We start from the raw sequence: 57,671 nt of genomic DNA, 5'->3' as shown, positions 1-57,671 counted from the left end.
GGAAAATATAAGATACTTTTATAAAGCTAAGAAACAAACGAAACTTTATGTGAAGATTATGGACGTGGCATTAGCGAAGGAAGAAGAACAGGAATTTTATAAACTGTTTGAAGAATGCTCAGATAGGATGTACATAGAAAAGATGCTTCCTGCATATGATGGGGTTAGTTTAACTAAAAATATGCAAGTAGATTATGATCGGTATGGTAGAAAACATGAAAAACGAAAGGTGTGTCCACTTCCTTTTTTTATGTTAGGAATTTTTCCTAATGGGGATGTAGAGCCATGTGATACTATTTACAAACCTATTGTGTTGGGGAATATTAATGATGGATTATTATTAGATATGTGGAATGGACCTCTTTTAAAAAAATTTTGGAGAGAGCAGCTAAAAGGCAATAGATATGAAAATAAACGCTGTGCAGTGTGTTGTGCACCAGATGATGTTTCTCACCCAGAGGATGTTTTGGATAATGAAGTTGAGGTACTACTAACAAGAATTGATAGTAAGACACAGAAAAGTTGTGGTGGGAGAAAATGAAGGCTATTAGGATAGATGGTCAAACCCCAGGAGGCAAACGAACAAATCTTGCCCAAGCATTACCGCTAGATACACCCTATATTGTACAGGTGTTTCCGGTGTATGCATGTAATTTTAGCTGTGAATATTGTATTCATTCTGTACCTTTAAATGAGAGAAGTTATATTGCAGATAAAAAGATGTTGGAATTGGGTGTTTATAAAAAGTGTATAGATGATTTAACTAGATTCCCACAACCTATTAAAATGTTACGCTTTGCAGGGACAGGGGAGCCTTTGTTGCACCCTAATATTACAGAAATGGTAGCATATGCCAAAGAAAAGGGCGTGGCTAAGAGTATAGATATAGTGACCAATGGGGCACTTCTTACTAAAAAATTAGCAGATAAATTAATTAGTGCAGGACTTTCAAAATTAAGAATATCAATACAGGGAGTAACAGAAAAGCAATATAAAAATATTACACAGAGGGAAGTAAATCTAGAAGAATTGGTACAAAATATAAGCTATTTTTATAAGAATCGAAAGGAAACACAAGTATACATAAAAATTATTGATTGTGCTATTGAAAAGAATGAAGAAACATTATTTTTTGACATGTTTGGAGATATTTGTGACACCATTGCCATTGAACATTTATTACCTGCAGTTCCACAAATTGATTACAAGAGTAAGTTTAATGTGACAACCCATGCGGTTACGCAAAATGGAAATAAACTTTTAGAAACTCAAGTATGTCCTCAACCCTTTTATATGATGCAGATTAACCCAGAAGGTAATATTGTACCTTGTTGTGCAATGGAGACTACAACCATTTTGGGAAACTGTACGGAAGTCAGTCTTTATGATATATGGAATGGAAAAGAATTTAACTCTTTTCGGCTAAAACAATTAAGTAATCAAAAAAATGAATATCCTATATGTCGTACATGTAGTCAATATAGATATATGATGAGTGAAGAAGATTTACTGGATAAAGAGGTCAAAAGGTTGATTGATTTTTATCTTTAATTGCTACGAGATTAAACAAAGAAATGTTGTAGCAATTTATGGAAGTTAAATTTATATATGGTAGTTAGATTTATATATAGAGTAAGTTAATATATATTAAAAGGTGGGGACAGTATGAAAAAAGCAAATCAGTTACTAGTTATGCCTCGTGTGGTTGATAGAGTAGGAGAGTGGTACACATTTCCTTTAGGGATACCGTATGTATCTTCTGCGTTAAAAAGAGCAGGTTATAATATATATACTTTGAACTTGAATAATGTGGAAGGTGATGTATATGACATTTTAAAGTATGAGATAGAACGTAATGATATTGAAATTATTTCTACTGGTGGATTATCTTTTCAATATAATGCCATTAAGGAAATAGTATCAGAAGCAAAATATATAAAAAAAGATATCGTGACAATAGTAGGTGGAGGAATTATAACTAGTGTTCCTGAGGTTGCAATGGAGGCATTAGAATTTGTAGATTATGGAATTATTGGTGAAGGAGAAATAACAAACTGTGAACTAACTGAAGCTATAGAAGAGGGTAAAAACATAGGGAAAATTAAAGGCATTATCTATAAGAAAGATGGAAAGTATGTCAGAAATTTACCTAGACCAGAAATAGAAGATCTAGATACTATTCCGTTCCCAGACTATGAGGGGTTTGGATTTGATAAGATAATGAACGCAGAGGCTTGTACTTTAGGGATTAATCATACTAACACTATTACTATGTTATCCAGTCGTTCATGCCCATTTCAATGTACATTTTGTTTTCATTCTAGTGGGAAAAAGTATAGGCAGCGTTCACTTAACAATTTCTTTGAGGAATTAGATTATTTAGTCGAAAAGTATGGTGTTAAATATATCTTTATAGCAGATGAACTTTTTGCCTATAATATGGAGAGGGTTAAAGAGTTTTGTTCATGTATTAAAAAATATGATATAAAGTGGCATGCTCAATTTAGAGTATGTGATATTACTGAGGAATTAGTACTCTTATTAAAAGATAGCAACTGTGAGATTATGGGATTTGGATTAGAAAGTGCAGATAATCGTATTTTAAAGAGCATGAAAAAGGGAATTACCATACAACAGACAGAAAAAGCACTAAAGTTAGCATATGATGTGGGTATTGCAACTCAAGGAACATTTATTTTTGGTGATGTTGAAGAAACAATAGAAACAGCAACTAATACGCTTAATTGGTGGAAGGAACATTCATATTATGCAATAGGATTAATTTTTGTTACCACTTTTCCTGGTACACCTATATATAAATATGCCGTTGAAAAAGGAATAATAAAAGACGAAATTGCTTTCTTAAAAGAAGGGTGTCCCACTATAAATATATCAAAAATGACAAAGGATGAAGTTGCATATATATCTCAACAGATATCTATACTACCACAACAAAATTTAAAGGTACCATTTCAGATAAGAAATGTAGAAATTGATAAGATTAAAAAGAATATATCTTTTAGAGCTAAATGTGCCACATGCAAATCGGATAATGTGTGGGAACATGTGAGGCTATTCAATAGAAACCCTATAACTTGCAAAGTATGTGGTCAACGTCATAAAATGCCTATCATGAAAGATATTGTTCTTGAAATAAATAAAAATCTTGGAGAGCTTTTGAAGGAATCAAAGAAAATAGGTGTATGGGGAATTAATGATTACATATGTGAATTTTTTGAGTATGTAGATCAGATTAGTGATGAAGGTATTTACTTTATAGATTCATCAAAAATGAAACAAGGCAGTATTTTAAATGGGAAAATTGTATATTCTCCTGAAATTATTGCTCAAGAAAAAATAGATACTATAATTATTCCCCTAGTGGACTATTTTAGTGTTATTGAAAAGCAAGCAAGAGCAGAATATAAAGCCATAGTAAGAGTCATTTCTTTGACTGATTTAATATAGTTTAAATATAATGACATAAGTTTGATTTGAAATAGCTGTTGATGTTAATGTGAATAAATTAAAGCACTATTTAATAAAGATATTCAATAACGTGATAATAAGAAATTGAATATGAAATAGTAGTACATGAAGGGAAAGCGAGATATTATAATTATGGGAAAATGTTTATCTAGTAAAAACATATATACTATACATAATACTAGACTGCCAGGTTGCAAGGAGATTATATGTAATGGTTTTTACGACAATCGAGGTATATCTATAAAATATTTTCATAAGTCAACTTTTCATTTACTAGATATAAAGGAAGAATTCTTTGAGGATTTAATGGTAACATCTAAAAAAGGTGTTATTCGTGGTATGCATTTTCAAAACCCACCTTTTGGACAGGCTAAACTTGTTTATTGTATTAAGGGAAGGATTAAAGATGTTATTTTAGATATAAGGGAAGGGTCTCCGACATATGGACGATATGATACTATAGAACTTACTGAAGAGAAGAGAAATATGCTGTATATCCCAGAAGGCTTTGCTCATGGGTATATGGCATTGGAGGAAGATAGTATTATATTTTATAAGATGTCCAATGAATATAATAAAGACTACGAAGGTGGTATTAGGTGGGATAGCTTTGGTATGAATTGGGGGAATGAAAAATTTATACTTTCAGAAAGAGATCAATCTTTTAAGAAGCTATGTCAGTTCAATTCACCATTTGTTTATAAGTAATATATTGATTTAAAAGAGGGATTATCATGAAGAATTCAGAGCAAATAAAGCAAGAAATTATGAAGTTGGTTGAGGAGTATTATCGGCAAGAACATTTAAAACATGATGAATACTTACAAGGTGATAGAGTTCCTTATGCGGCAAGAGTATATGACGAAAGAGAACTTGAAAATCTTATAGATGCTAGTTTGGAATTTTGGCTAACATCTGGAAGATATACAAAGGAGTTTGAAATAGGGTTAGCAAAATTTCTAGACGTTAAATATTGTTATAGTTGTAACTCAGGTTCTAGTGCCAATTTACTTGCATTTATGGCACTTACGTCGCCTCTTTTAGGTGAAAGGAGAATCAATAGGGGGGATGAGGTGATTACGGTTGCAGCAGGTTTTCCTACTACAATATCACCTATTATTCAATATGGGGCTGTACCAGTGTTTGTAGATATCACTATTCCTGAGTACAACATTGATTGTAGTCAGTTAGAGTTAGCAAGAACAGAAAAAACAAAGGCAGTAATGATAGCCCATACTTTAGGGAATCCGTTTAACCTAGAAAAAATACGTCAGTTTTGTAATAGATATAATCTATGGCTAGTAGAAGATAATTGCGATGCATTAGGTTCTAAATATTACATTGATAATGAATGGAAATATACAGGAACGATAGGTGATATTGGAACATCAAGTTTCTATCCACCACACCATATAACCATGGGAGAGGGAGGAGCAGTATATACGAACAATTCTATTTTGGCTAAAATTTTATTATCTTTAAGAGACTGGGGGAGAGATTGTTGTTGTCCTTCAGGTGTAGATAATTTATGTAGTAGTCGATTTAGTAAGCAGTACGGAGAGTTACCAGTGGGATATGATCATAAATATGTGTATGGTCATTTGGGATATAATCTTAAGATTACAGATATGCAAGCGGCTATTGGATGTGCACAATTAGAAAAGCTTCCCAATTTTATTAAAGCTAGGAAAGAAAATTGGGAATACTTAAGGCGGAAATTAGAGCATATGAATACTGTATTTACTTTGCCGGAAATGGATGAAAATACAGAGCCAAGTTGGTTTGGATTTGTGATAGGGGTAAAAGCTAATACTCATTTTAATAGAAATGATATTGTTAAGTACCTAGAATCTAAAAAGATTCAGACGAGGATGCTATTTGCAGGTAACATTATAAAACATCCTTGTTTTGATACAATAAGAGATACAAAGCAGTATAGGCAAGTAGGTGATTTGCATAATACAGAGTATGTAATGAATAATGTATTTTGGATTGGTGTCTATCCAGGGATGACCAGAAGTATGCTTGACTATATGGTTAGGTGCATAGAACAATATGTTCAACGCTCTATGGGAGAATAAACGAGTACTCCAAGGATTAATTTCTTTGGAGTATTTATTATACAGAAAGGAAAAATGCATGAAGATATTAGTAAGTGGAGCTACAGGATATATTGGTTCAAATTTAGTGAATAAATTGATAGAAGAAGGAAATGAGGTTCATGTTTTAGTAAGAAAGGATTCGAATTATTGTTTAATAGCAAGTAAGATTAAAGAAAAAAATATTCATGTATATACCCAGGATATACAAAATTTAAATGATATCTTTAATGAGGTAAGACCTACAGTAGTTATACATTTAGCATCACTGTTTAAGGTGAATCATGAAAAAGAGGATGTAGAAAGACTTATTAGTAGCAATATTTTATTTGGAGCCCAGTTGTTAGAGGTTAGTGTATTGTGTGGAGTAAAATATTTTCTTAATACGGGAACGTATTGGCAACATTATTTGGGAGAAGATTATAATCCTGTTAACTTATATGCTGCAACAAAAGAGGCTTTTGAAAAAATAGCAAAATTTTATTTGGAAACTTCAGATTTAAGAATAATTACGCTAAAATTAATGGATACTTATGGACCACGTGATTCAAGAGGAAAAATCCTTAATTTAATCAAGGATGCATCTCAAACAAATAAAATTTTAGAAATGTCAGGTGGGGAACAAGAATTAGGATTAGTTTATATAGATGATGTAATTAAGGCTTATAAAAAAGCATTAAAAGAATTAGTAGCCATGAAGGCACATGAGGAAAAGACATATATTGTGTCACCTAAAGAATACTTAACACTAAAAAATGTTGTGAAGATATTTGAAGAGGTAAGTAATAGAAAACTAAATGTATACTGGGGAAAGAGGCCTTATCGAACAAGAGAAATAATGAAGATTCAATGTAAAGAAAAAAATATTTTAGCAAATGAAGAAATATTAAATCTAAAAGATGGGCTTGCTAAGATGTTGGAAATAGATAGGGAAGAATAATTGTAGATACTATTTTAAAATAAGTAAAATGTCGATATAAATAATATATAAATTAAGGTAGGTAAAGTATATGAAACTAGTTATTTTAGCAGGGGGTTATGGAAGCCGACTTGGTGAAATTACAAGCATTGTTCCTAAGCCTATGGTGGAAATAGGTGGTAAGCCTATATTATGGCATATCATGAAGATATATTCTCATTACGGTATTAAGGACTTTGTTATTTGCTTAGGTTATAAATCACATTTGATAAAAGACTATTTTTTACATTACAAAGAGCGAACGAATGATTTTACTGTTCATTGTGGAGATGGGACAGTAGAGTTTCATACTCAGCATGATGAACAGGAATGGAAGGTAACCTTAGTTGATACAGGATTAGATGCTTTAAAAGGTGCTAGACTTAAGAAAGTAGAAAAATATTTAGATGAAGGAATAAATCTACTTACTTATGGAGATGGATTAGCTAACATTAATATTGATGAACTAATTAATTATCATTTAAACAAACGAAAATTAGTTACAATCTCAGGAGTACATCCTCCAGCTAGATTTGGGGAACTAATAGAGGAAGGTGGTATTCTGAAGAGTTTTGAAGAGAAATCACAAACTTCACAAGGGCTTATTAATGGAGGTTATATGGTATTTGAAAGAGAGCTTTTAGATTATCTTACTGAAGATGATAATTGCGATTTAGAATATGGAACATTTGAAAGGCTTGCTGAAATGGATAAAATAGCTGTTTATAAGCACGAGGGATTATGGACTTGTATGGATAATGAAAGAGATTTAGGACAATTAATTAATATGTGGAAGAAAGACAAAGCTTTTTGGAAAGTATGGTAGGTTAAAGTTACTAAGGATAATAGCATTAAAACTTTCAATACCTATTTTTTACATGATATTAAAAGTTGACAAGCTTATTTTATAGTGTTATACTAATTCATGTTAATAAAAGAATACTGTACCGCAGACAGTAGGTGCCTTAGGGCTTAACGCAATGCAACCTACCGAGGTCTTTATAATAAGGACGGAAGTGTGTCGTTTTGCCTGCGGATAGATAAGCAAAACGATTTTTTTATTGAGTAAAACAAGGAGGTGTAACAATGGCAAAAGTAGAACAAAAACAAGTGGTTGTTAACCAAATTAAAGAAAAACTTAACGGAGCTTCATCGGTTTTATTAGTAGACTACCGTGGTCTTACAGTAGACCAAGATACTAAGCTTCGTAAAGAACTTCGTGAAGCTGGTGTAGAATACAAAGTATTCAAAAACACTATGGTTAACTTTGCTATTGAAGGCACAGAATTCGCTGAGATTTCTAAAGATCTTGAAGGACCAACAGCTATTGCTATTTCTTATGAAGATGCAACAGCAGGACCAAGAATTCTTGCAAAAGCAGCAAAAGCTAATGAAAAACTCGGATTTAAATCAGGTGTTGTAGAAGGTCACTACTATGACGCAAAAGGCATGATGGCTATCGGTAACATTGCACCAAGAGAAGAATTACTTGGTCGTTTACTTGGAAGCTTCAAGTCTCCAATTGCAAGTTTTGCACGTGTTATCAAACAAGTTGCAGAAAACAAAGCAGAATAATAAAAACTATTTTAATAAAAAATTACGGAGGTGCTTATAATGGCAAAATTATCAATCCAAGAAATTATTGATGCAGTTAAAGAATTAACTATTTTAGAATTAAACGATTTAGTATCAGCATGTGAAGAAGAATTTGGTGTATCAGCAGCAGCAGGTGTTATGGTTGCAGCAGCTCCAGGTGCAGCAGCAGCTGAAGAGAAAACTGAATTTGATGTTGAGCTTACAGAAGCTGGCGCAGAAAAAATCAAAGTTATCAAAGTTGTTCGTGAAATCACAGGTCTTGGCTTAAAAGAAGCTAAAGAAGCTGTAGATGGCGCTCCAAAAGTTCTTAAAGAAGGCATATCTAAAGAAGATGCTGAAGCAATTAAAGCTAAATTAGAAGAAGTTGGCGCTAAAGTTACATTAAAATAATAAATGTAAATAATAAAGAGGAGATACCTAGGTATCTCCTCTTTTGTATATAGAAGTAAAAATAAGTGATACATATACATTTACCCCTTGAAAGCATAAAAGGGCAATGGTATAGTTAAACTGAATTCAATTTGGTAGTAAATAGAAAATACAAAATGCTAAAAAATACGCATAAAAAAAGAAAAAAGGTTGACTTAACCTTTTTTTTGTGATAGCATTATAAAATGCGCTAATATGCTAATTAGTCACATTGATTTTTTATCATTATAGCACAGGAAATAACTATTTACAATACATATTCTGATTTTAGTTAATTGTTTATGGACAAGTTTCTAAGAAGTGAATGTGTCATATTTTTGATTTTCTATTCTGAAACGATGCAGCTTGCTGCATTATTTATAAATTTTGCAAGGGGTGAGAAACACATGCAAAAATCTACAATGCACCCAGTTAACATGGGTAAACAAATTCGCATGAGCTACGCTAAAACAAAGGATGAAGTTTTAGAAATTCCTAATCTTATTGAGATTCAAAAATCATCTTATGAATGGTTTTTATCAGAAGGTCTAAAAGAGGTTTTTCAAGATATTTCTCCAATCACTGATTTCAATGGTACCCTCATTTTGGAGTTTGTGGATTTCTTTTTAGATAGCAAACCTAAGTATACTATTGAAGAATGTAAGGAAAGAGATGCTACTTACTCAGCGCCGCTTAAAGTAAGAGCACGTCTCCATAACAAAGAAACAGGCACAAGTGTTGATAGTGATGTTTTTATGGGCGATTTCCCTATAATGACAGAAACAGGTACCTTCATTATTAATGGTGCTGAACGTGTTATCGTTAGTCAGTTAGTACGTTCTCCTGGTATTTATTATGGTGTTGCCTTTGATAAAACAGGTAAAAAATTATTTTCATCCTCTGTTATCCCTAATCGTGGGGCTTGGCTTGAGTATGAGACAGACTCTAACGATATTTTTTATGTAAGAGTGGACCGTACACGTAAAGTACCTATTACTGTATTATTGCGTTCTTTAGGTTTGGGAACAGATGCTGAGATTATTGAGAAATTTGGCGAAGAGCCTAAAATTATTGAAACCATTCAAAAGGATACAAGTAAAACCTATGAAGAAGGTCTCCTTGAGATGTATAAACGTATTCGTCCAGGTGAACCTCCCACAGTAGATAGTGCTGAAACACTTCTTCGTAATATGTTTTTTGATCCAAAGAGATACGACCTTGCAAAAGTAGGACGTTATAAATTTAACAAGAAGCTAGCACTTCGTAACCGCGTAACAGGATATATCTTAGCAGATAACGTCATTAATCCATTTACAGGTGAAGTAGTAGCTAGTAAAGGTGAGAGGATTACCGTTAAATCGGCAGATGCTATCCAAAATACAGGAGTAGAAGCTATTCTTGTTGAAGTACCTGGCTCTGACAGGCTTATCAAAATCCTTACCAATAGAACAGTAGATATTTCTAGCTTTATTGACTGTAATCCAGCTGAACTTGAAATTAGAGATACTGTTTACTACCCTGTGTTAGAAGAAATTTTAACTCAGTATCAAGATATTGAAGATATTAAGAGAGAAGTACGTACTAGAAAGAATGAACTTATTCCTAAAAGCATTACTTTAGATGATATTTTTGCATCTGTTAACTATAATATTCATCTTGAATATGAAATTGGTTATACAGATGATATTGACCACTTAGGGAATAGACGTATTCGTGGTATTGGTGAGCTTTTCCAAAATCAATTCCGCATAGGGCTATCTCGTATGGAAAGAGTTGTTCGTGAAAGGATGACCATCCAAGACCAAGAGGCAATTAATCCTCAAGCTTTTATTAACATTAGGCCAGTATCGTCTGCTATAAAAGAATTCTTTGGAAGCTCTCAACTTTCACAGTTTATGGATCAAAACAATCCATTAGCAGAGCTTACTCATAAGAGAAGGTTATCTGCTTTAGGACCTGGTGGTCTTTCAAGAGAAAGAGCTGGTTTTGAGGTGCGTGATATTCACCACTCTCACTATGGACGTATGTGTCCTATCGAGACACCTGAAGGTCCTAACATCGGTCTTATTAACTCATTAGCTACTTTTGCACGTATTAATGAGTATGGTTTTATCGAAGCACCTTACCGTATTATTGATAAAACAGGATCAGAGCCACGTGTAACAGATGAATATATCTATATTACAGCTGATGAAGAAGAAAAATATACAATTTGTCAAGGAACAGAACCTCTTACAGAAGAAGGTTATTTCGTTAATAAACGTGTAACAGGTCGTCGTGGTGAGGAAATCCTTGCATTTGATTATAAAGATGTGGATTTAATGGATGTTTCTACAAAGCAACTTGTTTCTGTAGCAACGGCACTTATTCCTTTCCTTGAGAATGATGATGCGAACCGTGCTCTTATGGGTGCGAACATGCAACGTCAAGCTGTACCACTTATTTCAACCAATAGCCCAATTGTAGCGACTGGTATGGAATATAAGATTGGTATGGACTCTGGAGCTTTAGCAGTTGCCAAAGAAGATGGTGTTGTAGAAAAAGCATCTGCTAGAGAAATTATCATTAAAGATAATGAAGGCAAAAAGCATTCTTATAAATTAGCTAAATTTGAGCGTAGTAATGCAGGAACTTGTATTAATCAACGTTGTCTTGTAACAAAGGGTGATGTGGTTAAGGCAGGAGACGTACTTGCAGATGGACCTTCTACTCAAAATGGTGAACTAGCTCTTGGACAGAATCCGCTTATTGGTTTTATGACATGGGAAGGTTACAACTACGAGGATGCGGTTCTTCTTAGCGAAAGACTTGTAGAAGAGGATGTTTATACCTCTATTCATATTGAAGAATATGAGCTTGAGGCACGTGATACGAAAGTAGGACCAGAAGAAATCACAAGAGACATTCCTAATGTAGGGGAAGATGCTCTTAAAGATTTAGATGAGCGTGGGATCATTCGTATTGGTGCGGAAGTGCGTTCAGGAGATATTTTAGTAGGTCGTGTTACACCAAAGGGTGAGACGGAACTTACAGCAGAAGAAAGACTTTTACGTGCTATCTTTGGAGAAAAAGTACGTGAAGTAAGAGATACTTCTTTACGTGTGCCTCATGGTGAAGCAGGTATTATCGTAGATGTAAAGATTTTTACACGCGAAAACGGAGATGAATTAGACCCAGGTGTTAATCGTATGGTGCGCTGCTATATCGCTCAAAAGAGAAAAATCTCTGTAGGAGATAAAATGGCAGGAAGACATGGTAACAAAGGGGTTATCTCTAGAGTACTTCCAGTAGAGGATATGCCTTTCCTTCCAAATGGTAGAGCATTAGATATCGTTCTTAACCCACTAGGGGTACCCTCACGTATGAATATTGGACAGGTACTTGAAATTCACTTAGGTCTTGCTTCTAAGGCTCTTGGTTTCAAAATTGAAACGCCAGTATTTAATGGTGCAACAGAGCAAGATATCATGGATACACTTGAGATGGCTAATGACTACGTTAATTTACCTTGGGATGAGACAGAAGCTAAAGAAAGACAACAAGAAGATTTAACCAATACTTTTACGGCAAAATGGTCTGAAAAAGTCAATGAGGGTGTTATAAATTATCTTGATGAAAATAGAGAGCATCGTTCAGAGTGGAAAGGTGTTCCTATTGATAGGACAGGTAAAATCCGATTAAGAGATGGTCGTACAGGAGAAGAATTCGATAATCCTGTTACTGTAGGCTATATGCATTACCTTAAACTACACCACTTAGTAGATGATAAAATGCATGCACGTTCAACAGGACCTTATGCGACTATTACGCAACAACCACTTGGAGGTAAGGCGCAATTCGGTGGACAACGTTTCGGAGAGATGGAGGTTTGGGCACTTGAGGCTTATGGTGCTGCTTATACACTTCAAGAAATATTAACTATTAAATCAGACGACGTTGTTGGTCGTGTAAAAACTTATGAATCGATCGTTAAAGGTGAAAACATACCTGAACCAGGTATTCCAGAATCCTTCAAGGTACTTCTTAAAGAGCTACAATCACTTGCTCTTGATGTAAGAGTTCTGACAAGTGACTTAAATGAAGTGGATATCAAAGAAACTGTAGATGATGGTCAAGGTATTAGCGTTAACATTGAAGGTCTTGAGGATGTGCCTGTAGCTGATGATTATATAGGTGACATAGATGTTGAGGTTGAGGTTGACGTAGATGCTGAAGTAGACCCAGATATCTTTGAGGAGCCTATCGAATTAGATTTTGAACCTGAAGATGATATATTGTTTTCAGAAGATGTTGTAGTAGACGATTTAGATTTATAAATATAGAAGGGAGTGCATAGCATGTCAAACATGGATCAATCTATCTTTTTTGAGAGTATAAAGATAGGACTCGCTTCCCCTGATAAAATCCGCGAGTGGTCACGAGGAGAAGTAAAAAAACCAGAAACTATTAATTATCGTACACAAAGACCAGAACGTGACGGACTGTTCTGTGAAAAAATCTTTGGACCAAGCAAAGACTGGGAATGTCATTGTGGAAAATATAAGAGAATTAGATATAAAGGCGTTATTTGTGATCGTTGTGGTGTAGAGGTTACAAAAGCAAAAGTTAGACGTGAGAGAATGGGACATATTGAGCTTGCTGCTCCAGTATCACACATCTGGTACTTTAAAGGAATTCCAAGCAGAATGGGGTTAATATTAGATATTACCCCAGGAAAGCTTGAAAAAATATTATACTTTGCATCTTATATTGTACTTGACCCAAAAGATACAGGTCTTGAATACAAAGAGATTTTAGGCGAAAAAGAATACCGTGAAGCTGAAGAGAAATACGGTTCAGGTTCCTTCGTAGCGGAGATGGGTGCTGAAGCTATAAAGCGTTTGCTTTCTGACATTGATTTGGAGAAAGAAAGCATGGAATTAAAAGAAATGTTAAAGACTACAACAGGTCAAAAGCGTGTACGTGTCATTAAGAGGCTTGAAGTAATTGAAGCCTTCCGTTTATCTGGTAATAGACCGGAGTGGATGGTACTCGATGTGATTCCAGTTCTGCCACCAGATCTTAGACCAATGATTCAATTAGATGGTGGACGTTTTGCAACTTCTGACTTAAATGATCTTTATAGAAGGGTTATTAACCGTAATAACCGTTTAAAAAGACTTCTTGACTTAGGTGCACCTAATATTATTGTAAGAAATGAAAAGCGTATGCTACAAGAAGCTGTGGATGCCCTTATTGATAATGGTCGTCGTGGCAAACCTGTAACAGGCCCTGGTAATAGGCCACTTAAATCTTTATCAGACATGTTAAAAGGTAAATCAGGACGTTTCCGTCAAAACTTACTTGGTAAACGTGTTGATTACTCAGGACGTTCAGTTATCGTAGTAGGACCAAGTCTTAAGATTTATCAATGTGGGTTGCCAAAAGAAATGGCAATTGAACTCTTTAAACCATTTGTTATGAAAAAATTAGTATCTGATGGTATTGCCCACAATATCAAAAATGCTAAACATATGATTGAAAGATTACAACCACAAGTATGGGATGTATTAGAAGAGGTTATTAGAGAGCATCCAGTGATGCTTAACCGTGCCCCCACACTTCACCGTTTGGGTATTCAGGCCTTTGAACCCATCTTGGTAGAAGGTCGCGCAATTAAACTACACCCACTTGTATGTACAGCTTACAACGCTGACTTCGATGGTGACCAAATGGCTGTTCACGTACCTCTTTCAGTAGAAGCACAAGCAGAATGCCGTTTCTTACTTCTTGCACCAAACAACCTCTTAAAACTTTCTGATGGGGCACCTGTTACGGTTCCTTCACAGGATATGGTGCTTGGTACCTATTATCTTACCTTGGATAAGGAAGGGGAAATGGGAGAAGGTAAATACTTCCGTAATACGAATGAAGCCATTTTAGCATATGAAACCAAAAATATCAGTTTACATGCACGTATTAACGTACGTCGTACAGTTATAGTAAATGGTGAAGAGATAACAGGTATTACTCAAACAACAGTGGGACGTATTATCTTTAATGAAATCATCCCTCAGGATTTAGGTTTTGTAGATAGAACGGTTGAAGACAACAAACTTAAGTTTGAGATAGACTTTTTAGTAGGTAAAAAGCAACTTGGTCAAATTATCAAAAAATGTATCAATACCCATGGAGCAACTGAAACAGCTATCCTACTTGATAATATTAAAGACCTAGGCTTCAAATTTTCTACACGTGGTGCACTTACCGTATCTGTGTCAGATATGGCTATTCCTAAACAAAAACAAGAATTCCTAGATGAAGCACAAGCAGAAGTAGATAAAGTAACTAAACTATTTAGGCGTGGGCTTATGACAGATGAAGAGCGTTACAATAAAGTAATTATGGCTTGGAACGTTGCTAATGACAAGATTACTAAGGCACTTCTTGATAACCTTGGAAAATACAACAATATTTATATGATGGCTAACTCAGGTGCCCGTGGTTCAACAAACCAGATTAAACAATTAGCAGGTATGCGTGGTCTGATGGCTTCGACATCAGGTCGTACAATCGAACTTCCTATTAAGGCTAACTTCCGTGAAGGTCTTGGTGTACTTGAATACTTTATCTCTGCTCACGGTGCACGTAAAGGACTTAGTGATACAGCTCTTCGTACAGCCGATTCAGGTTATCTTACACGTCGTCTTGTTGACGTATCACAAGACGTTATTGTTAGAGAAACAGACTGCCATGAGCATGCACCACATGAAGCTATTCCTGGTATGTGGGTAAAAGCTTATATGGATGGTGCAGAAGTTATTGAGCCACTATTTGAACGTATTTCAGGACGTTTTGCAGCCGAACCAGTTATTCATCCAGAAACAGGTGAAATGCTTGTAGATGTCAATGAAATGATTGTACCCAATACAGCAGAACTTATTGAAAAACTAGGTATTCAAAAGGTTAAAATCCGTAATGCACTTACCTGTAAATCTAAGATTGGCGTATGTGCAAGATGCTACGGTGCTAATATGGCATCTGGTAATGAAGTAAGGGTAGGGGAATCAGTAGGTATCATTGCTGCTCAATCCATCGGAGAGCCAGGTACACAGCTTACTATGCGTACCTTCCATACAGGAGGTATTGCAGGGGATGATATCACACAAGGTCTTCCTCGTGTGGAAGAGCTTTTTGAGGCACGTAAACCAAAAGGTCTTGCGATTATCTCAGAAATTCCAGGTATTGTGACTCTTACAGATACTAAGAAAAAACGTGAAGTAACTATTACGGATAACGAAAATGGACAAACTAAATCTTATGTTATCCCCTACGGATCACGTATTAAAGTTCATGATGGTGATTATATTGAAGCTGGAGATGAACTAACAGAAGGTAGTGTTAATCCACACGATATCTTAAAAATCAAAGGTATTACAGGGGTACAACACTATATGATTCAAGAGGTACAACGTGTATACCGTCTTCAAGGGGTTGATATAAATGATAAGCACATTGAAGTCATTGTTCGCCAAATGCTTAAAAAAGTTAAAATTGAAGAGAGTGGCGATACAGATTTATTACCAGGTAGCTCAATAGATATTTTAGAATATGAAGAGGTAAATAAAAAAGCTATAGAGGCCGGTTTAGAGCCTGCTGTAGGTAAAAATGTTCTTCTGGGTATCACAAAAGCCTCACTAGCAACTGAGTCCTTCTTATCAGCGGCTTCTTTCCAAGAAACAACTAAAGTTCTCACAGAAGCAGCAATTAAAGGTAAAACAGACCCACTTATTGGTCTCAAAGAAAATGTAATTATAGGTAAACTTATTCCAGCTGGTACAGGTATGGATAAATACCGTAAGCTTGATATCACAATAAATGAAGAATAAATTAGAAAAGGTAGGAGCATCCTAAGGGTGGCTCTTACTTTTTTACTTGTAAATCAAAAGGATAACATTTATTTGAAGCTTAAATAGTTAAAGATAACTTTTAAAAGAGTGATATAAAGCCACTAAGTTTAAAAAGTAGTGAAGTAAAAAAACCTTGACAATTTAAGCTTGAAGTGATAAACTGGCTCAGTGTGTAATAGTATGCATAAAAATCTACCAAAAGGGGGATTTGTAGTGTACCATTTTGAAGACACAAAAAAGATAGTTGGTACAAAGCAAACTTTGAGACAGTTAGAAAAAAATAACGTTAAAGTTCTATTTGTTGCCAAAGATGCCGATGACAAAGTTACAGGTCAAGCGGTGGAGCTTGCAAAAGCTAACAATGTACCAGTGGAGTATATCAACACGATGTGCGAGCTGGGCAAGAAATGTAACGTAGAAGTAAAAACTGCAATTGCAGCAATTATTGAGTAAGGAGGAGGTGCCAGAATGCCAACATTTAACCAATTAGTTCGTAAAGGAAGAAAAGAAATCGAGAAAAAATCTACTGCACCAGCGTTACAAAAAGGGTTTAACTCTCTTCAAAAACGTAGTACAGATATCTCTGCGCCACAAAAAAGAGGTGTTTGTACAGCAGTAAAAACAGCAACACCTAAAAAACCAAACTCTGCTCTTCGTAAAATTGCAAGGGTACGTCTTACAAACGGAATTGAAGTAACAGCTTATATTCCAGGTGAAGGACATAACCTTCAAGAGCACAGTGTTGTATTAATCCGTGGTGGTAGGGTAAAAGACTTACCAGGTACACGTTACCACATCATTCGTGGTACATTAGATACAGCTGGTGTAGCTAACAGACAACAAGCTCGTTCTAAATACGGTGCTAAAAAAGGCAAAAAAGGTGCTGTAAAAGGCAAAAAATAATTTTTAAGAAATGAATTGGTGCCCAACTTACGAAAATAAAGCTGACAAATCAGATTTAAATAAATGAGTGGGCACGCACGATCCTCTCTAAAAAGAGGACGAGTACCGATGATATTTCATGATATTTAGTTAAGGAGGGAAGACCGTGCCACGTAAAGGACATGTAGCAAAAAGAGACGTATTAGCCGATCCACTTTACAATAGTAAGTTAGTTACAAAACTTATTAATAACATTATGTTAGATGGTAAAAGAGGAACAGCTCAAAAAATAGTTTATGGTGCGTTTGACATCATTAAAGAAAAGACAGGTAGAGATGCATTAGAAGTTTTCCAAGAAGCTTTAGAAAACATCATGCCAGTGTTAGAAGTAAAAGCACGCCGTGTAGGAGGTGCGACTTACCAAGTACCTATGGAGGTTCGTCCAGAAAGACGTCAAACATTAGGACTTCGTTGGTTAACCATTCATACACGTAAACGTGGAGAAAAAACAACAACAGAAGCTCTTGCGGCTGAGTTATTAGATGCACTTAATAACACAGGTGGAGCAGTTAAGAAAAAAGAAGATACACACAAAATGGCAGAAGCAAACAAAGCATTTGCTCACTACAGATGGTAGGCTATTTAATTTAAAGGAGGAAATACCTTGGCAGGAAGAGAATATCCACTTGAGCGTACTAGAAATATTGGTATCATGGCTCATATTGACGCAGGTAAAACAACTCTTACAGAACGTATCCTTTTCTATACAGGTAGAAGTCATAAGCTTGGTGAGAGCCATGAAGGTACTGCTACTATGGACTGGATGGCGCAAGAGCAAGAACGTGGTATCACTATCACATCTGCTGCAACAACTTGTTTCTGGTTAAATAACCGTATCAATGTTATTGATACTCCTGGACACGTTGACTTTACTGTAGAAGTTGAACGTTCACTACGTGTACTTGATAGTGCAGTAGGCGTATTCTGCGCAAAAGGTGGTGTTGAACCACAATCTGAAACAGTATGGCGTCAAGCTGACAAATACAAAGTACCTCGTATGGCGTTTGTAAATAAAATGGATATCATGGGTGCTGACTTCTTCAGAGCAGTAGGCATGATGAGAGAAAGATTAGGTGCTAATGCAATACCTATCGAATTACCAATCGGTGCAGAAGATTTATTCGTTGGTGTTATTGACCTATTCAAAATGAAAGCCTTCATCTATAAAGATGATTTAGGTAAAGTAATTGAAGAACAAGAAATACCAGAAGATATGAAAGATCTAGCTGAAGAATATCGTTCAGCAATGGTTGAAGCAATCTGTGAAACAGATGAAGACTTAATGATGCAATATCTTGAAGGGGAGGAGATTTCAGAAGAAGATCTTCGTAAGGCTCTTCGTAATGCAGTTATTAATGTACAAATTATCCCAGTTCTTTGTGGTTCAGCTTACAAAAATAAAGGGGTACAAAAACTTCTTGATGCCATTGTAGAATTCATGCCAGCACCAACAGATATTCCAGCTATCAGAGGTATAGATCCTGAAACAGGAGAAGAAATGGATAAACATTCATCTGATGAAGAACCATTTGCAGCTCTTGCCTTCAAGATTATGACTGACCCATTCGTAGGAAAGCTTGCTTTCTTCCGTGTTTATTCAGGTACAATTGATGCAGGGTCTTATGTACTGAACTCAACTAAAAATAAAAAAGAGCGTCTTGGTCGTATCTTACAGATGCATGCCAATGCACGTCAAGAGATTACTACAGTTTATTCAGGAGACATCGCAGCAGCTGTTGGTCTTAAAATAACAACAACGGGTGATACACTTTGTAATGAAGATCATCCAGTAATCCTTGAATCAATGGAATTCCCAGAACCAGTTATTCAAGTTGCTATTGAACCTAAAACCAAAGTTGGTCAAGAAAAAATGGGTATTGCTCTTGCTAAACTTGCAGAAGAAGATCCAACCTTTAGAACTTGGACAGATGAAGAAACTGGACAAACTATCATCGCTGGTATGGGTGAGCTACACCTTGAAATCATCGTTGATCGTTTAATGAGAGAATTCAAAGTAGAAGCTAACGTAGGTGCACCACAAGTTGCATACAAAGAAACAATTGCTAAAGCTGTAGATGTTGAATCTAAGTATGTAAAACAATCTGGTGGTAGTGGTCAATACGGTCACTGTAAAGTACGCTTTACACAACTTGACCCTAACTCTGAACACACTTATGAATTCGTAAGCTCAGTAGTGGGTGGTTCTATACCAAAAGAATATATCCCAGCTGTTGATAAAGGTATTCAAGAAGCAATGAATGCAGGACCACTTGCAGGCTTCAAGGTACTTGGTGTTAAAGCAGATTGTTACGATGGATCTTACCATGAAGTTGACTCTTCAGAAATGGCCTTCAAAATTGCTGGTTCTATGGCATTTAAAGATGCTATGAGAAAAGCAGGTGGGGTACTTCTTGAGCCAATCATGAAAGTTATTGTAACTTGTCCAGAAGATTACATGGGAGATGTTATCGGAAGTATCAACTCTCGTCGTGGTCGTATGGAAGGTATGGAAGCAATCGGTGGTGGACAAGAGATTAGAGCATATGTTCCACTTGCTGAAATGTTTGGATATGCCACAGATCTTCGTTCTAGAACACAAGGTCGTGGTAACTACTCTATGGAGTTCCATCATTATGAAGCTTGTCCTAAAAATATTCAAGAAAAAGTTGTTGCGGATCGCCGTGGTAACTAATATACTTTTAAACTAATAAATCATTTGTAGCTACTTGCAAAGTAGCTACAAATTGAATATAATCAAATTATCTGAGGAAAAATACTCAGCTCATATTAAAGGAGGAAATGACAAATGGCTAAATCTAAATTTGAAAGAACCAAGCCACATGTTAACATTGGTACAATCGGACACGTTGACCACGGTAAAACTACATTAACAGCGGCAATTACAAAAACACTTCACGAAAGATATAAACTTGGTGAAGCTGTAGATTTTGACAATATTGATAAAGCACCAGAAGAAAGAGAACGTGGTATTACAATTTCTACATCTCACGTTGAATATGAAACTCCAAACCGTCACTATGCGCACGTTGACTGCCCAGGGCATGCTGACTACGTTAAAAACATGATCACAGGAGCAGCTCAAATGGATGGTACTATCCTTGTTTGTGCAGCTACAGATGGTCCAATGGCTCAAACTCGTGAGCACATCCTTCTTTCTCGTCAAGTAGGTGTTCCATACATCGTTGTTTTCTTAAACAAATGTGATATGGTTGATGACGAAGAGTTATTAGAATTAGTTGAAATGGAAATTAGAGACTTATTAAGCTCTTATGATTTCCCAGGCGATGATACACCAATCATCCGTGGTTCAGCTCTTCAAGCTCTTAATGATCCAATGGGACCATGGGGAGATAAAATTGTTGAGTTATTTGAAATCATTGACGAATATATCCCAACTCCAGAACGTGCTGTAGATAAACCATTCTTAATGCCAGTAGAAGACGTATTCTCTATCACAGGTCGTGGTACAGTTGCAACTGGTAGAGTAGAATCAGGTGTTCTTAAAGTTCAAGATGAAGTTGAATTAGTAGGTATCCATGAAGAAACTCGTAAAGTAGTTTGTACTGGAGTAGAAATGTTCCGTAAACTTCTTGACCAAGCTGAAGCTGGTGATAACATCGGTGCACTTCTTCGTGGTATTCAAAGAACAGAAATCGAAAGAGGACAAGTTCTTTGTAAACCAGGTTCAATCACACCTCATACAAAATTTGAAGCACAAGTATACGTTCTTAAAAAAGATGAAGGTGGCCGTCATAAACCATTCTTCTCTCACTATAGACCACAATTCTACTTCCGTACAACTGACGTAACTGGAGTTATTGAGTTACCAGAAGGTGTAGAAATGTGTATGCCTGGTGATAACGTTCAAATGACTATTGAACTTATCCACCCAATCGCTATGAGCCAAGGTCTTCGTTTCGCTATCCGTGAAGGTGGTCGTACAGTAGGTTCTGGTGCTGTAGCAAGTATTATTGAATAATATTTTTTAGTATAGGGAGTACACCTTCTAGGTGTACTCCTTTTATAATGTGGTGATTAATTTAGAGAAGGGTATTAATAAAGTAGGAAGATATAAAAGAGATCTCACTATATTATAGAAACAAATAAATAGAAGTAAAAATAAATGGATAAAAATCCCTTAAAAAATTACGTAAAAAATAAAAAAAAACCTTGTAAAAGGAGAAACCATAGTGTATACTCAATATTGTTGTGACATTGAGAACTATGATCTAGAAGGTTACCATCGTAAGATGAATTTCTAGGGAGCGAATGTCCGGTTCAAGAAACCAGGCGCCAGGTCACTGTACTATAGAATTTGTACCCTATGCATGAAGGATAGCCAAGCTATGCCTATATGCGTATGTGGCACGCAAGGTCGAGTGTACAGTCACCACTGGTCGTACTGCTTTCAAAAAAGTACGAAAAGGAGGGGACTTTTTTTATGGCAAGTCAAAAAATCCGTATTACTTTAAAAGCTTATGATCACAAATTAATTGATCAAACAGCAGCTGAGATCGTTGAAATTGCTAAGAAAACAGGAGCACAAGTAAGTGGTCCAATACCATTACCAACTAAAAAGGAAGTGGTAACTATTCTTCGTGCTGTTCACAAGTACAAAGATTCTCGTGAGCAATTTGAACTTAGAACTCACAAAAGATTAATCGACGTTGAAGCTACACCAAAAACTGGCGATGCACTTATGCGTATCGATTTACCAGCAGGCGTAGATATCAAAGTTGACGCGAAATAATTTTCGCATAGTGGGCGGTTGATTAATCGTCTAGGATGATTATCTAAATGGTAATCCGCTGTAGATATTAGGAGGTGTAAAGGAAATGAAAAAAGCAATATTAGCTAAAAAAATTGGTATGACACAAATTTTTGATGAAAATGCAAACTTAATTCCTGTTACAGTATTAGAAGCAGGTCCATGTGTAGTTTCTCAAAAGAAAACAATCGAAAACGATGGATACGAAGCAATCCAAATCGGTTTTGGTGAAGTAAAAGAAAAACGCATGATTAAACCAGAATTAGGTCACTTTAAAAAAGCTGGCGTAGCACCAAAGAAACACTTAAAAGAATTCCGTTTAGAAGATATTAGTAGCTACGAAGTAGGTGCAGAAATCAAAGCGGATATATTTGCTGCTGGAGATAAAGTAGATGTTACTGGTACTTCAAAAGGTAAAGGATATCAAGGTGCAATCAAAAAATATGGCCAAAGTCGTGGGCCAATGGGACATGGTTCTAAGTCTCACCGTGTAGCAGGTTCTATGGGTGCAGCAACAAGTCCAGGACGTGTTATGAAGGGTAAAGGTCTTCCATCACATATGGGATGCAACCAAATTACTGTTCAAAACCTTGAAGTTGCTCGTATTGATGTAGACAAAAACTTAATCCTATTAAAAGGTGCAGTGCCAGGACCAAAAGGTACTATCATTGCAATCAAAGATAGCGTTAAAGCTTAATGAAGGTCAGAAAGGAGGAAAAAAGAATGGCAAATATAGCTGTTTATAATATAAATGGACAACAAGTAGGCGAAGTAGAATTAAACGATTCAATCTTTGCAGTAGATGTAAAAGAACATTTAGTTCACGCAGCAGTTGTGGCACATCTTGCAAATAGACGTCAAGGTACACAAAGTGCTAAAACACGTGCAGAAGTACGTGGTGGTGGTAGAAAACCATGGAGACAAAAAGGTACAGGTAGAGCAAGACAAGGTTCTATTCGTTCTGTACAATGGACAGGTGGTGGAGTTGCATTTGCACCAAAACCTCGTGACTACTCTGTAAAATTAAACAGAAAAGAAAAACAACTTGCATTAAAATCAGCTTTAACAAGCAGAGTAAATGCTAGCAAAATGATCGTTTTAGATTCGTTAGAGCTTGCTGAAATTAAAACAAAAGCAATGGCTAATGTATTAGCTGCTCTTAAATTAAACAAAGCATTAATTGTTACAGAAGGTGAAGCAAGCAGAAATGTTATGTTATCAGCTCGCAACATCCAAGGCATTAAAACATCAGCAGTAAACAACATCAATGTATATGATATTTTAAAATATGATACATTCGTTGTAACTAAAGAAGCATTAAGCAAAATTGAGGAGGTGTACGCATAATGGCAGATTTAAAATTTTATGATGTCATTTTAAAGCCAGTGATTACTGAAAAAAGTATGAACCAAATGGCAGAAAAGAAATACACATTCCAAGTACACAAAACTGCAACTAAAGGACAAATTAAAGATGCAGTAGAAAAAATGTTCGAAGGAACAAAAGTAGAAAAGGTAAATACAGCTAACTTCGATGGTAAAACAAAACGTCGTGGAAAAACAGTTGGAAAAACCAATGACTACAAAAAGGCAATTGTTAAACTTACCCAAGAAAGCAAAGACATTGACTTTTTCCAAGGAATGTAGTTTAATAGAGCAAGATGAAACACACGGCTAAGTGTAAATGAAATGATTGAAAGGAGTGAAATGAGATGGGTATCAAAAAATATAGACCATATACCCCTTCAAGAAGACATATGACTTCTTCTACATTTGAAGAAATCACTAAAGTTACTCCTGAAAAATCTTTAATTGTTACTTTAAAGAAAAACTCAGGTAGAAACAATCAAGGTAAAATTACAGTTCGTCATCGTGGTGGCGGTGCAACAATCAAATACAGAGTCATCGATTTCAAACGTAACAAAGATGGTGTTCCAGCAAAAGTTGTAGGTATCGAGTACGATCCAAACAGAACAGCGAACATCGCACTACTTGCTTATGCAGATGGTGAAAAACGCTACATTTTAGCTCCATTAGGACTTAAAGCTGGCGATACAGTAATGAGTGGTGAAACAGCAGAAATACGTGTTGGTAACTGTCTTGAAATGAAAGATATGCCAGTAGGTGCAACGATTCACAACATCGAAATGAAACCAGGTAAAGGTGGACAATTAGTACGTTCAGCAGGTATGTCTGCTCAACTTATGGCTAAAGAAGGTAAACATGCTACAGTTAAATTACCATCTGGCGAAATGAGACTTTTACCAATTAACTGCCGTGCAACAATCGGTCAAGTTGGTAATATCGATCACGAGCTTATTAATATTGGTAAAGCAGGACGTAAACGTCACATGGGTATTCGCCCAACCGTTCGTGGTTCTGTAATGAACCCTAATGATCACCCTCACGGTGGTGGTGAAGGTAGATCACCAATTGGACGTCCAAATCCATGTACTCCATGGGGTAAACCAGCTCTTGGATACAAAACAAGAAAGAAAAACAAACATTCTAATAAATACATTGTACGTCCACGTAATAAATAATTATGTGGCACTTTGAAAGGAGGCATCATTAATGGCTCGTTCCATCAAAAAAGGACCATTTGCAGATAGTCATTTATTAAAGAAAATCGACGCAATGAACGCTGCTGGTGAGAAAAATGTAATTAAATCATGGTCACGTCGTTCAACAATCTTCCCAAGCATGGTAGGACATACTATCGCTGTACACGACGGTAGAAAACATGTACCTGTATATGTTACAGAAGATATGGTAGGACACAAATTAGGTGAATTTGCACTTACAAGAACTTACCGTGGACATGGTAAAGATGCAGAGAAAAAATCAAGAGTTCGCTAATTAATTATTTACGGAAGGAGGTCTTTAAAAATGGCAAAAGGACATAGAAGCCAGATTAAAAAAGAGAGAAACGCTCAAAAAGACTCAAGACCAAAAGCAAGAGTAACATTTGTACGTTTATCAAGTACTAAAGCAAATATCGTGCTTGACCAAATTAAAGGTAAAGATGTAAATACTGCACTTGCAATACTTGCATATACACCAAGATGGGGTGCACGTGTAATAGAAAAAGTATTAAAATCAGCGATTGCTAATGCTGAGCACAATATGGGAATGGATGTATCTAAGCTATATGTTGACGAAGCTTTTTCAACAAAAGGACCAACACTTAAGAGAATTCGTCCACGTGCTCAAGGTCGTGCATATCAAATTCAGAAACAAACTAGCCACATTACAGTGGTATTAAATGAAAGATAAGGAGGTTAACTAATGGGTCAAAAGGTAAATCCTCATGGATTAAGAGTAGGTATTATCAAGGACTGGGATGCTAAATGGTATGCAGACAAAAAAGAATTTGGTAACTACCTTGTAGAAGACAATAAGATAAGAACATTTATCAAGAAAAAGCTTTATGCTGCAGGAATAGATAAAATTGGAATCGAAAGAATGTCTAAGCGTATTAGAATCCACGTTTATACCTCTAAACCAGGTATTGTAATTGGTAAAGGTGGAGCATCTATCGATGAACTTCGTAAACAAGTTGAAAAACTTACACCAAATAAGGTTTCTATCAACATTGTGGAAGTTAAAAGACCAGAAGCTTGTGCACAATTAGTAGCAGAAAACATTGCACTTCAATTAGAGAACCGTGTTTCTTTCCGTCGTGCTATGAAACAAGCAATGGGTAAAGCATTTAAATCTGGCGCAAAAGGTATCAAAGTATCTTGTTCAGGTCGTTTAGGTGGAGCTGAAATGGCTCGTACAGAACATTATTCAGATGGTAATATTCCACTTCAAACATTAAGAGCAGACATTGAATACGGTTTTGCAGAAGCAGATACAACTTATGGTAAAATCGGTGTGAAAGTATGGATCTACAAAGGAGAAGTACTTCCAGTAAAAGCGAAAAAGGAAGGGAGCGATAACTAATGTTAATGCCTAAAAGAGTAAAACGTCGCAAACAGTTCCGTGGACGTATGACAGGTAAAGCTACCCGTGGAAATAAAATCACTTACGGTGATTACGGTATCGTTGCAATGGAGCCAGCTTGGATTAAGTCAAATCAAATCGAAGCAGCCCGTATTGCTATGACTCGTTACATTAAACGTGGTGGTAAAGTATGGATTAAAATCTTCCCAGATAAACCAGTTACAGCTAAACCAGCTGAAACACGTATGGGTTCTGGTAAAGGTTCTCCAGAATATTGGGTAGCAGTAGTAAAACCAGGTAGAGTTATGTTTGAATTATCAGGTGTAGCAGAAGAAACAGCTAGAGAAGCATTAAGACTTGCAGTTCACAAATTACCTATGAAGTGTAAGATAGTATCTCGTGCTGAACAAGAAATGGCAGGTGATGGTAGTGAAGAGTAGAGCATTCTTAGAAGAAATAAGAACAAAATCAGCTGAAGAATTAAATGTTGAATTGGTGAATGCGAAAAAAGAACTTTTTAACTTAAGATTCCAAAACGCTACCAATCAATTAGATAATACAGCAAGAATCAAAGAAGTAAGAAAGAATATCGCACGTATTCAAACGATTATTACACAAAAAGCAACCGTGTAATAGAGAGGAGGTCAAGTCGTGTCAGAAAGAAATTTACGTAAAACATTAATTGGTAATGTAGTGAGCAACAAAATGGATAAAACTATTACTGTTGCAGTAGTAAACAATGTAAAGCATCCTCTTTACGGTAAAATCGTAAAAAGAACTTATAAATTACATGCTCATGATGAAAACAATGAGTGCCAGATCGGTGATAGAGTTAAAGTGATGGAAACAAGACCACTATCTAAATCAAAACGTTTTAGACTTGTTGAAATTGTAGAAAAAGCAAAATAGTATTAGTAATCTTGAAAGGAGGGCACTTCTCATGATCCAACAAGAAAGTAGATTAAGAGTAGCTGATAATACAGGAGCCAAAGAACTTCTTTGCATCCGTGTACTTGGCGGTTCTACAAGAAGATATGCTAACATCGGTGATGTTATTGTAGCTACAGTAAAAGATGCAACACCAGGCGGCGTTGTTAAAAAAGGTGATGTAGTGAAAGCAGTAGTAGTTCGTACAGTTAAAGGTGTAAGAAGACAAGATGGTTCTTATATCAAATTTGACGAAAATGCAGCTGTTATTATTAAAGAAGACAAAAACCCAAGAGGAACACGTATTTTTGGACCAGTAGCAAGAGAGTTAAGAGAAAAGAAATACACAAAAATCTTATCACTTGCTCCAGAAGTTTTATAAGGAGGTGTGAATAGTGAAAACTAAACTTAAAAAAGGTGATAGAGTAGTTATTATTGCCGGTAAAGATAAGGGCAAAGAAGGTAACATTACTTTTATCAACCGTAAAGATGGCCGTGTGGTTGTAGAAGGTTGTAATAAAGTTACAAAACATCAAAAAGCAAATGCAGGTAATCAAGGTGGTTTAATCGAAAGAGAAGCACCCGTTCACATTTCTAACGTGATGTATGTTCATAATGGTAAACCAGCACGCTTAGGTGTTCAAATAAACGATGGAAAAAAAGTTCGCGTAGCGATTGTAAACAAAGAACGTTTTGTAATCGACTAAGCTAGGAAGGAGGAAATATAAGCTATGGCAAGATTAAAGGACATTTATAGAAATGAAATTGTGAGCGCTATGACTCAAAAGTTCAATTATAAAAATCAATTAGAAGTACCTAAAATTCATAAAATTGTAATTAACATGGGCGTTGGTGAAGCGAAAGATAATGCAAAAGCATTAGAAGCAGCTACATCAGATATGGAAATTATCTCTGGCCAAAAACCTATCATTACAAAAGCAAAAAAATCTGTAGCGGCATTCAAACTTCGTGAAGGTATGCCTATCGGATGTAAAGTAACTCTTCGTGGAGAAAAAATGTATGAGTTTCTTGATCGTTTAGTAAACTTAGCGCTTCCACGTGTACGTGACTTCCGTGGAGTAAGCTCTGCAGCATTTGATGGTCGTGGTAACTATGCTTTAGGTATCAAGGAGCAACTTATTTTCCCAGAAATCGAGTATGATAAAATCGATAAAGTTCGTGGTATGGACGTTATTATTGTAACAACAGCAGAAACGGATGAAGAAGCACGTGAGCTGTTAACACAATTCGGAATGCCTTTTCAAAAATAAGGAGGGTAAATAGAATGGCAAAAACATCTATGAAAGTTAAGCAACAAAGACCTGCTAAATTTTCAACTCAAGAATACACAAGATGCCGTATCTGTGGACGTCCACATGCGTACATTAGAAAATTCGGTATCTGTCGTATTTGTTTCAGAGAATTAGCCTATAAAGGTCAAATCCCAGGCGTTAAAAAAGCAAGCTGGTAAGAAGGAAGGAGGCAACTAAAAATGACAATGAGCGATCCTATTGCAGATATGCTTACAAGAATCAGAAATGCAAATATTGCAAAACATGATGTTGTAGAGTTCCCTGCATCTAAAATGAAAAAAGCAATTGCAGAAATCCTTTTAAACGAGGGTTACATTAAAAGTTTCGAAGTAATCGGAGACGGTGTGAAAGCAAATATTCGTATTACTTTAAAATATGGTAAAGATAAGAATGAAAAAGTTATCTCTGGTATTAAGAAAATTTCTAAACCAGGTCTTCGTGTATACGCAGATACAGAAAACTTACCTAAAGTATTAGGCGGACTTGGAACAGCGATTATTTCTACAAATAAAGGTGTAATCACTGACAAAGAAGCTAGAAAACAAAACGTAGGCGGAGAAGTTATCGCATTTATTTGGTAGTAGACAAAAAAATATAAGGAGGTGCGAGAATGTCACGTATTGGTAAATTACCAGTTCAGGTTCCTGCAGGCGTAACAGTTACAATTGCTGAAGGCAATGTAGTAACAGTTAAAGGACCAAAAGGAACACTTACGAGAACATTTGACTTAGCAATGAATATTGCACAAGAAGGTAACGAAATCATAGTTACTAGACCAAACGATCTTAAAAGAAATAGATCTCTTCATGGTTTAACAAGAACACTTATTGCAAACATGGTTGAAGGTGTTACTAACGGTTTCACAAAAGTGTTAGAAATCAATGGTGTTGGATATAGAGCACAAAAACAAGGTAAAAAATTAGTTCTTTCATTAGGATACTCTCACCCAGTAGAAATGGAAGATCCAGAAGGTCTTACAACTACAGTAGAAGGTAATAAAATTACTGTTTCTGGAATTAATAAAGAAGAAGTTGGCCAACTTGCGGCTGAAATCAGATTCAAACGTCCACCAGAACCTTACAAAGGTAAAGGGATTAAATACGTTGATGAAGTAATCAGACGTAAAGAAGGTAAAACAGGTAAAAAATAAAGCAAAGGGGTGAACTAACAAATGGTAAGCAAACAATCACGTAGTGCTATCCGTGTAAAAAAACACAACAGAATGCGTAAAAATCTTGCTGGCACAGCTGCTAGACCAAGACTTTCTGTATTTAGAAGTGAAAAACACATTTATGCACAAATTATAGATGATCAAACAGGTAATACATTAGTAGCAGCTTCAACAGTTGAAAAAGCAATCGCTTCTAAACTTGAAGGCACATCTAATGTAGCAGCTGCAGAGGCAGTTGGAACAGCAATTGCTGAAAAAGCAAAAGCTAAAGGAATTGAAGAAGTAGTATTTGACCGTGGTGGATTCTTATATCATGGTAGAGTTAAAGCATTAGCAGATGCAGCCCGTGAGGCTGGATTACAATTCTAATAAAGGAGGGAAAGACGGTGGCTAATCAATTAAGAATCGATCCTACAGCATTGGATCTTCAAGAAAAAGTTGTTACAATTAAACGTGTAACAAAAGTTGTTAAAGGTGGTCGTACATTCCGTTTCTCTGCTTTAGTAGTAGTTGGAGACGGAAATGGTCATGTTGGTGTAGGCTTAGGAAAAGCAATGGAAATCCCAAATGCTATTCAAAAAGCTATCGACGATGCTAAGAAAAATCTTATCTACATCCAAAGAAATGATGCAGATAGTATTTATCATGAATATACTGGTGAATTTGGAAGTGCTAGAGTACTTCTTAAACCAGCTAAAGAAGGTACAGGAGTTATCGCAGGTGGCCCAGCTCGTGCTGTCCTTGAACTTGCAGGTATCCGTAATATCAGAACTAAATCTTTAGGTTCAAATAACAAGAAAAATGTCGTTCATGCAACAATTGAAGGACTTAGAACATTAAAAACACCAGCAGAAGTTGCTAAACTTCGCGGCAAAACAGTAGAAGAGCTTTTAGGATAAGAGGAGGAATGTTCAAGTGGCTAAAATAAAAGTAACTTTAGTAAGATCCACAATCGGGGCAATTCCAAAGCATAAGAAAACTGTACAAGCTCTCGGTTTAGGAAAAATTAATAGCTCAAACATTCACGAAGATAACGCTGCAATTCGTGGAATGGTTGATCAAATAAAACACTTAGTTAAAGTTGAAGAGATTAACGAGTAATAGAAATACTAGATAGAAGGAGGTGCCAAAGACATGAATTTAAGTGAATTAAGACCAGTTGAAGGTTCAAAAAAATCATCTTTCCGCGTTGGCCGTGGCCATGGTTCAGGTAACGGTAAAACAGCTGGTAGAGGACATAAAGGACAAAAAGCAAGAACAGGTGGTGGAGTTAGACCAGGTTTTGAAGGTGGTCAAATGCCATTATACAGAAGACTTCCAAAACGTGGCTTCACAAACCGTAATAGCTTAGAAATCGTTGGTATCAATGTTGATCTTTTAAATCGCTTTGAAGATGGTGCGGTTGTAACAGTAGATGCTATGATTGAAGCAGGTATCATTAAAAACCCAAGAGACGGTGTTAAAATTCTTGGTAAAGGTGACTTAACTAAAAAATTAACAGTACAAGCAAATGCTTTTAGTGCTGGTGCAAAAGAAAAAATCGAAGCTGTGGGTGGAAAAACAGAAGAGGTGATGTAGGTGGATTTATTCAAAACGCTTAAAAATGCATGGAGAGTACCAGAACTACGCAAAAAAATGATATATACACTTTGGATGTTTGCTTTTATTAGAATAGGTGCACATGTAACAGTACCAGGTATTGATACAGCAGCCCTAAGCTCTATGATGAACAGTCAAAACAATGTTTTAAACCTAATGGATGTTGTAACAGGAGGAGCCTTCAAAACTATGGCATTATTTGCTCTAGGTGTAGGCCCCTACATTACAGCCAGCATTATTATGCAACTTCTTCAAATAGCTATTACAAAGCTTGAAGAGCTTGCTAAAGAAGGCGAAATTGGCCGTAAGAAAATTAACAAATACACACGTTATGTAACTTTAGGTTTAGCACTTATTCAAGGTGCTGCTACAACCTATACAATTAGGAGTCAAGGGGTTCTTGTTAACCAGTCTATTTGGACTTTCTTAGTTGTACTTATTGGTTTAGTAGCAGGTTCAATGCTTGTTATGTGGATAGGTGAACAAATTACTCAAAAAGGTGTGGGTAATGGTATTTCATTAATTATCTTTATCAACATCATTGCGAGACTTCCAAAAGATGTTTACCTTATGTTCCAGACTTCTGGATATATAAAACCACTTATTATCATTTTATTATTTGTATTAGTAATAGGCTTTGTTGTCTTAATGGCACAAGGAGAAAGAAGAGTTCCTGTACAGTATGCTAAACGTACTGTAGGACGTAAAATTTATGGTGGTCAATCACAACATATACCAATTAAAGTTAATCTTGCAGGGGTACTTCCAATTATCTTTGCAATGTCCATCATGAATTTTCCACAAATTATCACCAATTTATTTGGTGGTACAACAAATGAAATATGGTCACAAATTTTACTTTATCTTAACTGGACCCATCCAGTAGGAACAGTTATTTATGTTGTTCTTATATTTGCATTTGCTTTCTTTTACTCTACCATTGCATTTAATCCTATGGAGATTGCATCAAATATGAAAAAAGGTAGTGGTTTCATCCCAGGGATTAGACCTGGTAAACCAACATCAGATTATTTATCAGATGTAGCTACCCGTATTACCTTATTAGGAGCCATATTTTTAGCAATACTTGCCGTACTTCCACTCGTATTTCAGCTCATATTTAAAGTGCAAGTTGCATTCTCAGGAACATCTCTCTTAATCGTTGTAGGTGTAGCATTAGAAACGCTTAAACAGATTGAGTCACAGATGCTTATGAGACATTATAAAGGATTTTTGTAAAATAGGGGGGAGCCGCAATGAGATTAGTATTATTAGGTGCACCAGGTGCAGGTAAAGGGACACAAGCAGAAATGCTTACTAAGCTTTACAACATCCCATGCATTTCTACAGGTAACATCTTTAGAGAACATATCTCTAAAAACACTGATCTGGGCAAACAAGCTAAAGCATTTATGGATGAAGGAAAGTTGGTACCAGATTCTCTTGTTATAGAGCTTGTTAAAAGTAGGATTACACAAGAAGACTGCAAAAATGGCATGATTTTTGATGGTTTTCCTAGGACAATTCCCCAAGCTGAGGCATTGGATGCAATGCTTAAAGAGTTAAGTATTCCAATCGACTATGTTATTAATGTAGATGTGCCAGATGAGATGATTATTGACCGTATGGCTGGCAGAACGGTTTGCCCAAGCTGCGGCGCTTCTTATCATAAAACAAATAAGATTGAAAAAGTGGCTGGTAAATGTGATCTTTGCGGTAAGGACCTTATCCAAAGAGAAGATGACAAAGCCGAAACTGTTAAAAAACGTTTAGACGTTTATCATGCTCAAACTGAGCCACTTATTGCTTACTACAAAGGTCAAGACAAGGTACTTGATATTGATGGTGTAGGCAGTGTAGATCAAGTAAGAGCAAGAGTTATGAAAGCATTAGGAGTGAACTAAAATGCCAATTCCCATTAAATCTGATGCGGAAATAAGCTTGATGAAAGCTTCAGGAGCCATTCTAATAGAAGCTCACGAGCTGGTAGCGAAATCTATTGAAGCAGGCATTACAACAGGTGAGCTAGATGCTATAGCTGAAAAGTTTATCAGAAGTCGTGGTGCCGTGCCTTCATTTAAAGGTTACCATGGATATCCAGGCTCAGCTTGTATCTCAATTAATGAAGAAGTTGTTCATGGCATTCCAGGAAAGAGAAAGCTCAAACAAGGTGACATAGTAAGTGTTGACCTTGGGGTATACTATAAGGGATATCACTCAGATGCTGCAAGAACCTACCCAGTAGGTGATGTGTCAGCAGAGGCATTAAAACTTATTGAAGTGACAAAACAATGTTTTTTCGAAGGTTTAAAATATGCTAAAGCAGGCAATCATCTAGGACAGATATCTGTTGCGATTCAAGCCTATGCTGAGAGTTTTGGCTATGGTGTAGTAAGAGATTTAGTTGGACATGGTGTAGGAAAAGAATTGCACGAAGAACCACAAGTTCCAAACTACAAAACACCTGGAAGAGGACCCAAACTTCAAAAAGGTATGGTGCTAGCTATAGAACCTATGATTAACATGGGAACTTGGCAAGTTAAAGCGCTAGATGACAATTGGACGTTCGTAACAAGAGATGGACTTCCATCTGCACATTATGAGAATACAGTGGTTATTACAGATGATATTCCAGAAATACTTACATTACGAATAGGTAAGTAATGAGGTGATTATATGAATAACGAGTTTGAATTAGGACAAATTGTTTTCTCAAAATGCGGACGTGATCAAGGAAAACCATTTATAGTCGTAAGTATCGAAGAAGAATATGTACATTTAGTAGACGGCAAATTACGTAAAGTAGACAACCCTAAACTGAAGAAGAAAAAGCATGTTCAAAAGACAAATACAATTATGGAATGGATTAAACTAAAAATTATAGAAGAGAATCGTCTAACCAATAATGATGTTAGAAAAGCTCTAGATGAGTATTTAGGGCAATCTTCTGTGGAATGAGGAGGTTTGAAACTTGGCTAAAGGTGATGTAATAGAAGTAGAGGGAACAGTGATAGAAAAGTTACCAAACGCAATGTTTAAGGTAGAGATTGAAGGAGGACATATTGTTCTTGGTCATATCTCTGGTAAACTTCGTATGAATTTCATCCGTGTATTACCGGGTGATAAAGTAACTATAGAACTTTCTCCGTATGATTTAACCAAAGGACGAATTGTATGGCGTTCTAAATAAATGGTATAAAAAGAAAGGAGAACAGAAAATGAAAGTACGTCCATCAGTAAAAAAGATTTGTGAAAAATGTAAAATCATTAAAAGAAAAGGTCGTGTTTGCGTTATCTGTGAAAATCCAAAACACAAACAAAAACAAGGCTAATAAAAGCTTAGTAGCTTAACGAAACAAATATTGATTTATAATGTTAGATGATATATAATAATTATTTGTGAAGTTTAACTTTAAGCGGCTGCGGCATAACGTCATTATGCTGTATAAATATATATTTAAACTAATAGGAGGTGCAAGACAAGTATGGCACGTATTGCAGGTGTAGACTTACCAAAAAATAAACGTGTAGAAATCGGTCTTACTTATATTTTTGGTATCGGCCGTCCAACTTCTCGCAGAATTTTAACAGAAGCTGGAATTGATTTTGATGTACGCGTTAAAGACTTAACTGACGATCAAGTAGCAAAAATTCGTGAACTTATTGACAAAACAGCAATGGTTGAAGGTGACCTTCGTCGTGAGATTGCATTAAACATTAAGAGATTAATGGAAATTGGTTGTTACAGAGGTATCCGTCATAGACGTGGACTTCCTGTAAGAGGACAAAAAACAAAGACAAATGCACGTACACGTAAAGGTCCTAAGAAAACAGTAGCGAATAAGAAAAAATAGTAAATAAAGGAGGTTAAGTCTCATGGCAGTAGCAAAAAAAGCGGCAAAAAAGGGTGCAACTCGTAAACGTCGCGACAGAAAGCATGTAGAACGTGGAGTAGCACACATTCAGTCTACTTTCAATAATACAATGGTTACATTAACTGATACAAACGGAAATGCTCTTTCATGGGCAAGTGCGGGTGGACTTGGTTTTAGAGGTTCTAGAAAATCAACTCCTTACGCAGCTCAAATGGCAGCTGAAACAGCAGCAAAAGCAGCAATGGAACATGGTTTAAAATCAGTAGAAGTTATGGTTAAAGGCCCAGGATCAGGTAGAGAAGCAGCAATCCGTGCGCTTCAAGCAGCAGGATTAGAAGTAACATTAATTAAAGATGTAACTCCTGTACCTCACAATGGATGTCGTCCACCAAAACGTAGAAGAGTCTAATAGGAGGTGTAGATAAAAATGGCTAGATATATTGGTTCTAAATGTAAACAATGCCGTCGTGAAGGAAAAAAATTGTTCCTTAAAGGTGAAAGATGTTACTCTGCTGCATGTGCAGTAGAAAAAAGACCATATGCTCCAGGACAGCATGGTCAAGCTAAATCAAAATTATCTGAGTATGGATTACAGTTACGTGAAAAACAAAAAGCAAAAAGAATTTATGGTGTTCTTGAAGGCCCATTCAGAACATACTTTAAAAAAGCTGACCGTCAAGCAGGTATCACTGGTGAAAACTTACTTGTACAACTTGAACTTCGTTTAGATAACGTGGCATACCGTTTAGGTTTAGGTCGTTCTCGTACAGAAGCTAGACAAGTTGTAAGACATAACTTAGTTTTAGTAAATGGTAAAAGAGTAAACATTCCATCTTACCAAGTACGCGTTGGTGATGTTATTGAAATCAAAGAAGATGCAAAAAGCTTCGAGCGTTTCAAACTTATTACAGAAGTTACAGCTTCTCGTATTGTACCAGAATGGTTAGAGGGGGATATCGAAAACCTTAGAGGAACAGTTAAAGCTATCCCAGCTCGTGACCAAATCGATACAGACATCGAAGAAACACTTATTGTTGAGCTTTACTCTAAGTAATAGTTCGTTACCCTCAATATTTTATTTTAAAACCAAAGGAGGGTTTATCCGGTGTTGGAATTTGAAAAACCACAAATTGAGATTAAAGAGTTATCTGCTGATGGGAAATACGGCTGCTTCGTAGTGGAACCATTAGAGAGAGGATATGGTACTACTTTAGGAAATAGTCTACGTAGAATCTTATCTTCCTCTCTTCCAGGGGCTGCAGTTAGTAACATCAAAATTGATGGGGTACTTCATGAATTTAGCTCTATCCCACAAGTGAAGGAAGATGTTATCGAAATTCTTCTTAACATTAAAGGGCTTGCTATTCGTGATACAAGCTTAAGCATGGAACCAAAAGTAGTTTATATTGAAGCAACGGGAGAAGGTGCGGTGACTGGGGCAGACATTAAGTGTGGTCCAGAAATTGAAATTCTTAATCCAGAGCATCATATTGCTACTTTAAATGGTGGTGCAAATTGCAACCTGTCTATTGAAATGACTGTTACAAGAGGCCGTGGATATGAAGGTGTAGATAAACTTAAGAAAACCGAACTTCCAATTGGGGTTATTCCTGTAGATGCCAACTATACACCAGTAGAGCGTGTAAACTTCACTGTAGAAGATACACGTGTTGGTCAACAAACAGATTATGATAAGCTTACATTAGAAGTTTGGACAAATGGTACACTTAAGCCAGATGAAGCTGTTAGTTTAGCGGCTAAAGTGCTTAGTGAACATTTAAACTTATTTATTGATCTTTCAGAAAATGCACGCACCACAGAGATTATGGTGACAAAAGAAGATGATTCTAAAGAAAAAACTTTAGAGATGACCATAGAAGAATTAGATCTTTCAGTAAGATCTTTTAACTGCTTAAAACGTGCAGGTATTAACACAGTAGAAGACTTAACAAATAAAACTGAAGAAGAAATGATGAAAGTTCGTAATTTAGGACGTAAGTCATTAGAAGAGGTATTCCAGAAATTGGAAGAGCTTGGCTTTGCACTTAAACCAAGCGAAGATTAATGACAAACAAAAGGAGGTTAGGGCATGGCTGGACAAAGAAAGCTTGGACGTGATGCAGCAGGACGTATGGCATTACTTCGTAACCAAGTAACAAATCTCTTATACCATGGGAAAATCAGAACAACTACAGCTAAAGCGAAAGAGATTCGTAGAATTGCTGAAGGCTTAATTGCTATGGCTGTTCGTGAAAAAGATAATTATGAAGAAGTTACTATTACTCAAAAACAACCTAAATTAGACGTTAACGGTAAACGTGTAAAAGAAGTTGTAGATGGTAAAAAAGTAACAGTATATGAAGAAGTACAAAAAACTATCAAAAAAGATAGTGCTTCTCGTTTACATGCTAGAAGACAAATGTTAAAGGTGTTATACCCTATAACAGAAGTTGAAGCAAACAAAAAAAGACAAGCTAAAAAAGTTGATTTAACTGATAAATTATTTAGTGAAATCGCTCCTAAATATGTAGACCGTAATGGTGGTTATACAAGAATCATCAAAATCGGACCACGTAAAGGTGACGGTGCTGAAGAAGTAATCATCGAATTAGTATAAGCTAGAGGGATTAAGAACTATTCTTAATCCCTTTTCTTCATATAAAAAGATTGCATAATGATAGGTTTTTTATTATATTTAATGGAAGATAGGTTAGGTTGAAAAAGTGTATAGGTATAAATAAATACTTTCATGATGAAAGTATTTATTTATACCTATAGATGGAGGAGTGCTAACAATGGAGCATATTATTGAAGCAAAAGATATTGTATTTGAGTATTATAATTATGATGAAAATGGTGAACAAAAGGAAGCGATAACAGCCCTTAACCATACCAGTGTCTCTATTAAGCAAGGTGAGTTCTTAGTTATTTTAGGACATAATGGTTCAGGAAAATCTACTTTTGCAAAACAATTAAATGGGATACTTACCCCAAAATCAGGAACACTCTTTGTAAAAGGCATAGACGCTACAGATCCTCAAAACATATGGGAAATCCGTAAAGAAGTGGGGATGGTTTTTCAAAATCCAGATAATCAAATTGTAGCTACAGTAGTAGAAGAGGATGTAGCCTTTGGCCCAGAAAATATAGGTATACCACCAAAGGAAATTCGAAAAAGAGTAGATGAAGCATTAGAAACTGTTAATATGTTAGATTACAAAAGAGTATCACCTAATCAGCTTTCAGGAGGGCAGAAGCAACGTATTGCCATAGCAGGTGTGATTGCGATGAAACCAGAATGTATCGTTTTTGATGAATCTACAGCTATGCTTGACCCTATTGGAAGAAGGCAAGTCATGGCAACTATGAAGAAGCTCAACAAAGAGTACGGTATTACCATTGTTCATATTACGCATTATATGGAAGAAGCCATACTCGCAGATCGTATTGTAGTAATGGAAAAAGGTGAAGTTTTATTAGAGGGAACACCTAAAAATGTATTTAAAGAGGTAGAAACACTCAAAAGGATTGGTTTGGACGTTCCAGCAGCAACTTATTTGATGTATCTGCTTAACAAAGAAGGGTTCCAGTTTAAAAGTGATGTATTAACTGCAGAAGAGGTGGCACAAGAGTTATGGCAATAAAGATAGAACATTTAACCCATACCTATAATCCCAATACGCCTTTTGAAAAAACGGCGTTAGAGGATATTAATATTGAAATAAAAGATGGTGAATTTGTGAGTATAATTGGACATACTGGTTCAGGTAAAAGTACTCTTATTCAAATGTTTAATGGACTTCTTAAACCGACCATGGGTCAGGTTTATATCAAGGGGCAGGATATACATGGAGAAAATGTAGATAGAAAGGCTGTAAGGCAACAAGTAGGTCTTGTCTTTCAATATCCAGAATATCAGCTTTTTGAGATGACTGTTTGGGAAGATGTGGCTTTTGGACCTAAAAATTTAGGGCTTAATGAAGAAGAAATTAGAGAAAGAGTTGCGTATGCTTTGCAAGCAGTGGGCTTAGGAGAAGAGTACTATCAGAAATCACCTTTTGAGCTTTCAGGAGGGCAGAAAAGAAGGGTGGCTATTGCAGGAGTTCTAGCTATGAAACCGAGTATCCTTATTCTAGATGAACCTACAGCAGGTTTAGACCCTAAAGGTAGAGATGATCTTTTTAATAAATTAAAAGAAATGCATAAAGGGCTAGGTCTTACTATTGTACTCATTTCGCATAGCATGGAGGATGTAGCAAGATATGCACAACGTATGATTGTTCTCTATAAAGGAAAGGTCAAATATCAAGGTACACCTAAAGAAGTTTTTGCACATGGTGATGAATTAGAGAAGATTGGACTTGCAAGACCACAGATTGCTTATATATTAGAAACTTTAAAGGAAAAGGGGATGGATATAGCTACTGATATCTTAACAGTAGAAGAAGCAGCCCTTCAAATTAAAGCATACTTACTTAAAAGGAGGGACAATAATGCTTAGGGACATTACCATTGGGCAATACTATCCAGTAGACTCTCCTATTCATCGTATGGACCCACGTGCAAAGATACTTATTACTTTTGCCTATATTATTGGTTTATTCTTTATTAATCATTTTATAGGGTATGGTTTTGTAGTGCTTTGTCTATATGGAACGATACAGATGAGTAAGGTGCCTATTCGCTATATGTTAAAAGGACTAAGAAGTATCCTATTTATTTTACTCTTCACAGTAGCACTCAATATTTTCTTTACTCAAGGTGGCAGGGTGCTATGGAGTTGGGGTTTTTTAACTATTACAGAACAAGGCCTCATAATTGCTGCACAGATGGCATGTAGACTTATACTACTTATCATAGGTTCTTCATTATTGACACTCACAACGTCACCTATACAGCTTACAGATGGTATTGAGAACCTGCTTAACCCTTTTCGAAGGATTGGAGTGCCAGCTCATGAAATCGCCATGATGATGAGTATATCTTTACGTTTTATTCCTATCTTGCTTGAAGAAACGGATAAGATTATGAAAGCGCAAATGGCAAGAGGAGCAGATTTTGAAAGTGGCAATATTATTAGACGTGCAAAAGCAATGATTCCAATTATGGTACCTCTTTTTATTTCAGCTTTTAGACGTGCTGAGGAATTAGCTATGGCCATGGAGGCAAGATGTTATCGCGGTGGAGTAGGGCGTACAAGATTGCATAGCTTACACTATGAGAAGGTTGATTACTGTGCTTTTGTGCTTGCTAGCTTGTTTTTTATAGGTTGTATTATTTTATAGGAGGAAGAGAGATGTCCCGGTTTAAATTAATAGTAGCTTATGATGGAACTCATTATCATGGTTTTGCAAAACAGCCTAATGGTATAACCATTCAAGAGCTATTAGAAAAGGCTGCAGAAGCTATTTTAAATCAGCCCATTCATGTCATTGGAGCAGGACGGACAGATACAGGAGTACATGCTAAGGCGCAGTGCTGCGTCTTTGATGCTACTACAGAGATAATGCCAGAACGATTGGTTAAAGCTATTAATTCTAAATTACCTAGGGATGTAGTTGTACAGAGCATAGAGCTTGTTTCAGAGGCATTCCATCCTCGATATGCTGCTAAGCGAAAGACTTATCGCTACCAAATTCATAATGGTAAGGTACAAGATCCTTTTATCTATCGTTATGCCTATTTTTATCCTTATAAATTAGATTTAAGGAAAATGCAGGAGGCAGCCACACATATAGTAGGCAAGCATGATTTTGCGGCATTTTGCTCAGCTGGGAGCAGTGTAAAGACAACTATAAGAGAAGTCTATCGTTTAGAAATCACTAAGCAAGGGGAGCTTATTCAAATCGATATTTGTGGTAATGGTTTTCTTTATAATATGGTAAGGATTATAGTAGGAACACTCATTGAAGTAGGTATTGGTAGAAAAGCACCGGATAGTTTAGTCACCATTATAGAAAGCAAAAATCGTAAATTGGCTAGTCCTACAGCACCTCCACAAGGACTAATGATGCTGAACATTGAATATGGAGAAGAAGCTTAAGCAGAAAGAGCAGCTCTTATCCACAGAAGAAGAAAAAAATGAAGAGGAAAGTTGGAAAAGTGTGGACAACTAAACTTTTTGTTGACAAGTATTAGCTGGAATAATATAATATAAGTTGTGTGAATAAGCCCACTTGTAAAATCCAATAGCCCCGGATTTTATATGAGATAGATGGTTTAAATGAGATTTTTAAAGACTCAAAGGAGGGTATACAATGAGAACAACATATATGGCAAATGCTCAAAATGTTGAAAGAGAATGGTTCGTAGTTGACGCTACTGGACAAACAGTAGGTAGACTTGCAAGTCAAGTAGCAACAGTATTAAGAGGAAAAAACAAACCAACATACACACCACACGTTGATTGCGGTGATCATGTTATTATTATTAATGCAGAAAAAGCTGTATTTACAGGTAAAAAATTAGATCAAAAAGTATATAGAAGACACTCTGGTTATGCAGGTGGTTTAAAAGAAACTTCAGCTCGTGATATGTTAGATACACATCCAGAAAGAATTCTTATGCACGCTGTAAAAGGTATGCTTCCAAAAAATAGCTTAGGTCGTCAAATGCTTACAAAACTTCGTGTTTATGCTGGTGCAGACCACAAACATGAAGCACAACAACCTAAAGAATTAAAATTCTAATTTTCGAGAGGAGGAAATATAAATGGCAGGAGTAAGATATTACGGAACAGGTAGACGTAAAAGTTCAGTAGCACGTGTTTACCTTGTACCAGGCAACGGAAAAATTACAATTAATAAAAGAGATATTGAAGAATACTTTGGTTTAGAGACTTTAAAAGTTATCACTCGTCAACCATTAGTTCTTACTAATACATTAGGTAAATTTGATGTACTTGTAAACGTATATGGTGGAGGAACAACAGGTCAAGCTGGAGCAATCCGTCACGGAATCAGCCGTGCATTACTTCAAGCTGATGGTGAATTCCGTCCAGCTCTTAAAAAAGCAGGGTTCTTAACACGTGACCCAAGAATGAAAGAAAGAAAGAAATACGGTCTCAAAGCAGCTCGTCGTGCACCACAATTCTCAAAGAGATAATATTATACAAAATGAAAACACCCCAAACTCTTATGTTTGGGGTGTTTTTTTATGATTTTACACCATATGAGCCATGCGTTTAGATACTTTTAATCATGATTCATGTCGGAAAAATCATGTTTCATGCAATGGACGGTTTTTTTTGAGGAACAGCCGCTACAATGAAAATATGAAAGCTAAACAAAAAATTAAGGAGGAACAACATTATGAAAAAACGAATTATGAGCATCCTGCTCATCCTGTGCATGGTACTCTCCTTGCACATGACGGCTTATGCCAGATGCCCCATGGATGTGCTGATAGGAACAAATGAGCCGTGGGGGATGACAAGAACCTTTGTCGTAGGTGATGCCTTTGACGGGATAGGGGAGATTTATGAACATAAAAAAGGCGGAATCATCTCTCATACCAAAAACAGGGAGTGGTGGGCAAACGGCGTTCAAATAAAGCAAGGCGATGTTTTCAAGCAGGTAGGGATGTATGAAATGGTCATGCGATCTGGCAATATTGTCGCAACGCCATATAAATTTGACGTTATCCCCCGCTTAGACCACGGCTGGCAAAACGTCAGTAAGCTTGCGCTTATCACGCCACCGAAAACGACCTACCGCCAAGGGGCGGATCCGTTTGACCCAAGGGATATTGTAGTACGGATTACTTTTAGGAACGGTCAAACACAGGATTTGCACCACGAGGATTTAATGATTTTTGCGGGGCCACGGGGTATGCGCAGTTACGCGGATGGCGTGCGGGTTCAGCAGGGCTTCCGTTTTTTTGAGGCGGGCGAAAGAGACTTTATTGTAAGGGTAGTAGGTAAGGAATTAACTATACCCTTTACTGTTACCCCGTTTGTTACAGCTGTGGAATTGACCCAGGAACCTATGAAAGGCGGCAACCGCACAGATACAACAATTCGTTCAAGTGACTTTGAAGTCCGCGCTACCTTCAAAGATGGCAGTTCACAGCTTATTAACGGCGACTGCCTGCGTATATTAGGAAACGGCAACCGGCTGTTTTTCGGCGGAGAGTACGATTTCGGCGTAAGCTCAGTTACAGTAAATATTACCATGGGAAATTTTTCTATTCGGCGCGTACTGCACACGGTGGCGGGGCTTAACATCCTGTCATTCCCCAAAAAAACCGCATACAGCGTAGGTAACGGCTTTGACAGCACAGGGTTTAACGCGGTTATAAATGATGGAGGCAAAAACATAAACGTAAATGATAGAATCACCTTTTATATGGATAACGTGCAATTGACGCAGGGGCGCGCCTTCACAACCGCCAGAAAAAACAGAGTGGTGGAAGTACGGTACGCGGGTAGAAAGGTGGCGGAATATACCATCCATGTATATGACGGGACTGTGTCGGCGCAGGCCGCGCCCGTTCCCGCACCGGTGAAATCGCCCGCCGCGGCTGTAACGGTGCCGGAAGTAAAAGTTCTAAATAACAAGGAATATGGTGGTGCACCTTACCGCAATAAGCCGGAGGGCAATGTTTTAGGCACAATCCCCCAAGGCACAAAGGTTTTATTATTAGAGAAAAGGAGAGACGGATATGCGTGGGTTCGTTGGAACGGCATGGAGTATTATGTTTGGGCTGAAAGAATTGAAATTCCGACCCCTGCGTCAACCGCCACATCGTCAACATCGCCAAACGCTAACGCTACTGTTTTAGAATCCGGCGATTACTATATGAAAATCGGCGACAGATATATTTACCCTGCGGGAGGGGATCATTACTGGCTTGAAGTTTCATCCGACAAGCCCGATAAGCCATTTAGTGTTAAACTTGTAAACAACAGTGCTGATCGCGGACCGGAATACACAATTATTTATGACGGTCGTTATGTGTATATGGACACTAGCTGCCCGGCATCCATGCAATTACACTCAAATAATGTACCCCATTCGTGGAGAATCAACACGTATTCTAAATTCAGCACAATCAGGGATTACAAAAATCAAGCGCTGCTTGTAAACACCTTTGGGGGCACGGTATTCGTTTCTTCCATCAGTGGTTCTGCTCCTGAATTAGGCAGAATCGTTTTCATCAAAGATTGATTCACTATCCGCACCGAGGTTTCCGCAGTGCTGCGCCGCTTCGTGGAGTTAGCGATCTCCAGCCACACTATGTAAGTACCTAGATTATCAAAGAGTTAATATCTTTCAATCAATATATGAAAGATATTTATTAGGAAATTTTCTATTTACACATTAAAAAAGTGCTTAAAACGAAACACTCGTTTTTTAAGCACTTTTTTAAAGCTATACTTCTTCAGCAATCTGCTTATCTGTTTCTAAGATGTGATGAACTAACCAATCCGTTAAGAATTTTAAAAGCTCTGTAATCATAGCATCAGAATGATCATCTAAGTGATCTAAGTTAAGTTCATCTAATTTTTGCTTAAATGCATCGTGTTGAACCTTTTGTGTAAATAACTTTTTATATCCAATACGCATCATATATTCTTCTTCGTTATTAAAATGCATAATGGTGTAGTCTTTTAGCTTATGTAGAATGGCTGAAATATTATCATATTTATCTACAATAAACTCATTACGCTGTAACTGATAAATTTCTTCTGCTATTTCAAATAGTCTGCTATGTTCTTCATCAATAGAAGGAATACCGATAAAGTATTCAGGTTTCATTTCGTACATATACATCCTCCTTGGAAAGATAATAATAGTATTATATCAAAAAAAATAGTGATTGACTATTTATAATAGTTAAATTAATGCAGATAATTAGAAGGGAATCAAATAGGTAGAGAAATTAACTACTAGAAAGAGGAAGGCTACCAATATCTTTTTAGAGAATAATCATTTGAATGGTAAATTTCTTTAGGATGCTATGGTTTTTTAAGTGATAGAGAGGGCTTACGGTATAACAGTCAAGATAGCGGAGGTATAAAGGTAGAAAATAGTGTATAATGAAGTAAAGGATAATCTTGTACTATAGGAGGAAAATATGTCTCAGAAAATAAAAGTAACTTGTGAAATGGAAATTACGCTTAGAGTAATTGGAGGAAAATGGAAACCCCTTATTATACATTATTTACAAGAAGAAGGACCAAAGCGTTATAATCAAATCTTACGCTTTCTAGAAAGAGCACCTAAAAAGACTTTAACGAGTCAGTTGCGTGAGCTTGAAGAAGATGGGATTGTAGAGAGAAAAGTATATCCAACTGTTCCGATACAGGTAGAATACTCTGTGACAAAACAAGGTGAGACCTTATATCCTATCCTAGAAATGATGTGTAATTGGGGAAGTGAAAATGAAGGCGATAAATATGAGGTGATGAATCGTCAGTGCTATGAAGAATAAGTAGGGCACCTTTGTGTAACCTATAGGGATAAAGGTGCCTTCTTGTGTCAAGGGGAATAAAGAAATATAATGAATTTAGATAACCAAGAAAGAAGGTAGGAATAATGGAAAACTTTACATTTTATGCACCCACTTATTTTGCATTTGGAAAGGATACAGAAAATGAGGCAGGAAAGTATATAAAAAAATTTGGAGGTACAAAGGTGCTGATTCACTTTGGTGGAGGATCAGTAGTTGCTTCAGGATTATTAGATCGTGTAAAAGCATCATTAGATAAAGAAAATATAGCTTATATAGAACTAGGTGGTGCAAAGCCTAATCCAAGAAGTGGCCTTGTATATAAAGGGATAGAGATTTGCAAGAAAGAAACTATTGATTTTATCCTTGCTGTTGGTGGGGGAAGTGCTATTGATTCCGCTAAAGCCATTGCAGCAGGAGCAGTTTACGAAGGGGATTTTTGGGATTATTACCAAGGCAAAGAGGTTAAAGAGGCTTTACCATTAGGAACAGTACTTACTATCTCAGCAGCAGGAAGTGAAGGCTCTGGTGATTCAGTAATTACTCATGAAAATGGGATGTATAAGCGGGCTACATCAGGTGAAGCACTACGTCCTAAATTTTCTATATTGAATCCAGCACTTACCCAGACTTTGCCAAGTTATCAAACAGCATGTGGGATTACAGATATTATGGCACACTTGTATGAAAGATATTTGACAAATACCCAAGATGTAGAAGTAACAGACCGCATGATTGAGGCATTGCTGCTGACTATGATTACGGAAGGACCTAAAGCCATTGCTGACCCTAACAACTATGAAGCACGTGCCAATATTATGTGGGCAGGAATGATGGCTCATAATAACTCCTGTGGCGTGGGTAGGTCTCAGGACTGGACAAGTCACGCTATTGAGCATGAATTATCTGCTTTGTACGACTGTGCACATGGTGCAGGGCTTGCAGTGGTTATGCCAGCTGTAATGACCTATAACATGCATCATAATATTATGCGGTTTGCACAGGTAGCTTGTAGGGTTTGGGGATGTCAAATGGACTTTAATCATCCAGAGATAACTGCAAAAGCAGGTATTGAGGCATTACGTCAATTCTTAATTTCCATTGGTATGCCAAAGAACTTTGAAGAATTAGGTGCAAGAGAAGAAGACATTGAAAAGCTTGCCTATATTGCTTGCTATGGTGATGTAAATAATGGTACATTAGGTGGTTTTGTCACCTTAAAACAAGAAGATGTAGAGAAAATTTATAGATTAATGCTCTAAAAGAGTGTTACAAACAATAAAAATGTAAAATGAAAAAGTGACTAAGGTAAGAAGTGACCATAGTCACTTTTTATATTTTAATAAAAAATTTAAAAGATATGTTATAATAGAGTTCGAAAATAATGATAATTATGAAGTTTTATCTTATAAATGGGTAGGATGAAAAGGTAGAGGAAAGAAGGGAAGCGATGTGAGAAGGTGTAAATGGAGCCTAGTAAAGTTGTTAATAGGTATTATGCTAGGTATATATTTAGTAGGGTGTGGAAGGTATGTGAAGCAAGATACAGAGGTAGTAAATACTAGGCTAGAGCAAGGAAGTAGTAAAGAAGAACAAGTAGATGAAACAAAAGTAGAGATAGAAAACACAGTGGGTCAGTCTATTCAGGATATAGAGAAAGATAAGGAAATTGTAATAACTGAGGAACAAGTTTCTATTATTATGGTAGGAGATGTGCTTCTTCACACGCCTGTCACAGAAAGTGGAAAAGGGGAAAATGATGTTTATAATTACGCTCATCTCTTTAAAGAGGTAAAGGAAGATATACAAGAAGCAGATTTAGCTATTGTGAATCAAGAGGTTATATTAGGTGGCAAGGAGTTAGGACTTTCGGGTTACCCTACTTTCAATGGTCCTTACGAAGTGGGGGATGCATTAGTAGAAGCAGGTTTTAACGTAGTTTTACATGCTACTAATCATACTTTAGATAAAGGGAAAAAGGGTATTTTAAATACTTTAAATTTTTGGGAGACCCACTACCCTCAGGTAGGCGTTTTAGGCATTCAAGATACTCAAAAAGAGCAGGAGGATGCTATTTATGTGTATGAGAAAGAAGGCATCAAGATTGCTATACTAAATTATACCTATGGGACGAATGGGATTCCCTTACCTGATGGACAGCCTTATTGGGTAAACTTACTAGGTGAGGACAGACTAAAAAAAGATATAAATAAGGCGAAGGCACTTGCTGATTTTGTCATTGTATGTCCTCATTGGGGAACAGAATATACGCATGTAGCAACAAAGGAGCAACGGTACTGGGCAGAATTTATGGCTCATGAGGGAGTAGATCTTATTTTAGGTACGCATCCTCATGTTATTGAGCCGATAGAATGGATAGAAGGTAAAAATGGGCATAAAACGTTAGTATATTATTCCCTAGGTAATTTTGTGAATTCAACCAGTGAATCTGGAAAAGGGGTAGCAGCGCGTATGCTAGGTGCTATGGCAAAAATTACATTAGAAAGGGATGAGAAAGGACAAGTAGGCATTAAGGAATATGGCGCACAAGCACTTGTTACTCATTTACAAAAAGGAAGAGGTAATATAACGACTTATAGATTACAAGATTACACAGAGGCATTAGCACAAATAAATGAGATCAGAAAGCAGGATGAAGCATTTAGCCTATCCTATTGTAAAGAAATTTGGCAACAAGTTTTTAAAGAAATACTAGAGAAAACTGATTTTTAAGGATAAACAAGGGCTTATTATAGATGGAATCAGCAGATAGTCTTCCTTTGCTATTACAGGATTATACATAAATATGTTGCATAACTGAGAGATATTATTTATAATTTAATAGATTATGACAAATGTATTTTGATGTAATATAGTGTACAATTAAAAGATGTTGTAAAAGTAGAGGAGGATAGAAATGAAAGAAGAACAAGGACCGCTCAATCAGAGTCAGAAAAAAACACTCCTTAAATTCTTTGGCATTTCAGCCGGAATAACATTACTTGTTGCTTTCATTATAGTAGTAATAGGCGTATGGAGCTATAATACATATATTTATGATGGAAGTTCTAAAAAAACAGAGGAGTCTGGTGATTTAGAACAAATGACAGATAAGGAAAAAGAAAAGCATGAATTAGCTACAATTAACAGAACCATTGCTGTTTTTGGTGTGGATGATGATGAGGTACGTACTGACGTTATTATAGTGGTTAATTTTAATAGTAAGACAAATAAGATAAAGGTTGTTTCTGTACCTCGTGATACAAAGGTAGTCTGGTCAGAAGAGCAACGTGCAGCACTTAAAGAAGATAAAGGGTATACTCAGTATGTTTCAAAAATCAATGAGATGACTGCTTATGGAGGAATGAAGAATATCCGTAAGTATACGATGAATGAATTAGAAAACATCTTAGGTATCACAATTGATAATTATGCCGTTGTCAATTTAGAAGCTTTTAGAAAGATTGTAGATACGATAGGTGGTGTAGAAGTAGATGTGCCAAGCCGAATGCAGTATAGTGACCCTTATCAAAATCTCTATATTGATTTGCAACCAGGTGTGCAGTTGTTAAGAGGAGATAAGGCAGAACAGTTAGTGCGTTTTCGTTCGTATCCAAGGGGAGATGAGGATCGTATTGTGGTGCAACAGCTTTTTTTACAAAGCTTTGCAGAGAAGATTATGAGTCCACAAACCCTTACCAAGTTACCTCAATTTATAAATATCCTTATTAAAGATCTTACAACCGATGTAAGCTTACCACAAATTATGGATTATTACCCTTACCTTCAAAATTTCAATATTGATAACCTTGCTTTTGCCACTCTACCTGGTGAGGGAAGAATGGAAAATGGTGTTTCGTATTTCTTTATTGACACAGTGAAGCTTCCGGAGTTTATCGAAAATATTTTTTATGACCGAGAAGTAGGTAAAACCAATGATATGGCAGAGGATAGTCAGTTGCAAACAAGTGCTCCGTCAGAGGGAACTAATTTAGAAAGTCAGGAACCTATAATAGATAAAAGTGTAAGCATTGAACTTTTAAATGCAGCAGGCGTGCAAGGGCTTGCAGGACGTATCAAAGATAGTTTGGAAGGACAAGGCTATCAGGTGAAGCGTATTGGAAATTATAAAGACGGAGAGAAACCCACAACAATTATTTATGCAAAAGATGCCACGAAGGGTGAGCAGTTTAAAACTTACTTTAAAGGGGCTATTGTAGTAGCAAGTCAGAGTATTACTACAGATATACAGATTGTCCTAGGACAAGACTACAAGGTAAATGAATAAAAGATGAGAAGGCAGGGCTCTAGATAGGGAGTTCTGCCTTTTAATAAAATAAAGTAGTAGGTGTAATTATTTTGAATAGTTTGAGTATAATTAGGTGAGCCTATAATAAAAGAAAAAGACTCTTATAGGAGGGGATGCCATGCACTGGAAGGAAAAAATAGTTTATCAAATTTGGCCTAGATCTTTTGCAGACAGCAATGGAGATGGTATAGGTGATTTAAGGGGGATTATAAGTAAGCTAGATTATTTGAAGGAGTTAGGTATTGACCTTATTTGGCTCTCACCGGTTTATCTTTCACCTAATAAGGACTATGGCTATGACATTAGTGATTACTATCAAATCAATCCTGAGTATGGGAGCATGCAAGATTTTGATGAGTTTTTAAAAGAGGTAGCAGCAAGAGGAATGGAAGTTGTTATGGACTTAGTTGCTAATCATACCTCTGATCAGCATATTTGGTTCAAGAAAGCTCTCCAAGAAGAAAATTCACCTTATAGAGATTTTTATATCTTTAAAAAGGGGAAGGGAGATAGACCTCCTAATAATTGGATGAGCTTTTTTGGTGGTAGTGCATGGACATATGAAGCTAAGAGCAAGAGTTATTATATGACACAATTTACACCCAACCAGTGTGATTTGAATTGGGAAAATCCTGCCATGCGGCAAGAAATTTATAAGATAATGACTTTTTGGCTAGAGAAAGGTGTGGCTGGTTTTCGAATGGATGTTATTAATGCCATTAGCAAGGCGGAAGGATTTCCAGATGTGGGTAGCAATCCCAAAATCTTATCATTTCCTGGGGAATTAACCTTAAATCGTCCAAAGACTCATACGTATATTAAAGAAATGTATAAGGAAGTATTAGAGCCGTATAGCTGCATAGCCATAGGGGAAGGGCCTCTTGCCAAGCAAGAAGATGTGGTGCTTTATACAAGAGAAGACAGGAAAGAGCTTCAGATGATGTTTCATTTTGATTTGCATCATTTAGGTTATGGCGTATTGGGAAAGTATGATTTTAGAAAGCTTTATCATTGGTCTATAAAAGATTTTAAAAGGGTTTTATTTAGTTGGCAAATCACCATGGAAAGAGAAGGTGGTTGGACGGGGAACTATTTATCGAATCATGATCAAAATAGACAAGTATCACGCTTTGGAGACGATAAGAGATATTGGCTTCAAAGTGCGAAGGCACTTGCTCTTTTAAATCTTACTTTGAGAGGGACCCCCTTTCTTTATCAAGGAGAAGAAATTGGCATGACAGACTGTATCTTAGAAGAAGGTGAGTGGCAGGACTATGAAGCACTCAATGCTTATAAGGTATTGCAAGAGATGATGCATTTACCTAAATGGTTAGCAAGACGTATTGTCAAAAAGGTGACAAGAGATAATAGCCGAACAACTATGCAATGGGATGCTTCCGAGAATGGAGGCTTTTCAAAAGGAATACCTTGGACGAAGACCAATCCTAATTATAAGACGATTAATGTAGCAAACCAAGAAAAAAAACCTCACTCCATCTTAAGCTTTTATAGGGAGCTTATTAGCTTTAGAAAACAACATCCTGATTTAACATGGGGAAGCTTTGAGCCACTTTTAGAGGAGCACCCCCAGCTTATTGTTTATAAAAGAAAGGGAGTAAAGGAGAAGTATCTTGTAATTATTAACCTATCTTCGAAAAAGATAAAATATCCTCAAGAACTAGAAAAAGAATTACACAAGCAGTTTTTATTAGGTAATTATGAAATAACAGAACCAGTGAGTAGGTGTAAACCTTATGAAGCAAGACTCTATAAAATTTAGAAAAGTGTAGCTTATAAATAGACAGCTAAGGGGAAGTAGTTTAAAATAGGAGCAGGAGGATGGCAAAATGAAAAAGAAAAAACGAGTAATAGGTGTGTTATTAACAGCACTTATACTTTTAAAAGCACCAGGAACGATCAAAAGTCTGCCTATTTATGCAGCAAGTATACAAAATGGCGTGAAGGCTTTACCTACCCCAGCAAAGATTTTTATTAATGAGAAGTCTATTGGTTTTGAAGCCTATTCCATTAATGATAATAACTATATTAAATTAAGAGATTTAGCACAAGCTGTAAAAGGAAGCCAAGCACAATTTGATATCGAATGGGATAGTGAAGCAAGAGCTATTAATTTAGTACAAGGAAAGGAGTATATAACAGTAGGGGGCGAGTTAAAGGTAGGAGATGGTCTAGCTAAAACAGCTACTTTATCTCAGGCACCTCTTTATAAGGATAGAAAAAAGATAGAGTTAACCGCTTATACTATTGATGATACCAGTTATTTTAGATTGAGAGATTTGGCAGAGGAATTAGATTTTTATTTGGGGTGGGATGCACTTACACAAGGCATCACTATTGATACCAGTTTAAAAAACAATGGAGAATCTAAAAATTCAGTAGGTACCCAGCAAGATTCAAAGTCACTTATCTTAGATGAAATGAACTTAGCACTTCCTCATAAAATGCCTAAAAAAGAACCCAAGACTCAGGAGGACTATGAAGAAATCATCCTTTATATGGTAGCTAACAATCAAGATAGCTACGAGATTAAGTACGATTCTGATATGAGACAGTCTTTTCAAGATAGGATTCTCTCTGAAGTTATTTTAAAGGCACATCAAAAGGTTTTTTATAATTATCCTGAGTATTTATGTTATAAGAATATGATAGAGGTGTCTTTAAAAGGTACTTATGGCAGTGGAAAGCTTACTTTGAAGCTTATGAATAATAATATAGAGGCTGATAAGGTAAATAAAATGCGTGATACCTTCTTTGAAGAAGTCAAGGTTCTTGCCCAAAACTTGATTGACGAAGGCGTTCTTACTAAAGAGATGACAGAGACCCAAAAGGCTAAAGTTTTGTATGAATGGGTTATCCTTCACTTAGCATATGATACAGACTATAGTGAGGAAGGTTATACAGGGTATGGAGCACTTTTAAATGGTAAAGCAGTATGTCAGGGTTATACTGGACTCTATAATGCCCTTTGCAAGCTAGTGGGGATTCAGATTACAGGGATAGGTGGTACTGCAGGAGAAAATAATGAAAGTCATATGTGGAGTAAGGCTATTTTAGATGGGAAAGAAGTATTTATAGATACAACCTTTGGCGACCCTGTACCAGATCGACAAGGGGTATGTGATTTTAAATATTTTGCAGTAGACAAAGCTTTTTTAAGTAAAACACATACATGGGAATAGGTAAAGATTTAAAGAAAAGTGAAATCATTAAAAAGTGACGATTACACCCAAGCAAGGTGAAATCGTCACTTTTTTTAAAGAAGTCCCCCATCTAGGGTGAGCACTTGCCCTGTCATATAACTCGATTGATCACTGGCAAGGTAAAGGCAGGTTTGAGCTACATCTTCTGGTGTACCCATTCGGCAAAGTGGTACGTCTTCTAGAAAGGCAGACCGTTCTTCTTGGGTAAAGGAACGATTCATTTCTGTATCAATCCAACCACAGGCAATGGCATTGACACGAATATTAGAAGGACCTAACTCCTTTGCAAGACTTTTAGTAAAACCATGAAGAGCACTTTTACTAGTGGAATAGGCAACTTCACAAGAAGCACCTGATTTCCCCCAAATAGAAGACATATTAATAATGCAACCCGATTGACGACTAATCATATGAGGGACAGCAAGAAAGCTGCAATGATAGGCTGAATGAATATTGGTAGTTAACAATTTACTCCACAAGTCAGGTGGAGTATCTGTGAATAAACCCACATGACTCATACCTGCATTGTTGATAACTACTGTAGGGTACATTAAAAACTCAGCGTAAATATGAGAAAACAAGTTTTTTGCTACTTCAAAATCAGATAAATCTCCAAAAAAGGAAGTAACAGTAAAGCCTTTACTAATAAAAGACTCATAGGTATGCCTAAGAGCTAGTTGGTCATGGGCACCATTTAAAATAACACGAGCTCCTTTTTCAGCAAAAGCATAAGCAACTGCCTTTCCAATGCCACGAGATGAACCGGTTACTAAGACAACTTCCTTTGAAAAATTCATTACTTCAATCCCTCCCTTAAAAAGGCGATTTCTTCTTTATATAAGTTAGTCTTTGCATCTAACCAAGGTGTCTCTAAAATAATAGGTTTCCCTTCAAGGGCAGGGTGATGTGCAATCGCATAAAGAGCCTCTTTACCAATTTGGTCAGCACCTCTAGGATTTGTTTCGTCAGCTCCCAAATTGGCATGACGATCTTTTTTGGCACCACAGACATTAAGGGAACCATTTAAATGAACGACTTTTAATTTATCTAAACCAATGAGTGCATCAAAGTATTCTAATAGTTTATCAAAGTCATTAATGATATTATAGCCACTATCATGAAGGTGGCAAGTATCAAAGCAGATTCCTAACTTGTCCTTATATTCTACTCGGTCTAAAATATCTCTTAACTCTTCAAAGCTTCTACCGATTTCGCTTCCTTTGCCTGCCATTGTTTCAAGGCAGAGGATTGGCTTTTGAGTAGGGGTGAGGACTTCATTAAGAGCTGCAGCAATGCGTTCTATGCCGTAAGCATAGGTTTGAGTTGTAAAAGAGCCGGGGTGAAGAACGAGATAGTTAGAGCCTATAGCTTCAGTTCTTTCAAGTTCAAGAGCAAGAAACTCCTTAGCTAGAGCATAGGTCTCTTCTTTAGGAGAAGCCAAATTAATAATATAAGGGGCATGTACCACGATATCTGAAAGATCATGGGCTGCCATAAAGGCTTGTCCTTCTTTTATTTTAAGCTTTTCGAGAGGGGAACGCTTTGTGTTTTGTGGAGCACCTGTATAAATCATAAAGGTATTGGCTCCATAAGAATAAGCTTCTTTGGCAGCACCTAAAAGTCCGCCACTAATTGAAACATGACTACCGATTTTAAACATATTTGTCTCCTTTTTAACCTTATGTTTCTAAAATACAACAAAAATTACAAACAGACAACAAATAGTTTGTAGTAATTTCTTTTTTTATGGAAGTATGCTATGATAGGGGATGGATTAAAATGTAAATTCTTACCCTTTTAAAATGTATCATATTAATTCCTATTATGGACAAAAATAAGAAGAAAAATAATAAAGAGCTTTAGAAAACATAGGAATATACGACAACAATGCATGTGAAGAAATTTTAATAGCTGTAAGACAACTTGGAGGAATAAGATGAAGAAGAAGAAGTCAAGTAAAAACCAACTCTGGCGTTTGTTTATAAAATCTGCCTGCATTACATTAATCATTGGACTCGTTATTATAGCAGCAGGAGTATGGGCTTATAAACACTTTTTTTATACTGGAGATAATAATAAAGAAGGCGGACTAGGTTTTAATAATCCTTTTACACAAGAGAAAAATATTAATAAAACTCTTGCCGTTTTCGGTGTAGATATAGAAGGATATCGTACAGATGTTATTTTCTTAGTGAACTTCAATAGTGAAACAGGTAAAGTAAAGGTTATTTCTGTACCACGTGACACGTATGTAGCTTGGACTCCTGAGCAGCAACAAATGCTCAAGGAGGAAAAAGGTTATACAATTTCTGTTTCTAAAATTAATGAGATGAGTGCTTATAGTGGAATGGACCATTTAAGAGATTTTACCATTGCACAAATAGAAGATCTATTAGATATAACGATCGATAACTATGTCGTTGTGACACTAGACGCTTTTCGCAAGATTGTTGATGAAATAGGAGGGGTAGAGGTCGATGTACCTATGGCGATGCACTATGAAGACCCTTACCAAGACTTGTATATTCACCTTGAGCAAGGACTTCAAACACTAGATGGGGAACATGCCGAGATGCTAGTACGCTTTAGAAAAGGGTATGCAGAAGGAGATGTAGGACGTATCAAAACTCAACAGCTCTTTTTAGAAGCTTTTGCAAAAAAGATACTTGATCCAAGTATTATTACCAAGGTGCCGCAACTAGTACCTGTACTTATCTCTTCCGTTAAAACAGACGTTTTACCTGGTGAAATAAGTACCTACTATAAATACATGAAAGATTTTGACACAACCAACTTAACCTTTGATATTATCCCAGGTGAAGGCAAATATATCGGTAATAAGTCCTATTATGTAATAGACGAAGTAGCTCTGCCAGAGTTTATTGACCGCGTAATTCATGATAAGGTACCAGAGCCAGAACCTGAACCTATTGTAGATAAAAATGTAACTATTGAAATCTTAAATGGAGGAGGGATTAAAGGAGCAGCAGGAACTGCCAAACAAAAGCTTGAAAGTGAAGGTTACCAAGTAAGCAGTATTGGGAACTATACGGAGGAAACCTTGCAAACAACAACTATTTATACCAAAGATAAGGCAAGGGGCTTACAATTTAAGACTTATTATCCCAATGCAATCGTTATTCAAAAAGATGATCAAGCAGTAGATGTTCAAATAATATTAGGAAGTAATCAATAAGCAAAAACAGCTAGGGGGGCCATGAAATGAGATGCAAAAAATTAGTCACCTATCTTCTTGTGGGAATGATAGGTGTAGGGCAAATAACGCCATTACAAGCAAGTATACTTTATAAAAAAACAGAAACACAGACCGTTACAAAAGGAGCAACGCTTACCAAAGAAGCTGTACTTACCGAAGCAGGTTGGCTTGACCTTTATCTTTTAAAAGCCAATTTATTTGATGAAAATATTGCACTTAGACCGATTGAATCACCAGTATTAGGTGAGAGGCAAACTGTCTTGCAAATGGTACAAAATAGTGGAGCAGTGGCAGGTGTAAATGCAGATTTCTTTGGACTTGTCGGTAATACACCTAGTTTTGGACCAGTTGTTGAGGAGGGAGAAATAAAGCATGCTTACCATAATGGGCTTGTAACAGATGTAGGACCAGGGGTAAACATGGGAACCTTTTTAATTGATAATAAGGAGAACATCCTTCTTAATTATTTCAGTATGGGGATAACTCTTTATGCAGATGGCCAATGGCTTAGCTCTATAAGAGCTTATAACAAAGTAGGGTCCACTCTTTCAGCACCTGTTATTATCGATAACACCTATCTTAAAAACACCTTAAGTATTGTTACCAAGTTCGTAGGAGCTTGCACTATAGTGGTAGAAAACGATAGGGTAGTTAGACAAGTAGGGATGGGTGAAGCGGTAGATATTCCTCAAGATGGCTATGTTATTTTGATGGATAGTAGCTATTATAATAAGCTTAAAGGTTCTATGGCTGTAGGGAGTATAGTAGAAGTTAAAAAAGACTTTTACCTTAATAATGAGATAGCCACCTCGGTAAGTGATGTAAAAATGGCAGTTGGAGGAGGTGGCCTCATTATGAAAGGGGGAGAGGCCTACAAAGGTAGTACCAATGTAGTATCCCCTAATGCTAAAAATCCACGTACTATTGTAGCTACAACTAAGAAGGCTGGAGAAGTACTTTTGATAGGAATAGATGGTAGAGGAGCTTCCATAGGAGTGACGCATAATGAACTTATTAACCTTCTTAAAGGCTATGGTGTACAAGATGCTATGTATTTAGATGGAGGCGGCTCAACAACTGTTGTTGCACGTAGTGAAGGAGAAACGACAGCTACTGTTCAAAACAAACCATCAGAAGGTGCTCTTAGAAAAGTAGTGAATGGGGTAGGGATTTTTACAACTCAACCTCTAGGAAGCCTAAATGAATTATACATAGAGTTAGAACGTACATGTACCTTTGTTGAAGAACCTATTAGCTTTAAAGTAAGAGGTACGGATAGTAATAAAAACCCTGTAAGCTTAGATACCAATCAAGTTGTATACAGTGTAACCGGCATAGAAGGTGTATTTGAAAACAATACTTTTACACCTCTTACAGCGGGGAAAGGATTAATTATAGCAGATTATCAAGGGATCCAGGTGGCTACAGAAGTCCAGGTGCATGAGGCACCAGTAGGGTTAGTAGTGGAGC

At 36.5% G+C, this 57,671-nt stretch carries 66 protein-coding genes and 1 other annotated feature (2 of these 67 cut by a window edge); of the genes, 63 read left to right on the top strand and 3 right to left on the bottom strand.

Annotated elements, in window-relative coordinates; all coding sequences use genetic code 11:
* The 55 genes from CS063_RS06570 to CS063_RS06300 all read left to right on the top strand — a co-directional run.
* Nucleotides 1-541, top strand: partial view of a radical SAM/SPASM domain-containing protein gene (locus tag CS063_RS06570; protein ID WP_099448896.1) — the 3' portion only. The gene continues 497 nt to the left of window position 1, outside the view; 541 of the gene's 1,038 nt are visible here — the last part of the coding sequence; its start codon lies beyond the left edge, outside the window; its stop codon occupies nucleotides 539-541.
* Nucleotides 538-1,551: a radical SAM/SPASM domain-containing protein gene (locus tag CS063_RS06565; protein WP_099448895.1), complete on the top strand. Its 1,014-nt coding sequence runs from the start codon at nucleotides 538-540 to the stop codon at nucleotides 1,549-1,551. Before CS063_RS06570 ends, CS063_RS06565 begins: the two co-directional genes overlap by 4 nt.
* Before the next feature lie 114 nt (nucleotides 1,552-1,665).
* The gene (locus tag CS063_RS06560; protein ID WP_099448894.1) at nucleotides 1,666-3,468 is read left to right on the top strand and encodes a B12-binding domain-containing radical SAM protein; all 1,803 of its coding nucleotides are present in this window, start codon (nucleotides 1,666-1,668) and stop codon (nucleotides 3,466-3,468) included.
* 126 nt (nucleotides 3,469-3,594) lie between these two features.
* Nucleotides 3,595-4,197 carry a dTDP-4-dehydrorhamnose 3,5-epimerase family protein gene (locus tag CS063_RS06555; protein WP_308415444.1) on the top strand — a complete coding sequence of 201 codons (603 nt, stop codon included), beginning with the start codon at nucleotides 3,595-3,597 and terminating at the stop codon, nucleotides 4,195-4,197.
* 26 nt (nucleotides 4,198-4,223) lie between these two features.
* Nucleotides 4,224-5,570, top strand: a complete 1,347-nt coding sequence (rfbH, locus tag CS063_RS06550) for a lipopolysaccharide biosynthesis protein RfbH (protein WP_180270711.1) — start codon at nucleotides 4,224-4,226, stop codon at nucleotides 5,568-5,570.
* A gap of 58 nt (nucleotides 5,571-5,628) precedes the next feature.
* The gene (locus CS063_RS06545) at nucleotides 5,629-6,528 is read left to right on the top strand and encodes an NAD-dependent epimerase/dehydratase family protein (protein ID WP_099448892.1); all 900 of its coding nucleotides are present in this window, start codon (nucleotides 5,629-5,631) and stop codon (nucleotides 6,526-6,528) included.
* Between the two features lie 70 nt (nucleotides 6,529-6,598).
* Entirely contained in the window at nucleotides 6,599-7,372 is a 774-nt protein-coding gene (gene rfbF / locus CS063_RS06540; protein ID WP_099448891.1) for a glucose-1-phosphate cytidylyltransferase, read from the top strand.
* Nucleotides 7,373-7,475: 103 nt separating this feature from the next.
* Nucleotides 7,476-7,614: a sequence feature (ribosomal protein L10 leader region), on the top strand.
* Between the two features lie 18 nt (nucleotides 7,615-7,632).
* Nucleotides 7,633-8,121 carry a 50S ribosomal protein L10 gene (gene rplJ, locus CS063_RS06535; protein WP_099448890.1) on the top strand — a complete coding sequence of 163 codons (489 nt, stop codon included), beginning with the start codon at nucleotides 7,633-7,635 and terminating at the stop codon, nucleotides 8,119-8,121.
* 39 nt (nucleotides 8,122-8,160) lie between these two features.
* Nucleotides 8,161-8,532, top strand: coding sequence for a 50S ribosomal protein L7/L12 (rplL, locus tag CS063_RS06530; protein WP_099448889.1), 372 nt, complete (start codon nucleotides 8,161-8,163; stop codon nucleotides 8,530-8,532).
* A gap of 425 nt (nucleotides 8,533-8,957) precedes the next feature.
* Complete coding sequence (gene rpoB, locus CS063_RS06525; RefSeq protein ID WP_099448888.1) at nucleotides 8,958-12,866, top strand: DNA-directed RNA polymerase subunit beta; 3,909 nt, start codon at nucleotides 8,958-8,960, stop codon at nucleotides 12,864-12,866.
* A 21-nt stretch (nucleotides 12,867-12,887) separates the two neighbouring features.
* Nucleotides 12,888-16,418 carry a DNA-directed RNA polymerase subunit beta' gene (gene rpoC, locus CS063_RS06520; protein WP_099448887.1) on the top strand — a complete coding sequence of 1,177 codons (3,531 nt, stop codon included), beginning with the start codon at nucleotides 12,888-12,890 and terminating at the stop codon, nucleotides 16,416-16,418.
* A 234-nt stretch (nucleotides 16,419-16,652) separates the two neighbouring features.
* On the top strand, nucleotides 16,653-16,892 hold the full coding sequence (locus tag CS063_RS06515; RefSeq protein ID WP_308415443.1) for a ribosomal L7Ae/L30e/S12e/Gadd45 family protein: 240 nt from the start codon (nucleotides 16,653-16,655) through the stop codon (nucleotides 16,890-16,892).
* A gap of 15 nt (nucleotides 16,893-16,907) precedes the next feature.
* Nucleotides 16,908-17,342: a 30S ribosomal protein S12 gene (rpsL, locus tag CS063_RS06510; protein WP_099448885.1), complete on the top strand. Its 435-nt coding sequence runs from the start codon at nucleotides 16,908-16,910 to the stop codon at nucleotides 17,340-17,342.
* 145 nt (nucleotides 17,343-17,487) lie between these two features.
* Nucleotides 17,488-17,958 carry a 30S ribosomal protein S7 gene (rpsG, locus tag CS063_RS06505; protein ID WP_099448884.1) on the top strand — a complete coding sequence of 157 codons (471 nt, stop codon included), beginning with the start codon at nucleotides 17,488-17,490 and terminating at the stop codon, nucleotides 17,956-17,958.
* Nucleotides 17,959-17,985: 27 nt separating this feature from the next.
* The gene (fusA, locus tag CS063_RS06500) at nucleotides 17,986-20,073 is read left to right on the top strand and encodes an elongation factor G (protein WP_099448883.1); all 2,088 of its coding nucleotides are present in this window, start codon (nucleotides 17,986-17,988) and stop codon (nucleotides 20,071-20,073) included.
* Nucleotides 20,074-20,187: 114 nt separating this feature from the next.
* On the top strand, nucleotides 20,188-21,381 hold the full coding sequence (gene tuf / locus CS063_RS06495) for an elongation factor Tu (RefSeq protein WP_099448882.1): 1,194 nt from the start codon (nucleotides 20,188-20,190) through the stop codon (nucleotides 21,379-21,381).
* A gap of 462 nt (nucleotides 21,382-21,843) precedes the next feature.
* Nucleotides 21,844-22,152 (top strand): 30S ribosomal protein S10, encoded by a 309-nt coding sequence (gene rpsJ, locus CS063_RS06490; RefSeq protein WP_099448881.1) that lies wholly within the window; start codon nucleotides 21,844-21,846, stop codon nucleotides 22,150-22,152.
* 85 nt (nucleotides 22,153-22,237) lie between these two features.
* Nucleotides 22,238-22,867 (top strand): 50S ribosomal protein L3, encoded by a 630-nt coding sequence (gene rplC, locus CS063_RS06485; protein ID WP_099448880.1) that lies wholly within the window; start codon nucleotides 22,238-22,240, stop codon nucleotides 22,865-22,867.
* 26 nt (nucleotides 22,868-22,893) lie between these two features.
* Nucleotides 22,894-23,517, top strand: coding sequence for a 50S ribosomal protein L4 (gene rplD, locus CS063_RS06480; protein WP_099448879.1), 624 nt, complete (start codon nucleotides 22,894-22,896; stop codon nucleotides 23,515-23,517).
* On the top strand, nucleotides 23,517-23,816 hold the full coding sequence (gene rplW / locus CS063_RS06475; protein ID WP_099448878.1) for a 50S ribosomal protein L23: 300 nt from the start codon (nucleotides 23,517-23,519) through the stop codon (nucleotides 23,814-23,816). Before rplD ends, rplW begins: the two co-directional genes overlap by 1 nt.
* Nucleotides 23,817-23,881: 65 nt before the next feature.
* Nucleotides 23,882-24,712, top strand: coding sequence for a 50S ribosomal protein L2 (gene rplB, locus CS063_RS06470; RefSeq protein ID WP_099448877.1), 831 nt, complete (start codon nucleotides 23,882-23,884; stop codon nucleotides 24,710-24,712).
* 31 nt (nucleotides 24,713-24,743) lie between these two features.
* The gene (gene rpsS, locus CS063_RS06465) at nucleotides 24,744-25,028 is read left to right on the top strand and encodes a 30S ribosomal protein S19 (RefSeq protein ID WP_099448876.1); all 285 of its coding nucleotides are present in this window, start codon (nucleotides 24,744-24,746) and stop codon (nucleotides 25,026-25,028) included.
* 30 nt (nucleotides 25,029-25,058) lie between these two features.
* Entirely contained in the window at nucleotides 25,059-25,445 is a 387-nt protein-coding gene (gene rplV / locus CS063_RS06460; RefSeq protein ID WP_099448875.1) for a 50S ribosomal protein L22, read from the top strand.
* Nucleotides 25,446-25,457: 12 nt separating this feature from the next.
* Nucleotides 25,458-26,117, top strand: a complete 660-nt coding sequence (rpsC, locus tag CS063_RS06455) for a 30S ribosomal protein S3 (protein WP_099448874.1) — start codon at nucleotides 25,458-25,460, stop codon at nucleotides 26,115-26,117.
* Nucleotides 26,117-26,557, top strand: coding sequence for a 50S ribosomal protein L16 (rplP, locus tag CS063_RS06450; protein ID WP_099448873.1), 441 nt, complete (start codon nucleotides 26,117-26,119; stop codon nucleotides 26,555-26,557). Before rpsC ends, rplP begins: the two co-directional genes overlap by 1 nt.
* Nucleotides 26,541-26,750 carry a 50S ribosomal protein L29 gene (gene rpmC, locus CS063_RS06445; RefSeq protein ID WP_408640886.1) on the top strand — a complete coding sequence of 70 codons (210 nt, stop codon included), beginning with the start codon at nucleotides 26,541-26,543 and terminating at the stop codon, nucleotides 26,748-26,750. Before rplP ends, rpmC begins: the two co-directional genes overlap by 17 nt.
* Nucleotides 26,751-26,768: 18 nt before the next feature.
* Nucleotides 26,769-27,026, top strand: coding sequence for a 30S ribosomal protein S17 (gene rpsQ / locus CS063_RS06440; RefSeq protein ID WP_013658497.1), 258 nt, complete (start codon nucleotides 26,769-26,771; stop codon nucleotides 27,024-27,026).
* Between the two features lie 31 nt (nucleotides 27,027-27,057).
* Entirely contained in the window at nucleotides 27,058-27,426 is a 369-nt protein-coding gene (gene rplN, locus CS063_RS06435) for a 50S ribosomal protein L14 (RefSeq protein ID WP_099448871.1), read from the top strand.
* 13 nt (nucleotides 27,427-27,439) lie between these two features.
* Nucleotides 27,440-27,751 (top strand): 50S ribosomal protein L24, encoded by a 312-nt coding sequence (gene rplX, locus CS063_RS06430; RefSeq protein ID WP_330400987.1) that lies wholly within the window; start codon nucleotides 27,440-27,442, stop codon nucleotides 27,749-27,751.
* A gap of 24 nt (nucleotides 27,752-27,775) precedes the next feature.
* On the top strand, nucleotides 27,776-28,315 hold the full coding sequence (gene rplE / locus CS063_RS06425; protein ID WP_099448869.1) for a 50S ribosomal protein L5: 540 nt from the start codon (nucleotides 27,776-27,778) through the stop codon (nucleotides 28,313-28,315).
* Between the two features lie 14 nt (nucleotides 28,316-28,329).
* Nucleotides 28,330-28,515 (top strand): type Z 30S ribosomal protein S14, encoded by a 186-nt coding sequence (locus tag CS063_RS06420; RefSeq protein ID WP_099448868.1) that lies wholly within the window; start codon nucleotides 28,330-28,332, stop codon nucleotides 28,513-28,515.
* 21 nt (nucleotides 28,516-28,536) lie between these two features.
* The gene (rpsH, locus tag CS063_RS06415) at nucleotides 28,537-28,938 is read left to right on the top strand and encodes a 30S ribosomal protein S8 (protein ID WP_099448867.1); all 402 of its coding nucleotides are present in this window, start codon (nucleotides 28,537-28,539) and stop codon (nucleotides 28,936-28,938) included.
* Nucleotides 28,939-28,967: 29 nt separating this feature from the next.
* Nucleotides 28,968-29,507: a 50S ribosomal protein L6 gene (gene rplF / locus CS063_RS06410; protein WP_099448866.1), complete on the top strand. Its 540-nt coding sequence runs from the start codon at nucleotides 28,968-28,970 to the stop codon at nucleotides 29,505-29,507.
* Between the two features lie 21 nt (nucleotides 29,508-29,528).
* Nucleotides 29,529-29,897 (top strand): 50S ribosomal protein L18, encoded by a 369-nt coding sequence (rplR, locus tag CS063_RS06405; protein ID WP_099448865.1) that lies wholly within the window; start codon nucleotides 29,529-29,531, stop codon nucleotides 29,895-29,897.
* A gap of 17 nt (nucleotides 29,898-29,914) precedes the next feature.
* Nucleotides 29,915-30,427 (top strand): 30S ribosomal protein S5, encoded by a 513-nt coding sequence (gene rpsE / locus CS063_RS06400; protein ID WP_099448864.1) that lies wholly within the window; start codon nucleotides 29,915-29,917, stop codon nucleotides 30,425-30,427.
* Between the two features lie 16 nt (nucleotides 30,428-30,443).
* Entirely contained in the window at nucleotides 30,444-30,629 is a 186-nt protein-coding gene (gene rpmD, locus CS063_RS06395) for a 50S ribosomal protein L30 (protein WP_099448863.1), read from the top strand.
* 33 nt (nucleotides 30,630-30,662) lie between these two features.
* Nucleotides 30,663-31,106 carry a 50S ribosomal protein L15 gene (gene rplO / locus CS063_RS06390; protein ID WP_099448862.1) on the top strand — a complete coding sequence of 148 codons (444 nt, stop codon included), beginning with the start codon at nucleotides 30,663-30,665 and terminating at the stop codon, nucleotides 31,104-31,106.
* On the top strand, nucleotides 31,107-32,366 hold the full coding sequence (gene secY / locus CS063_RS06385) for a preprotein translocase subunit SecY (RefSeq protein ID WP_099448861.1): 1,260 nt from the start codon (nucleotides 31,107-31,109) through the stop codon (nucleotides 32,364-32,366). It abuts the gene before it with no gap.
* Nucleotides 32,367-32,383: 17 nt separating this feature from the next.
* Nucleotides 32,384-33,031, top strand: coding sequence for an adenylate kinase (locus CS063_RS06380; protein WP_099448860.1), 648 nt, complete (start codon nucleotides 32,384-32,386; stop codon nucleotides 33,029-33,031).
* A 1-nt stretch (nucleotide 33,032) separates the two neighbouring features.
* Entirely contained in the window at nucleotides 33,033-33,791 is a 759-nt protein-coding gene (map, locus tag CS063_RS06375) for a type I methionyl aminopeptidase (protein WP_099448859.1), read from the top strand.
* A 12-nt stretch (nucleotides 33,792-33,803) separates the two neighbouring features.
* On the top strand, nucleotides 33,804-34,085 hold the full coding sequence (locus CS063_RS06370) for a KOW domain-containing RNA-binding protein (RefSeq protein ID WP_099448858.1): 282 nt from the start codon (nucleotides 33,804-33,806) through the stop codon (nucleotides 34,083-34,085).
* A gap of 13 nt (nucleotides 34,086-34,098) precedes the next feature.
* Nucleotides 34,099-34,317, top strand: a complete 219-nt coding sequence (infA, locus tag CS063_RS06365) for a translation initiation factor IF-1 (protein WP_099448857.1) — start codon at nucleotides 34,099-34,101, stop codon at nucleotides 34,315-34,317.
* A 28-nt stretch (nucleotides 34,318-34,345) separates the two neighbouring features.
* Complete coding sequence (gene rpmJ, locus CS063_RS06360) at nucleotides 34,346-34,459, top strand: 50S ribosomal protein L36 (protein WP_013658481.1); 114 nt, start codon at nucleotides 34,346-34,348, stop codon at nucleotides 34,457-34,459.
* Between the two features lie 153 nt (nucleotides 34,460-34,612).
* Nucleotides 34,613-34,981 carry a 30S ribosomal protein S13 gene (rpsM, locus tag CS063_RS06355; protein WP_099448856.1) on the top strand — a complete coding sequence of 123 codons (369 nt, stop codon included), beginning with the start codon at nucleotides 34,613-34,615 and terminating at the stop codon, nucleotides 34,979-34,981.
* A 22-nt stretch (nucleotides 34,982-35,003) separates the two neighbouring features.
* Nucleotides 35,004-35,411 (top strand): 30S ribosomal protein S11, encoded by a 408-nt coding sequence (rpsK, locus tag CS063_RS06350; protein ID WP_099448855.1) that lies wholly within the window; start codon nucleotides 35,004-35,006, stop codon nucleotides 35,409-35,411.
* Nucleotides 35,412-35,429: 18 nt separating this feature from the next.
* Complete coding sequence (rpsD, locus tag CS063_RS06345; RefSeq protein ID WP_099448854.1) at nucleotides 35,430-36,056, top strand: 30S ribosomal protein S4; 627 nt, start codon at nucleotides 35,430-35,432, stop codon at nucleotides 36,054-36,056.
* A 51-nt stretch (nucleotides 36,057-36,107) separates the two neighbouring features.
* A complete protein-coding gene (locus tag CS063_RS06340; RefSeq protein WP_099448853.1) occupies nucleotides 36,108-37,067 on the top strand; it encodes a DNA-directed RNA polymerase subunit alpha in 960 nt (319 codons plus the stop codon).
* Between the two features lie 24 nt (nucleotides 37,068-37,091).
* On the top strand, nucleotides 37,092-37,619 hold the full coding sequence (locus tag CS063_RS06335; protein ID WP_099448852.1) for a bL17 family ribosomal protein: 528 nt from the start codon (nucleotides 37,092-37,094) through the stop codon (nucleotides 37,617-37,619).
* Between the two features lie 178 nt (nucleotides 37,620-37,797).
* A complete protein-coding gene (locus tag CS063_RS06330) occupies nucleotides 37,798-38,646 on the top strand; it encodes an energy-coupling factor transporter ATPase (RefSeq protein WP_099448851.1) in 849 nt (282 codons plus the stop codon).
* Nucleotides 38,637-39,503, top strand: a complete 867-nt coding sequence (locus CS063_RS06325; protein WP_099448850.1) for an energy-coupling factor transporter ATPase — start codon at nucleotides 38,637-38,639, stop codon at nucleotides 39,501-39,503. The genes CS063_RS06330 and CS063_RS06325 overlap by 10 nt, the downstream gene beginning before the upstream one ends.
* Nucleotides 39,496-40,287, top strand: a complete 792-nt coding sequence (locus tag CS063_RS06320; protein ID WP_099448849.1) for an energy-coupling factor transporter transmembrane component T family protein — start codon at nucleotides 39,496-39,498, stop codon at nucleotides 40,285-40,287. Before CS063_RS06325 ends, CS063_RS06320 begins: the two co-directional genes overlap by 8 nt.
* A gap of 11 nt (nucleotides 40,288-40,298) precedes the next feature.
* The gene (truA, locus tag CS063_RS06315) at nucleotides 40,299-41,045 is read left to right on the top strand and encodes a tRNA pseudouridine(38-40) synthase TruA (protein WP_099448848.1); all 747 of its coding nucleotides are present in this window, start codon (nucleotides 40,299-40,301) and stop codon (nucleotides 41,043-41,045) included.
* 214 nt (nucleotides 41,046-41,259) lie between these two features.
* Nucleotides 41,260-41,691 (top strand): 50S ribosomal protein L13, encoded by a 432-nt coding sequence (rplM, locus tag CS063_RS06310; protein WP_099448847.1) that lies wholly within the window; start codon nucleotides 41,260-41,262, stop codon nucleotides 41,689-41,691.
* Nucleotides 41,692-41,713: 22 nt separating this feature from the next.
* Nucleotides 41,714-42,106, top strand: coding sequence for a 30S ribosomal protein S9 (gene rpsI, locus CS063_RS06305; protein ID WP_099448846.1), 393 nt, complete (start codon nucleotides 41,714-41,716; stop codon nucleotides 42,104-42,106).
* Between the two features lie 206 nt (nucleotides 42,107-42,312).
* Entirely contained in the window at nucleotides 42,313-44,169 is a 1,857-nt protein-coding gene (locus tag CS063_RS06300; protein ID WP_099448845.1) for a hypothetical protein, read from the top strand.
* 204 nt (nucleotides 44,170-44,373) lie between these two features.
* Here the strand turns inward: CS063_RS06300 and CS063_RS06295 are convergent, their stop codons facing one another.
* Entirely contained in the window at nucleotides 44,374-44,769 is a 396-nt protein-coding gene (locus tag CS063_RS06295; RefSeq protein WP_099448844.1) for a bacteriohemerythrin, read from the bottom strand.
* Between the two features lie 310 nt (nucleotides 44,770-45,079).
* Between CS063_RS06295 and CS063_RS06290 the strand changes: the two genes are divergently transcribed.
* The 6 genes from CS063_RS06290 to CS063_RS06265 all read left to right on the top strand — a co-directional run bounded on the left by CS063_RS06290 (nucleotide 45,080) and on the right by CS063_RS06265 (nucleotide 52,963).
* Nucleotides 45,080-45,436 (top strand): winged helix-turn-helix transcriptional regulator, encoded by a 357-nt coding sequence (locus CS063_RS06290; protein ID WP_099448843.1) that lies wholly within the window; start codon nucleotides 45,080-45,082, stop codon nucleotides 45,434-45,436.
* A gap of 104 nt (nucleotides 45,437-45,540) precedes the next feature.
* A complete protein-coding gene (locus tag CS063_RS06285) occupies nucleotides 45,541-46,716 on the top strand; it encodes an iron-containing alcohol dehydrogenase (protein WP_099448842.1) in 1,176 nt (391 codons plus the stop codon).
* Nucleotides 46,717-46,906: 190 nt separating this feature from the next.
* Entirely contained in the window at nucleotides 46,907-48,187 is a 1,281-nt protein-coding gene (locus CS063_RS06280; protein ID WP_308415442.1) for a CapA family protein, read from the top strand.
* A gap of 184 nt (nucleotides 48,188-48,371) precedes the next feature.
* Nucleotides 48,372-49,742, top strand: a complete 1,371-nt coding sequence (locus CS063_RS06275; RefSeq protein WP_099448841.1) for an LCP family protein — start codon at nucleotides 48,372-48,374, stop codon at nucleotides 49,740-49,742.
* 139 nt (nucleotides 49,743-49,881) lie between these two features.
* Entirely contained in the window at nucleotides 49,882-51,543 is a 1,662-nt protein-coding gene (locus CS063_RS06270) for a glycoside hydrolase family 13 protein (protein WP_099448840.1), read from the top strand.
* Between the two features lie 67 nt (nucleotides 51,544-51,610).
* Entirely contained in the window at nucleotides 51,611-52,963 is a 1,353-nt protein-coding gene (locus tag CS063_RS06265) for a transglutaminase domain-containing protein (RefSeq protein ID WP_099448839.1), read from the top strand.
* A gap of 74 nt (nucleotides 52,964-53,037) precedes the next feature.
* Here CS063_RS06265 and ymfI read toward each other — a convergent pair whose 3' ends face one another.
* Both ymfI and CS063_RS06255 read right to left on the bottom strand, forming a co-directional pair.
* On the bottom strand, nucleotides 53,038-53,781 hold the full coding sequence (gene ymfI / locus CS063_RS06260; RefSeq protein WP_099448838.1) for an elongation factor P 5-aminopentanone reductase: 744 nt from the start codon (nucleotides 53,779-53,781) through the stop codon (nucleotides 53,038-53,040).
* A complete protein-coding gene (locus tag CS063_RS06255) occupies nucleotides 53,781-54,644 on the bottom strand; it encodes a deoxyribonuclease IV (RefSeq protein WP_099448837.1) in 864 nt (287 codons plus the stop codon). Before CS063_RS06255 ends, ymfI begins: the two co-directional genes overlap by 1 nt.
* A gap of 276 nt (nucleotides 54,645-54,920) precedes the next feature.
* Between CS063_RS06255 and CS063_RS06250 the strand changes: the two genes are divergently transcribed.
* Both CS063_RS06250 and CS063_RS06245 read left to right on the top strand, forming a co-directional pair.
* Nucleotides 54,921-56,180: an LCP family protein gene (locus CS063_RS06250; RefSeq protein ID WP_099448836.1), complete on the top strand. Its 1,260-nt coding sequence runs from the start codon at nucleotides 54,921-54,923 to the stop codon at nucleotides 56,178-56,180.
* A gap of 26 nt (nucleotides 56,181-56,206) precedes the next feature.
* On the top strand, nucleotides 56,207-57,671 hold the 5' portion of the coding sequence (locus CS063_RS06245; RefSeq protein ID WP_099448835.1) for a phosphodiester glycosidase family protein. 1,367 nt of this gene lie beyond the right edge of the window; 1,465 of the gene's 2,832 nt are visible here — the first part of the coding sequence; the start codon lies at nucleotides 56,207-56,209; its stop codon lies beyond the right edge, outside the window.

Origin of the sequence: Sporanaerobium hydrogeniformans (genome assembly GCF_002735925.1) — a bacterium.
Taxonomy (GTDB): domain Bacteria; phylum Bacillota; class Clostridia; order Lachnospirales; family Cellulosilyticaceae; genus Sporanaerobium; species Sporanaerobium hydrogeniformans.
This window is presented reverse-complemented; position numbering and strand designations above follow the sequence as displayed.

Bases quoted from the DNA above. Each gene is read 5' to 3' on its own strand.
- CS063_RS06565 (WP_099448895.1), top strand. From the start codon at position 538: ATGAAGGCTATTAGGATAGATGGTCAAACCCCAGGAGGCAAACGAACA.
- CS063_RS06560 (WP_099448894.1), top strand. From the start codon at position 1,666: ATGAAAAAAGCAAATCAGTTACTAGTTATGCCTCGTGTGGTTGATAGA.
- CS063_RS06555 (WP_308415444.1), top strand. From the start codon at position 3,595: ATGAAGGGAAAGCGAGATATTATAATTATGGGAAAATGTTTATCTAGT.
- rfbH (WP_180270711.1), top strand. From the start codon at position 4,224: ATGAAGAATTCAGAGCAAATAAAGCAAGAAATTATGAAGTTGGTTGAG.
- CS063_RS06545 (WP_099448892.1), top strand. From the start codon at position 5,629: ATGAAGATATTAGTAAGTGGAGCTACAGGATATATTGGTTCAAATTTA.
- rfbF (WP_099448891.1), top strand. From the start codon at position 6,599: ATGAAACTAGTTATTTTAGCAGGGGGTTATGGAAGCCGACTTGGTGAA.
- rplJ (WP_099448890.1), top strand. From the start codon at position 7,633: ATGGCAAAAGTAGAACAAAAACAAGTGGTTGTTAACCAAATTAAAGAA.
- rplL (WP_099448889.1), top strand. From the start codon at position 8,161: ATGGCAAAATTATCAATCCAAGAAATTATTGATGCAGTTAAAGAATTA.
- rpoB (WP_099448888.1), top strand. From the start codon at position 8,958: ATGCAAAAATCTACAATGCACCCAGTTAACATGGGTAAACAAATTCGC.
- rpoC (WP_099448887.1), top strand. From the start codon at position 12,888: ATGTCAAACATGGATCAATCTATCTTTTTTGAGAGTATAAAGATAGGA.
- rpsL (WP_099448885.1), top strand. From the start codon at position 16,908: ATGCCAACATTTAACCAATTAGTTCGTAAAGGAAGAAAAGAAATCGAG.
- tuf (WP_099448882.1), top strand. From the start codon at position 20,188: ATGGCTAAATCTAAATTTGAAAGAACCAAGCCACATGTTAACATTGGT.
- rpsJ (WP_099448881.1), top strand. From the start codon at position 21,844: ATGGCAAGTCAAAAAATCCGTATTACTTTAAAAGCTTATGATCACAAA.
- rplC (WP_099448880.1), top strand. From the start codon at position 22,238: ATGAAAAAAGCAATATTAGCTAAAAAAATTGGTATGACACAAATTTTT.
- rplD (WP_099448879.1), top strand. From the start codon at position 22,894: ATGGCAAATATAGCTGTTTATAATATAAATGGACAACAAGTAGGCGAA.
- rplW (WP_099448878.1), top strand. From the start codon at position 23,517: ATGGCAGATTTAAAATTTTATGATGTCATTTTAAAGCCAGTGATTACT.
- rplB (WP_099448877.1), top strand. From the start codon at position 23,882: ATGGGTATCAAAAAATATAGACCATATACCCCTTCAAGAAGACATATG.
- rpsS (WP_099448876.1), top strand. From the start codon at position 24,744: ATGGCTCGTTCCATCAAAAAAGGACCATTTGCAGATAGTCATTTATTA.
- rplV (WP_099448875.1), top strand. From the start codon at position 25,059: ATGGCAAAAGGACATAGAAGCCAGATTAAAAAAGAGAGAAACGCTCAA.
- rpsC (WP_099448874.1), top strand. From the start codon at position 25,458: ATGGGTCAAAAGGTAAATCCTCATGGATTAAGAGTAGGTATTATCAAG.
- rplP (WP_099448873.1), top strand. From the start codon at position 26,117: ATGTTAATGCCTAAAAGAGTAAAACGTCGCAAACAGTTCCGTGGACGT.
- rpmC (WP_408640886.1), top strand. From the start codon at position 26,541: ATGGTAGTGAAGAGTAGAGCATTCTTAGAAGAAATAAGAACAAAATCA.
- rplN (WP_099448871.1), top strand. From the start codon at position 27,058: ATGATCCAACAAGAAAGTAGATTAAGAGTAGCTGATAATACAGGAGCC.
- rplE (WP_099448869.1), top strand. From the start codon at position 27,776: ATGGCAAGATTAAAGGACATTTATAGAAATGAAATTGTGAGCGCTATG.
- CS063_RS06420 (WP_099448868.1), top strand. From the start codon at position 28,330: ATGGCAAAAACATCTATGAAAGTTAAGCAACAAAGACCTGCTAAATTT.
- rpsH (WP_099448867.1), top strand. From the start codon at position 28,537: ATGACAATGAGCGATCCTATTGCAGATATGCTTACAAGAATCAGAAAT.
- rplF (WP_099448866.1), top strand. From the start codon at position 28,968: ATGTCACGTATTGGTAAATTACCAGTTCAGGTTCCTGCAGGCGTAACA.
- rplR (WP_099448865.1), top strand. From the start codon at position 29,529: ATGGTAAGCAAACAATCACGTAGTGCTATCCGTGTAAAAAAACACAAC.
- rplO (WP_099448862.1), top strand. From the start codon at position 30,663: ATGAATTTAAGTGAATTAAGACCAGTTGAAGGTTCAAAAAAATCATCT.
- CS063_RS06380 (WP_099448860.1), top strand. From the start codon at position 32,384: ATGAGATTAGTATTATTAGGTGCACCAGGTGCAGGTAAAGGGACACAA.
- map (WP_099448859.1), top strand. From the start codon at position 33,033: ATGCCAATTCCCATTAAATCTGATGCGGAAATAAGCTTGATGAAAGCT.
- CS063_RS06370 (WP_099448858.1), top strand. From the start codon at position 33,804: ATGAATAACGAGTTTGAATTAGGACAAATTGTTTTCTCAAAATGCGGA.
- rpmJ (WP_013658481.1), top strand. From the start codon at position 34,346: ATGAAAGTACGTCCATCAGTAAAAAAGATTTGTGAAAAATGTAAAATC.
- rpsM (WP_099448856.1), top strand. From the start codon at position 34,613: ATGGCACGTATTGCAGGTGTAGACTTACCAAAAAATAAACGTGTAGAA.
- rpsK (WP_099448855.1), top strand. From the start codon at position 35,004: ATGGCAGTAGCAAAAAAAGCGGCAAAAAAGGGTGCAACTCGTAAACGT.
- rpsD (WP_099448854.1), top strand. From the start codon at position 35,430: ATGGCTAGATATATTGGTTCTAAATGTAAACAATGCCGTCGTGAAGGA.
- CS063_RS06335 (WP_099448852.1), top strand. From the start codon at position 37,092: ATGGCTGGACAAAGAAAGCTTGGACGTGATGCAGCAGGACGTATGGCA.
- CS063_RS06330 (WP_099448851.1), top strand. From the start codon at position 37,798: ATGGAGCATATTATTGAAGCAAAAGATATTGTATTTGAGTATTATAAT.
- CS063_RS06325 (WP_099448850.1), top strand. From the start codon at position 38,637: ATGGCAATAAAGATAGAACATTTAACCCATACCTATAATCCCAATACG.
- CS063_RS06320 (WP_099448849.1), top strand. From the start codon at position 39,496: ATGCTTAGGGACATTACCATTGGGCAATACTATCCAGTAGACTCTCCT.
- truA (WP_099448848.1), top strand. From the start codon at position 40,299: ATGTCCCGGTTTAAATTAATAGTAGCTTATGATGGAACTCATTATCAT.
- rplM (WP_099448847.1), top strand. From the start codon at position 41,260: ATGAGAACAACATATATGGCAAATGCTCAAAATGTTGAAAGAGAATGG.
- rpsI (WP_099448846.1), top strand. From the start codon at position 41,714: ATGGCAGGAGTAAGATATTACGGAACAGGTAGACGTAAAAGTTCAGTA.
- CS063_RS06300 (WP_099448845.1), top strand. From the start codon at position 42,313: ATGAAAAAACGAATTATGAGCATCCTGCTCATCCTGTGCATGGTACTC.
- CS063_RS06295 (WP_099448844.1), bottom strand. From the start codon at position 44,769: ATGTACGAAATGAAACCTGAATACTTTATCGGTATTCCTTCTATTGAT.
- CS063_RS06290 (WP_099448843.1), top strand. From the start codon at position 45,080: ATGTCTCAGAAAATAAAAGTAACTTGTGAAATGGAAATTACGCTTAGA.
- CS063_RS06285 (WP_099448842.1), top strand. From the start codon at position 45,541: ATGGAAAACTTTACATTTTATGCACCCACTTATTTTGCATTTGGAAAG.
- CS063_RS06275 (WP_099448841.1), top strand. From the start codon at position 48,372: ATGAAAGAAGAACAAGGACCGCTCAATCAGAGTCAGAAAAAAACACTC.
- CS063_RS06270 (WP_099448840.1), top strand. From the start codon at position 49,882: ATGCACTGGAAGGAAAAAATAGTTTATCAAATTTGGCCTAGATCTTTT.
- CS063_RS06265 (WP_099448839.1), top strand. From the start codon at position 51,611: ATGAAAAAGAAAAAACGAGTAATAGGTGTGTTATTAACAGCACTTATA.
- ymfI (WP_099448838.1), bottom strand. From the start codon at position 53,781: ATGAATTTTTCAAAGGAAGTTGTCTTAGTAACCGGTTCATCTCGTGGC.
- CS063_RS06255 (WP_099448837.1), bottom strand. From the start codon at position 54,644: ATGTTTAAAATCGGTAGTCATGTTTCAATTAGTGGCGGACTTTTAGGT.
- CS063_RS06250 (WP_099448836.1), top strand. From the start codon at position 54,921: ATGAAGAAGAAGAAGTCAAGTAAAAACCAACTCTGGCGTTTGTTTATA.